This window comes from Haloferax sp. Q22, from assembly GCF_001482285.1.
Taxonomy (GTDB): Archaea; Halobacteriota; Halobacteria; order Halobacteriales; family Haloferacaceae; genus Haloferax.
This window is the reverse complement of the sequence record NZ_LOEP01000033.1, coordinates 163,910-209,828: the sequence shown is the minus strand read 5'-3', so window position 1 is coordinate 209,828 and position 45,919 is coordinate 163,910. Positions and strand designations below refer to the sequence as shown.

At 67.6% G+C, this 45,919-nt stretch carries 46 protein-coding genes and 1 pseudogene (1 of these 47 only partly in view); 28 read left to right on the top strand and 19 right to left on the bottom strand.

What is annotated here, in order from left to right:
- From AM590_RS16380 to AM590_RS16365, 4 genes and pseudogenes are all read right to left on the bottom strand, one after another.
- Positions 1–333 (bottom strand): annotated as a pseudogene (locus AM590_RS16380) (hypothetical protein); the annotation flags it as partial.
- Between the two features lie 86 nt (positions 334–419).
- A complete protein-coding gene (locus tag AM590_RS16375) occupies positions 420–827 on the bottom strand; it encodes a DUF5802 family protein (RefSeq protein WP_058828385.1) in 408 nt (135 codons plus the stop codon).
- A 219-nt stretch (positions 828–1,046) separates the two neighbouring features.
- A complete protein-coding gene (locus tag AM590_RS16370) occupies positions 1,047–1,367 on the bottom strand; it encodes a hypothetical protein (RefSeq protein ID WP_058828384.1) in 321 nt (106 codons plus the stop codon).
- Positions 1,357–2,397: a zinc-binding dehydrogenase gene (locus AM590_RS16365; RefSeq protein ID WP_058569097.1), complete on the bottom strand. Its 1,041-nt coding sequence runs from the start codon at positions 2,395–2,397 to the stop codon at positions 1,357–1,359. The genes AM590_RS16370 and AM590_RS16365 overlap by 11 nt, the downstream gene beginning before the upstream one ends.
- Positions 2,398–2,631: 234 nt before the next feature.
- Here AM590_RS16365 and AM590_RS16360 point away from each other — a divergent pair, with 234 nt between their 5' ends.
- The 3 genes from AM590_RS16360 to ilvD all read left to right on the top strand — a co-directional run bounded on the left by AM590_RS16360 (position 2,632) and on the right by ilvD (position 5,927).
- Positions 2,632–3,435, top strand: coding sequence for a winged helix-turn-helix domain-containing protein (locus AM590_RS16360; protein ID WP_082677751.1), 804 nt, complete (start codon positions 2,632–2,634; stop codon positions 3,433–3,435).
- 95 nt (positions 3,436–3,530) lie between these two features.
- Positions 3,531–4,076, top strand: a complete 546-nt coding sequence (locus AM590_RS16355) for a molybdenum cofactor biosynthesis protein B (RefSeq protein ID WP_058828382.1) — start codon at positions 3,531–3,533, stop codon at positions 4,074–4,076.
- Positions 4,077–4,172: 96 nt separating this feature from the next.
- Entirely contained in the window at positions 4,173–5,927 is a 1,755-nt protein-coding gene (gene ilvD / locus AM590_RS16350; protein ID WP_058828381.1) for a dihydroxy-acid dehydratase, read from the top strand.
- A gap of 49 nt (positions 5,928–5,976) precedes the next feature.
- On the opposite strand, the gene AM590_RS16345 is transcribed toward ilvD, so the two are convergent.
- From AM590_RS16345 to AM590_RS16335, 3 genes are all read right to left on the bottom strand, one after another.
- Positions 5,977–6,237, bottom strand: a complete 261-nt coding sequence (locus AM590_RS16345) for a hypothetical protein (protein ID WP_058828380.1) — start codon at positions 6,235–6,237, stop codon at positions 5,977–5,979.
- 99 nt (positions 6,238–6,336) lie between these two features.
- Positions 6,337–7,296 carry a D-2-hydroxyacid dehydrogenase gene (locus AM590_RS16340; protein WP_058828379.1) on the bottom strand — a complete coding sequence of 320 codons (960 nt, stop codon included), beginning with the start codon at positions 7,294–7,296 and terminating at the stop codon, positions 6,337–6,339.
- 55 nt (positions 7,297–7,351) lie between these two features.
- Positions 7,352–7,579, bottom strand: a complete 228-nt coding sequence (locus AM590_RS16335) for a hypothetical protein (RefSeq protein WP_058828378.1) — start codon at positions 7,577–7,579, stop codon at positions 7,352–7,354.
- Positions 7,580–7,904: 325 nt separating this feature from the next.
- On the opposite strand from AM590_RS16335, the gene AM590_RS16330 reads away from it, so the two are divergent.
- The 4 genes from AM590_RS16330 to AM590_RS16315 all read left to right on the top strand — a co-directional run bounded on the left by AM590_RS16330 (position 7,905) and on the right by AM590_RS16315 (position 13,259).
- On the top strand, positions 7,905–9,290 hold the full coding sequence (locus AM590_RS16330; RefSeq protein ID WP_058828377.1) for an NAD(P)/FAD-dependent oxidoreductase: 1,386 nt from the start codon (positions 7,905–7,907) through the stop codon (positions 9,288–9,290).
- A gap of 42 nt (positions 9,291–9,332) precedes the next feature.
- The gene (locus tag AM590_RS16325) at positions 9,333–9,776 is read left to right on the top strand and encodes a hypothetical protein (protein ID WP_058828376.1); all 444 of its coding nucleotides are present in this window, start codon (positions 9,333–9,335) and stop codon (positions 9,774–9,776) included.
- 294 nt (positions 9,777–10,070) lie between these two features.
- Entirely contained in the window at positions 10,071–11,753 is a 1,683-nt protein-coding gene (locus tag AM590_RS16320) for an NAD-binding protein (RefSeq protein ID WP_058828375.1), read from the top strand.
- Between the two features lie 207 nt (positions 11,754–11,960).
- Positions 11,961–13,259, top strand: coding sequence for an RNA-guided endonuclease TnpB family protein (locus tag AM590_RS16315; protein WP_058828374.1), 1,299 nt, complete (start codon positions 11,961–11,963; stop codon positions 13,257–13,259).
- Between the two features lie 134 nt (positions 13,260–13,393).
- On the opposite strand, the gene AM590_RS16310 is transcribed toward AM590_RS16315, so the two are convergent.
- Complete coding sequence (locus AM590_RS16310) at positions 13,394–14,941, bottom strand: lipopolysaccharide biosynthesis protein (RefSeq protein WP_058828393.1); 1,548 nt, start codon at positions 14,939–14,941, stop codon at positions 13,394–13,396.
- Positions 14,942–15,106: 165 nt separating this feature from the next.
- The gene (locus AM590_RS16305) at positions 15,107–16,465 is read right to left on the bottom strand and encodes a divalent metal cation transporter (RefSeq protein WP_058828373.1); all 1,359 of its coding nucleotides are present in this window, start codon (positions 16,463–16,465) and stop codon (positions 15,107–15,109) included.
- A gap of 124 nt (positions 16,466–16,589) precedes the next feature.
- On the opposite strand from AM590_RS16305, the gene AM590_RS16300 reads away from it, so the two are divergent.
- Entirely contained in the window at positions 16,590–18,479 is a 1,890-nt protein-coding gene (locus tag AM590_RS16300; protein WP_058828372.1) for a PAS domain S-box protein, read from the top strand.
- Here AM590_RS16300 and AM590_RS21400 read toward each other — a convergent pair.
- The 3 genes from AM590_RS21400 to AM590_RS16290 form a co-directional block, all read right to left on the bottom strand.
- Positions 18,440–18,565, bottom strand: a complete 126-nt coding sequence (locus AM590_RS21400; protein ID WP_345775626.1) for a hypothetical protein — start codon at positions 18,563–18,565, stop codon at positions 18,440–18,442. The genes AM590_RS16300 and AM590_RS21400 overlap by 40 nt on opposite strands.
- 367 nt (positions 18,566–18,932) lie before the next feature.
- The gene (locus AM590_RS16295; protein WP_058828392.1) at positions 18,933–20,045 is read right to left on the bottom strand and encodes an alanine--glyoxylate aminotransferase family protein; all 1,113 of its coding nucleotides are present in this window, start codon (positions 20,043–20,045) and stop codon (positions 18,933–18,935) included.
- A gap of 149 nt (positions 20,046–20,194) precedes the next feature.
- Entirely contained in the window at positions 20,195–21,184 is a 990-nt protein-coding gene (locus tag AM590_RS16290; RefSeq protein ID WP_058828371.1) for a ring-cleaving dioxygenase, read from the bottom strand.
- Positions 21,185–21,328: 144 nt separating this feature from the next.
- Between AM590_RS16290 and AM590_RS16285 the strand changes: the two genes are divergently transcribed.
- The gene (locus AM590_RS16285; RefSeq protein ID WP_058828370.1) at positions 21,329–22,213 is read left to right on the top strand and encodes an aldo/keto reductase; all 885 of its coding nucleotides are present in this window, start codon (positions 21,329–21,331) and stop codon (positions 22,211–22,213) included.
- Positions 22,214–22,252: 39 nt separating this feature from the next.
- Complete coding sequence (locus AM590_RS16280; protein ID WP_058828369.1) at positions 22,253–22,999, top strand: class I SAM-dependent methyltransferase; 747 nt, start codon at positions 22,253–22,255, stop codon at positions 22,997–22,999.
- A gap of 9 nt (positions 23,000–23,008) precedes the next feature.
- Here the strand turns inward: AM590_RS16280 and AM590_RS16275 are convergent, their stop codons facing one another.
- The 4 genes from AM590_RS16275 to thiE form a co-directional block, all read right to left on the bottom strand.
- Positions 23,009–23,806, bottom strand: coding sequence for an HpcH/HpaI aldolase/citrate lyase family protein (locus AM590_RS16275; RefSeq protein ID WP_058828368.1), 798 nt, complete (start codon positions 23,804–23,806; stop codon positions 23,009–23,011).
- 75 nt (positions 23,807–23,881) lie between these two features.
- Positions 23,882–24,739 (bottom strand): bifunctional hydroxymethylpyrimidine kinase/phosphomethylpyrimidine kinase, encoded by an 858-nt coding sequence (gene thiD, locus AM590_RS16270; RefSeq protein WP_058828367.1) that lies wholly within the window; start codon positions 24,737–24,739, stop codon positions 23,882–23,884.
- Positions 24,740–25,636 (bottom strand): hydroxyethylthiazole kinase, encoded by an 897-nt coding sequence (gene thiM, locus AM590_RS16265; protein ID WP_172795823.1) that lies wholly within the window; start codon positions 25,634–25,636, stop codon positions 24,740–24,742. It lies immediately after the preceding gene.
- The gene (gene thiE / locus AM590_RS16260) at positions 25,633–26,265 is read right to left on the bottom strand and encodes a thiamine phosphate synthase (protein WP_172795822.1); all 633 of its coding nucleotides are present in this window, start codon (positions 26,263–26,265) and stop codon (positions 25,633–25,635) included. The genes thiM and thiE overlap by 4 nt, the downstream gene beginning before the upstream one ends.
- Before the next feature lie 180 nt (positions 26,266–26,445).
- On the opposite strand from thiE, the gene AM590_RS16255 reads away from it, so the two are divergent.
- The 16 genes from AM590_RS16255 (at position 26,446) to AM590_RS16180 (ending at position 40,825) form a co-directional block, all read left to right on the top strand.
- Positions 26,446–27,021, top strand: coding sequence for a flavodoxin domain-containing protein (locus AM590_RS16255; RefSeq protein WP_058828365.1), 576 nt, complete (start codon positions 26,446–26,448; stop codon positions 27,019–27,021).
- Between the two features lie 30 nt (positions 27,022–27,051).
- Positions 27,052–27,864 (top strand): hypothetical protein, encoded by an 813-nt coding sequence (locus AM590_RS16250; protein ID WP_058828364.1) that lies wholly within the window; start codon positions 27,052–27,054, stop codon positions 27,862–27,864.
- A gap of 145 nt (positions 27,865–28,009) precedes the next feature.
- Positions 28,010–31,201: an FAD-binding and (Fe-S)-binding domain-containing protein gene (locus tag AM590_RS16245; protein ID WP_058828363.1), complete on the top strand. Its 3,192-nt coding sequence runs from the start codon at positions 28,010–28,012 to the stop codon at positions 31,199–31,201.
- A gap of 179 nt (positions 31,202–31,380) precedes the next feature.
- The gene (locus AM590_RS16240) at positions 31,381–32,517 is read left to right on the top strand and encodes an alanine--glyoxylate aminotransferase family protein (protein WP_172795827.1); all 1,137 of its coding nucleotides are present in this window, start codon (positions 31,381–31,383) and stop codon (positions 32,515–32,517) included.
- A 127-nt stretch (positions 32,518–32,644) separates the two neighbouring features.
- Complete coding sequence (locus tag AM590_RS16235; protein ID WP_058828362.1) at positions 32,645–32,917, top strand: hypothetical protein; 273 nt, start codon at positions 32,645–32,647, stop codon at positions 32,915–32,917.
- A gap of 70 nt (positions 32,918–32,987) precedes the next feature.
- Positions 32,988–33,584: a hypothetical protein gene (locus tag AM590_RS16230; protein ID WP_058828361.1), complete on the top strand. Its 597-nt coding sequence runs from the start codon at positions 32,988–32,990 to the stop codon at positions 33,582–33,584.
- An 89-nt stretch (positions 33,585–33,673) separates the two neighbouring features.
- A complete protein-coding gene (gene hisD, locus AM590_RS16225; protein WP_172795826.1) occupies positions 33,674–34,954 on the top strand; it encodes a histidinol dehydrogenase in 1,281 nt (426 codons plus the stop codon).
- A 120-nt stretch (positions 34,955–35,074) separates the two neighbouring features.
- Positions 35,075–35,440, top strand: a complete 366-nt coding sequence (locus AM590_RS16220; protein ID WP_058828359.1) for an iron-sulfur cluster assembly accessory protein — start codon at positions 35,075–35,077, stop codon at positions 35,438–35,440.
- 39 nt (positions 35,441–35,479) lie between these two features.
- Positions 35,480–35,728, top strand: coding sequence for a DUF5816 domain-containing protein (locus AM590_RS16215; RefSeq protein WP_004042840.1), 249 nt, complete (start codon positions 35,480–35,482; stop codon positions 35,726–35,728).
- 87 nt (positions 35,729–35,815) lie between these two features.
- A complete protein-coding gene (locus AM590_RS16210) occupies positions 35,816–36,160 on the top strand; it encodes a hypothetical protein (RefSeq protein WP_004974708.1) in 345 nt (114 codons plus the stop codon).
- 56 nt (positions 36,161–36,216) lie between these two features.
- Positions 36,217–36,930 carry a hypothetical protein gene (locus AM590_RS16205; protein WP_058828358.1) on the top strand — a complete coding sequence of 238 codons (714 nt, stop codon included), beginning with the start codon at positions 36,217–36,219 and terminating at the stop codon, positions 36,928–36,930.
- Complete coding sequence (locus tag AM590_RS16200) at positions 36,927–37,586, top strand: hypothetical protein (protein WP_058828357.1); 660 nt, start codon at positions 36,927–36,929, stop codon at positions 37,584–37,586. Before AM590_RS16205 ends, AM590_RS16200 begins: the two co-directional genes overlap by 4 nt.
- Before the next feature lie 100 nt (positions 37,587–37,686).
- On the top strand, positions 37,687–38,496 hold the full coding sequence (locus AM590_RS16195) for a winged helix-turn-helix domain-containing protein (RefSeq protein ID WP_058828356.1): 810 nt from the start codon (positions 37,687–37,689) through the stop codon (positions 38,494–38,496).
- A gap of 119 nt (positions 38,497–38,615) precedes the next feature.
- Positions 38,616–38,828: a dodecin gene (locus AM590_RS16190; protein ID WP_004969446.1), complete on the top strand. Its 213-nt coding sequence runs from the start codon at positions 38,616–38,618 to the stop codon at positions 38,826–38,828.
- A 118-nt stretch (positions 38,829–38,946) separates the two neighbouring features.
- Positions 38,947–40,326, top strand: coding sequence for a bifunctional UDP-sugar hydrolase/5'-nucleotidase (locus AM590_RS16185; RefSeq protein WP_058828355.1), 1,380 nt, complete (start codon positions 38,947–38,949; stop codon positions 40,324–40,326).
- Positions 40,327–40,417: 91 nt separating this feature from the next.
- Entirely contained in the window at positions 40,418–40,825 is a 408-nt protein-coding gene (locus tag AM590_RS16180; protein WP_004974696.1) for a universal stress protein, read from the top strand.
- A 79-nt stretch (positions 40,826–40,904) separates the two neighbouring features.
- On the opposite strand, the gene AM590_RS16175 is transcribed toward AM590_RS16180, so the two are convergent.
- Positions 40,905–42,089, bottom strand: a complete 1,185-nt coding sequence (locus AM590_RS16175; RefSeq protein WP_058828354.1) for a mechanosensitive ion channel family protein — start codon at positions 42,087–42,089, stop codon at positions 40,905–40,907.
- Positions 42,090–42,182: 93 nt separating this feature from the next.
- On the opposite strand from AM590_RS16175, the gene AM590_RS16170 reads away from it, so the two are divergent.
- Together AM590_RS16170 and trmB are read left to right on the top strand one after the other, a co-directional pair.
- Complete coding sequence (locus tag AM590_RS16170; protein ID WP_058828353.1) at positions 42,183–42,923, top strand: proteasome assembly chaperone family protein; 741 nt, start codon at positions 42,183–42,185, stop codon at positions 42,921–42,923.
- A gap of 129 nt (positions 42,924–43,052) precedes the next feature.
- Positions 43,053–44,114 (top strand): HTH-type sugar sensing transcriptional regulator TrmB, encoded by a 1,062-nt coding sequence (gene trmB / locus AM590_RS16165; RefSeq protein ID WP_004974690.1) that lies wholly within the window; start codon positions 43,053–43,055, stop codon positions 44,112–44,114.
- 60 nt (positions 44,115–44,174) lie between these two features.
- Here the strand turns inward: trmB and AM590_RS16160 are convergent, their stop codons facing one another.
- Together AM590_RS16160 and AM590_RS16155 are read right to left on the bottom strand one after the other, a co-directional pair.
- Positions 44,175–44,972 (bottom strand): hypothetical protein, encoded by a 798-nt coding sequence (locus AM590_RS16160; RefSeq protein WP_058828352.1) that lies wholly within the window; start codon positions 44,970–44,972, stop codon positions 44,175–44,177.
- 42 nt (positions 44,973–45,014) lie between these two features.
- Positions 45,015–45,919, bottom strand: partial view of a Gfo/Idh/MocA family protein gene (locus tag AM590_RS16155; RefSeq protein WP_058828351.1) — the 3' portion only. 190 nt of this gene lie beyond the right edge of the window; 905 of the gene's 1,095 nt are visible here — the last part of the coding sequence; its start codon lies off the right edge, out of view; its stop codon occupies positions 45,015–45,017.

The following is a 45,919-nucleotide window of genomic DNA, read 5'->3' as shown; positions in this document are numbered from 1 at the left end:
GTCGGCGACGGCGGCGGTGAGCGCGCCCTCCGCGTCGGTCGAAACCGAATCGAGGCGGGACAGTACCTCGCGGAGGCGGTCGCCGCGGAGGTCCTCGGTCCCGCGGAAGTCGAGGGAGTCGTCCTCGCCCGAGAGGCGCTCCACGCGGTCTTCGAGTTCGGTGACGCGGTCTTCGAGGCGGTTGACCTCCTTTTCGGCCTCCTGTCGCGCGCGTGCCGCCTCCTGTCGGCGGTCGGACTCGCCCTCCAGACGCCCGGCTAACGCGTCGCGTTCGTCTTCCAACTCGGCGATGCGCTCTTTGAGTTCGGCTCGACCCAACAACTCGTCCAGCATACACGGACGCGTGCGGGCCGACCACTTGAGCGTTCGGACGCGAGGCGAGCGGGACCGTTCCGCCCGCCGCGACTCCGAGGAACGTCTTACGCCAGCCTGTCGTCCGGACGGTCCGGGCCGGGGCCGCCGGCGTCACCGGGACCGCCGGGCGCGAGGTCGTCGAGGTCGTAGCCGGCGTATCGGAGCAACTCGGCCGCTCGCGGGGCGTCGGCGAGAAGCACCGGCCTGTCGTCGGGAAGCGCGTCGGAGTCCACGGCGTCTCGGGGGAGTGCGAGTGTCCCCGAGGGGACGCCGTCGTCGCCGACGACCGGGAAGTGGGCCGTGTCGAGTTTCATCACGAGCGGGTAGTCGACTCGCTCGACGCCGCGGCCGTCCGTGTAGACGCACTCGTTGAGTCGCTCGTGTTCCGTTCGGTGAATCGCCGCCTCGGCCCCGTCGTACGGTTCGACGTACAATCGGCCGAGGAAGTAGCTGCTGGAGAACCGTTCGAACATCTGTGCGTGTGAATGTCAACCATGGAACGGGATAAGCCTTGTCGGAACCATTTATATCGACACGCAATTCCACCGGGGAGAATCAGAGACGGCAGGTGACACCGGCAGACGGGAGCGTGAATCGAGCGCGAGAGAATCGGGCGTGAAAACGGGCGTTGCGTCTCGCTCGCTTCGAGGGAGCGGTTTCGGCGGGTCGAAGCGGGCGCGGTTACGGGCGGTTCAGTCGTCGCCGCGGGTCGCCGCGGTCATCGACCAGACGGCGACGAGGCCGAGCGCGAGCGCCGGGAGCATCGGCAGGGCCAGCATGGCCGCGAGGTACGGCAGGCCGGCCATCGCCGGGAGCGACGGCACGAGGTACACCGCGCCGGGGATGACGAGGAAACAGAGCGCGACGACGCCGACGAGCACCCAGCCGCGGTTGCCGAAGCCGGTCGCCTCCGGCTCCGAGCTACCGCCGCCGACGGCGACGCCGTCCGGCCGGTGGACGTAGGTGTCGGACTCGGCGGTCGCGTCGTCCCGAGCCGTGGTGTCAGAGCTCACTATCGGGGATTACGACCACCTTGCCAAAGCCCTGTCGCTCCTCGATGAGTTCGTGCGCGCGGTCGATTTCGCTCATCGGGAGCGTCTCGCGGATGCGGGGTTCGAAGGTGCCGTCCCAGACGAGGTCGAGCACCTCGTCGGCCTCGCCGGGCGTCGCCATCGTCGAACCGATGACCGAGAGCTGGTTCCAGAAGATGTAGTTGAGGCCCGCGCCCGGGTCCGGTCCGGTCGTCGCCCCGCAGGTGACGACGCGGCCGCCCTTGACGAGGCTCTTGAGCGACTGCTTGTAGGTGGCCTCGCCGATGTGGTCGACGACCATGTCGACGCCGCGACCGTCGGTGAGCTTCCGTATCTCCTTCGAGAAGTCGTCTTCCTCGTAGTTGATGACGTGGTCAGCGCCGCACTCTTTCGCGTACTCCAGTTTCTCGTCGGTGGAGGCGGTCGCGTACACTTCCGCACCCGCGTAGTCGGCGATTTGGACGGCTGCGTGGCCGACGCCGCCGGACGCGCCGAGAACGAGCACTTTCTCGCCGGGGCGCAGTTCGCCGCGGTCGACCAGCATCCGCCACGCGGTCTGGAAGACGAGCGACGCGGAGCCGGCGACCTCCCACGGCACGTCCTCGGGGACGGGCACGAGGTTCTCCTCGGGAATCGCCGCGAACTCGGCGTGGACGCCGCGGACGTGCTCACCGATGATGTGGAAGTCCGGCGCGAGCGTCGGGTCGCCCTTCCGGGAGAACTCGTCGCCGCCGCCGGCGACGCCCGCGATGAGCGCGACGTGGTCGCCCGCCTCGAACCGGGTCACGCGCTCGCCGACCTCGGTGACGACGCCGGCCATGTCGCTGCCGGGGATGTGCGGCATCTCCAACTCGACGCCCGGCAGCCCCCGTCGCGTCCAGATGTCGAGGTGGTTGAGCGACGCCGCCTTCACGTCGACGAGAACCTCGTCGGGGCCGACCTCCGGGTCCGGGAAGTCGCCATATTCGAGGACGTCTCGGTCGCCGTGTTCCGTGAATTGGACCGCTTTCATCTCGACCCGACCGATGAAGTGCAGGAACTAAAGTGTAGGTTTACGCCAATTGTCTTTCCTCTTTTTCGACAGACAACGACAACCCACAGCTCCAAAACCTATCGGTGCGAAGACATATACGACACAGGGTTCCCAACACAGTCAGGTTTGGCAGTCATCCGCTGACGAGCGCTCGGCGGGCCGAATGGACGGGGCCGGTGGTCGTCAGATACTGCTCGAAGGAGAATCACGTACGTGAACAGAGACGAGACTTCAGCACAGCTCTCGCGCCTGCTCATGAGGCGGTCGTCGTTCGTCCGGTCGCTCGCGGAGCGACCGCGAGACAAGCGCGGGCTCGCAGACGACCTCGATACGTCGCGTTCGACGGTCGACCGCGTCGTCCGCGAACTGCTCGACGCCGGGCTCGCCGAGCGCAGCGACGGCCAGTACCGGCTGACGTGCGTCGGTCGGCGCGCGCTCGACGCGTACGACGAGTGTCTCGACTCGCTCCGCGGCGTTCACGCGGCCCGTGACCTCCTCTCGATGCTGCCGGCCGACGCGCCCTTGGACCCCGCGTTCCTCACGGGCGCGACGGTCCATACGTCGACGCCGAATATTCCGGACAGCGCGATTCAGGAGCTGTTTTCGAGCATCGAGCACGCGGAGCGAGTCTACGGTGTCGCCCCGGTCGCGCTCGTCGGTCAGCTCCGCCCGTTCTACGAGACGGCGACCGCCGGTGGGACGGTCGTCGAGATGATTATCGCCGACGAGCTGTTCGACCGGCTCGTCGCCGCGCCGTCCTCCCGCACGGTCATCGAAGACCAACTCCGACACGAGTCGGTGACGCTCTATCGCGGGTCGGTTCCGTTCCGGTTCGGTCTCTGGGTGACAGAATCGGAGGCGGGCATCGTCGTCTACACTGACACCGGCGTCGGCGGGGTCGCCCGCAACGACACCAAAGCCGCGGTCGAGTGGGCCAACGAGCAGTTCGAGACGCTCCGCGAGAACGCGGAACGGCTGACGCTCGACTCGCTCGACGAGGTCACAGACGACGGGTGAGCCGCACCGCTCTGCGGTGAACCGTCCGGCCGCCGCGAGCCAACGACCGCCGGGGCGACGCGGGAACTTTATCGCCGGACGACGAAGCCGCGGCCGTGAGCGACCACGACCACCATCACGGCGAGGGAGACCACGACCACGACCACCATCACCACGACATCGACGCCCTCGAAGCGGCGGTGCTGACGATTTCGTCCACCCGCGACGTCGACGACGACCCCGCCGGCGACGCGATAGCGGAACTGCTCCGCGAGGGCGGACATTCAGTGTCGGTCCGGCGGGTCGTCGACGACGACTTCGACGCGATACAGACCGCGGTCTCGCGGATGGCCGACCGCGGCGACGTCGACGTGACGGTCACGACCGGCGGAACGGGCGTCACGCCCGACGACCGGACCGTCGAGGCGACGGCACAGCTGTTCGGGAAGACGCTCCCCGGCTTCGGCGAACTGTTCCGGCGGCTCTCGTACGACGAAATCGGCACCAAGGTCGTCGGCACCCGCGCGACCGCCGGCGTCGTCGACGGGATGCCGACGTTCTGTCTGCCGGGCAGCGAGAACGCCGCCCGGCTCGGGACCGCGGAGATAATCGTCCCCGAAGCGCCGCATCTCACCGGGCTGGCGCGGCGCGACGCGGAGTAGGAAAAGGCCCTCAGAATCGTGGGTCGTCGGGCGAATCCGACTGCAACGTCTGCCCAGTCGCGGCCATTTAAGTTCGCGCACACGCTCCGAAGAGGTATGAGCCAGCAGTCCCCACGCGAGGAGGACCCGGACGACGTGTTCTCCAGCGGCAAGGACCCGAACCTCCGGAGCTCGGAGGTCACAGAGGGTCCCGACAAGGCCCCGCACCGTGCGATGTTCCGCGCCATGGGCTTCGACGACGAGGACTTCTCGTCGCCGATGGTCGGCGTGCCGAACCCCGCCGCGGACATCACCCCGTGTAACGTCCACCTCGACGACGTGGCCGACGCCGCAATCGAGGGCATCGACGCCGCGGGCGGGATGCCAATCGAGTTCGGGACCGTCACCATCTCCGACGCCATCTCCATGGGGACCGAGGGGATGAAGGCCTCGCTCATCTCCCGCGAGGTCATCGCCGACTCCGTCGAACTCGTCTCCTTCGGCGAGCGCATGGACGCGCTCGTCACCGTCGCCGGCTGCGACAAGAACCTCCCCGGCATGATGATGGCCGCCATCCGGACCGACCTCCCGTCGGTGTTCCTCTACGGCGGCTCCATCATGCCCGGCCAGCACGAGGGCCGCGAGGTGACCGTCCAGAACGTCTTTGAGGGCGTCGGCACCTACGCCGAAGGCGACATGAGCGCCGACGAACTCGACGACCTCGAACGCCACGCCTGCCCCGGCGCGGGCTCCTGCGGCGGGATGTTCACCGCCAACACGATGGCCTCCATCTCCGAGGCGCTCGGACTGGCCCCGCTCGGGTCCGCGTCCGCGCCCGCCGAGTCCGACGAGCGCTACGAGAACGCCCGCCGCGCCGGCGAGGTCGTCCTCGACTGCGTGGAGAACGACCGCCGCCCCTCCGACATTCTCACGAAGAAGTCCTTCGAGAACGCCATCACGCTGCAGGTCGCCACCGGCGGGTCGACCAACGCCGTGCTCCACCTGCTCGCGCTCGCCGCCGAGGCCGGCGTCGACCTCGACATCGAGGAGTTCGACGAAATCTCCCGGCGCACGCCGAAAATCGCCAACCTCCAGCCCGGCGGCACGCGCGTCATGAACGACCTCCACGAAATCGGTGGCATCCCGGTCGTCATCCGCCGTCTCGTCGAGGCCGACCTGTTCCACGGCGACGCGATGACCGTCACCGGCCGCACCATCGCCGAGGAACTCGACCACCTCGACCTGCCGGACGACGACGGCCTCGAAGCGGACTTCCTCTACACGGTCGACGAGCCGTATCAGGAGGAGGGAGCCATCAAGATTCTCACCGGCAACCTCGCGCCCGACGGCGCGGTCCTGAAGGTGACCGGCGACGACGCCTTCCACCACACCGGTCCCGCCCGCGTCTTCGAAAACGAGGAGGACGCGATGCGCTACGTGCAGGAGGGACACATCGAGGCGGGCGATGTCATCGCCATCCGCAACGAGGGACCGCGCGGCGGTCCCGGTATGCGTGAGATGCTCGGCGTCACCGCCGCCGTCGTCGGACAGGGTCACGAGGACGACGTGGCGCTCCTCACCGACGGCCGATTCTCCGGCGCGACGCGCGGTCCGATGGTCGGCCACGTCGCCCCCGAGGCGACCGAGGGCGGCCCCATCGGCCTCCTCGAAGACGGCGACGAAGTGACCGTCGACATCCCGAACCGCGAACTCTCCGTGGACCTCACAGACGAGGAACTCGAAGCGCGGAAGGAAGACTGGGAACCCAAGCCGCCGGCGTACACCTCCGGCGTGCTGGCGAAGTACGCCCGCGACTTCGGCTCCGCCGCGAACGGCGCGGTGACGAACCCGGCGCTCACGCGCGACGAATAGGGACGAGTCGCCGCGGCGTCTCCCGCGACGCGGACGCCGTCGTCCGTCGTCAAAACAGGTGCACGCCGGACGCCCGGTACAGGGCGAGCACCCCGATTCCGAGCGCTGTTCCGACCGGAACCAGCAGAACCACTTTTCGCGGCTGTTCGGTGAACCCGTAGACGCACAAGCCGAACGGGACGGACAGCAGCACGTCTATCGTCCACTCCGGGAGGGCGGGCGAGAGCCCGGACCACGGGAAGGCAAAGAAGACTCCGACGCCGGTGAAAAAGGCAAGAATTCGGTTCCACCGCCACGATGAGAACTGCACGGCGCAATCGACAGTGGCAACCAAATTGACAGTTTCGGTGCGGAACCCGGTCGCGGCGTCACCGACTCCGCACTCGCGGAGCCGCCGGTTCGGCTCGGGTTAGACCACGCGGTTCCGCAGGTCGTCGTCCCCGGCGTCCAGTTTGTCGAGGTTCTCCGCGATGATGTCGGCCATGCGCTCCCAGTACTTCGGGGTGTGGCCGGCGTTGTGGGGCGTGATGAGGACGTTCTCGAAGTCCCAAAGCGGGTGGTCCGAGGGGAGCGGTTCGGGGTCGGTCACGTCGAGTGCTGCCCCACGGATGCCGTTGCTTCGGAGTTGGGAGACGAGCGCGTCGGTATCGACGACCGGGCCGCGGCCGACGTTGACGAGGGCGGTGTCGGGGGCCATCGACGCGAACGCATCGGCGTCGACGAGGCCGCGGGTGGCGTCGGTCAGCGGGCACGCGATGACGACGTAGTCGGCGCGGGCGAAGGCGTCGTGGAGGCCCTGCTCGTCGTCGAAGCCGACGACCTCGTCGGTCGGGCCGCCCTTCTCCGGCGAGTAGCGCACGCCGACGGTCTCGACGCCGAACGGGTCGAGTCGGTCCACGATGGATTCGCCGAGCGCGCCGAGGCCGACGACGGCGACCGTCGAGTCCTGCAGTTCGACCGTCGGGTACGACTGCCAGACGTTCGCCTTCTGCTGTCGCTCCGCGACGTGGAAGCGGCGGGCGAAGTAGAGGAGGCTCCCGAGGACCTGTTCGGCGATGTTCGGACCGTGGACGCCGGAGGCGTTGGTGACGGCCACGTCGCGGGCCTCGAACGCCTCGATGGGGAGGTGACCCGTGCCGGCGAACACGCAGGCGAACAGGTCGAGATTCTCGGCGGCTTCGAGGGCCGCTTCGTCCGCGTCGAAGCCGGTGGCGACTCGCGCGCGAGAGAGGAGGTCGCGCTCCTCCGCGGGGGTGGTCGCGAGGGCGACCTCGCGGTCGGGGAGGCGCTTGCGGAGCGTTTCGGCGTACGCCTCGGCAGACAGGCCGTGAATCTTCTGCCGAAGCACCGCGATGTCTGGGTCGGTCATGCTCGATGATTCTCGAAGGCGGTGATGAATCTGTCCGATTCGACCGGGTGTACGCTCACTCGATGGGCTCGCGTCGCCGCGGGCGACGTTTCGAAATCGTCCGGGTGACCGCGACGGCATCGACTGTCGGGTCGACGACGAACCGCGTACCGTCTTGGCCGAGTTTCCACGCAACGGGCGCATACCCCTGTGGGGCGGGGCCGCCGTCGACGAAGACGAGGTCGCCCGTCTCGTCGCGAAACACGACGGGCTCTCTCGGCTCGTCCGGCTCGTCTGCGGTCATTGACTCGGAGCTACCGCGCACGCCGTGATAAACCTCCGTCTCTAGTTATCAGACGCAGTATTTAGTGGGTATCGCCCGGGAAAACCAATAGCAGTCGCCGACATCTACGTCTTCTCGAAATTATCTCTGACCGTATCGCAATGCGCGGCGCGGAGGCCGTCGGGATGTCGCCCCCCGAAGCGTGGTCGAACGATGACGCGCCGGGCTGCGGACGCACCGTGCGACCGAAACACGGCCGGAGCGGTGCGTAGACACGCAGTATCGAAACCGTCGGACGCCGCGTCGGTTCAGGGGGTTTAATACCCGAGCGAAGTGCTGTAGCGGTATGGAACGCGTAGATGTCGCCATCATCGGCGGCGGTCCGGCCGGCACGTCGGCGGCACACGCCGCGGCCTCGGCCGGAGCCTCCGCTCTGGTCCTCGAAAAGGGCGTCCCCCGAGCAGACCGACCGGGCCTCGGGCCCGATTCGACGGACGCGGCCGGTATCCTCGACTACTGGGTGGACATCATGGGCATCCACCCCGACGAGTTCCCCGACGACGTCGTGCTCGACATCCTCGACCGCGCGGAGTTCATCGGGCCGAACGAGTCGCTGACCCTTCGGAGCACCGGCATCGACTCCTCGTACGACGAGTTCGGCTACACCTTCCACCGCGCGAAGTTCGACGACTGGCTCCGCAGTCGCGCCGAAGACGCCGGCGCGGAGTACCGCGTGAAGGCCTCTGTCCGCGACGTGGAGACCGACCTCGACGCCACCGGCGACGATCCCCGGCACGTCGTCCGCCTCGCTAACGGCGAGGACGTGGGCGCAGACTTCGTCGTCCTCGCCGACGGCCCCCAGCGGACGGTCACGAACAAGGTGCTCGACGACCTGCTTTCGTTCCCCATCACGGACCGCCTGTCGTCGACCGAGGCGAATCACATCGCCTATCAGGAACACCGCGAGTTCCCGCCGGAACTGTTCGACGAAGTCGACGGCGCAATCAAGTTCTGGTGGGGTTACATGCCCGGCCACACGGCGTATCCGTGGATTTTCCCGAACGACAACAACGTCTGCCGGGTCGGTCTCACGATGCCCATCGGCCTCGACATCGACGAGGTCGAGGACCGCGATGCGTACAACCTCCTCCGCGAGGACGACGAGCGCATCCCGCAGGGCCGCGAGTACGTCCGCCGCCTCCTCGAACAGGAGTACGGTGACGAGTACGACATCGACGAGGACTTCCCGCTCGTCGAGGACCGCGGGAAGACGAAGGGCACCGAGACGTACGCCATCTCCTCGACGCGCCCCATCGACTCGCCCGCGTCGGCCGGCATCGCCGTCACCGGCGGCGCGATGGGCGCGACTTCGGCTTTCCACGAGGGCGGCGACCACGTCGCCGTCCGGACGGGAGCCATCGCCGGCGAACTCGCCGCCGAGGGAGACCTGAGCGACTACAACGAGCGCTGGAAGGACGCCATTGGCGACGAGATTCTCCGGAACGTCGCCATGGCCGAAATCGTCCACGACTACGGCCCCGGCCAGTGGGACAAGACGTTCAAGGCGGCCCGGAAGCTCCTCGAAAAGGACGAGGGCTACAAGGCGTTCGGCGCCTCGAAGCTCACCGCCGGGTTCAGCGCCGCCAAACTCGCCACGCAGTACCAGCGGACGAAAATGAAGTACCGCAAGGGCAAGTACGTCCAACTGCGCGAAGACGAGTACGCGCTGTAATCGACGGAAGACTTATCAGTTTCTCCGAATTTCTGTCAGTCGATGGCCGGCCGAGCCTCTCGCCGTCAGCTGCTCCGTCGCGGAGCCGCGGCCGTCGGCGTGGGGCTGACCGGCGGCCTCGCCGGCTGCTCGTCGCTTCGGGGGTGTACGTCGGCCGAAATCGTCCTCCGAGCGGAACTGGTCGGGAACGCCCCCGACGGAGCGACCGTAGTCGACGCCGCCGACCCGCGGGTCGCGAACAGCCCGTGGGTGCTGAGGGTGGTCGAAGCCGCCGCCGAGGGCCACCCGCGAGAGTCGAGTATCTCCGACTGCCTGAGCGACTACGACGCCCTCCGCGCAGACCTCGACGCGCTCCCGTCGGTCGACCGGTCCGAAGACCGCCTTTATTTCGTCCGCGTCGACGGCCAAGTCGTCCGGCTTCGAGCCGCCTTCTTCGCCGGCGACGACGCCCGCCGGTCGGAACTCGTTTTACCCCCGGTGCGCTAGGGTCGAGTGCGTACCTCAAGTCCCCGTCCGAGTATTCCCACTTTGGGAGCGATGACAGCACGGCGAACCCGGGTGCGCAATAGCTACTGGCCGGCTGACGCCGGCGTACTTCGGAACGTCCGCGCCCGAAAGACGGACCGCCCGGCACGAGGGTTTCCCGGTTGACGCGGCACGCCGCCTCGGGATGAGACCGGCCGTTAGTGTTCTGGGCGACATTCTACGCCCGATGAGAGGGTTCACTACGAGGAGGGCGTACTGTTTTCTTCGCTTCCGCACTACTGTACGTGTCTCACAATGTCGCCACTCCCCGAGTCCATTCGTCGGTTCGAACCAAGCCGTCGAATCCGACACGTCATCTACTACCTCACCGGGCTCGTGTTACTCATAGTCTTCTACACAGTAGCATACAACTACGCACTGGCGCGGCTCGAAGGCGCCAACCAGTCCATTTTCGCCTCGTTCGAGTTCGTCATTCAGACGATGACCACCACGGGCTACGGGCAAGACTCGGATATCTGGAGCCATCCGCTGATGTTCCTGTTCGTCGTCTTGATTCAGATTTCCGGTATCGCAGTCGGGTTTTTCACCCTCCGCCTCATCATCATTCCCCTGTTCACCAGCGCCGAGGTCAACCTCGACGACCGACTCAGCCCGAAAAACGGCCACGTCATCATCTGTGAGTACCGCCGGGACTCTGCAATTCTCCTGGACGAACTCAGAGAATTTGGCATCGATTACGTGCTCATTTCGTCCTCACGGGAAGACGCCGAATCACTTTCAAATCGTGGCTACGCCGCCATTCACGGCTCTCCACAAGCGACGACAACGTTTGAGCGAGCCAGCATCAAGACTGCACGGACGGTCATTACTGACGCCGGCGATGCGAACGTCAACACGATACTTACCGTCCGAGGAGTACGGCCTGATATCGACGTCATCGCACTGACCGACGACAGCAGAATGGAGGAGGTACTGCGTACCGTCGGCGCAGATACCGTGCTGTCACCGCACGGCGTTTTAGGACACCGTCTCGCAGAGAAAGCCGTCGCCTCGTTCAGCTCTGAACTGCGAGACACCATCGAACTCGGGGGAGACACGAGACTGATGGAGCTCCCAGTCTCCGAATCGAGCGAGCTCGTGGGGCGTAGTATCAGAGAAACCAGGGTTAGAGAGCGAACCGGTGCCAATATCGTCGGTGCGTGGATCGACGGCGAGCTACAGTTGCCACCCAGCCCAGACGCCGTCGTCCGTCCGAACACCGTTCTGTTAGTGTCCGGGGAGGAAGCCGCACTCAAGAACCTGAGCGAGTTCACCCGGCCACCCCGGTCGTTCACCGGACACGAGCGTTTCGTGCTCGTGGGGTTGGGAGAAGTCGGTCGCGCCGCAAAGTCGGTCATCGAGGAGTCTAGTGGAGAAGTCGTCACAGTTGACGTCGAGGACCGCCCGGGCGTCGATATCGTCGGCGACGGAGGGGACCGGGAAGTATTGCTCGCCGCAGGGGTCGAAAGCGCCGGGGCAATCATCATCGGCGTCCCAGACGATTCGATTGCGCTCTTGACGACCGTGCTCGCACAGTCGATCAACCCCGAGATAGAGGTTCTCGTCCGAGTTGGAGACGCAGAGGCCACCCAGAAGGCGTTCAGCGCCGGCGCCGACTACGTCCTCTCGGTCCCGCGAGTGAGCGCGAGGATGGTCGCAAAGGAGCTTCGAGGTGAGGACGTACTCGCGCCGGCGAGCCAGATTCGCCTCGTTCGCGTGCCGTCCACACCGTTTTCGGGGTCGACACTCGGAAACTCCCGCATCTACGAACAGACCGGCTGTCGCGTCATCGCTATCGAGGACGGTGACGGACAAACAGTTTCGGTCGACCCCCAGTGGCAGTTCTCCGGGGACGAGCGAATAACCATTGTCGGGGGTGACGAGGCGGTACAGAAGTTCCTCAAGCGATTCGACGTTTCCCCAACTGACCTATCCTGATAGTCGGCCTCGTTCGGCAGCGTGAGACACAACGTTCGTCATCGGCGCCGGTATCACGCTTCTCACATGATTACGAGGAGGAAGCCCACGAGTTTACTCGTGGGAGGAATCCGACAAGCAACTCCACCAACCACGAGCGATAGCAAGCAGACTCCCCCACGTCAATCCAAATTGATATAAAGAGCCAATTCGATATGTGAATTAACGATGGAGGTGATTCGTACCGTCAAAGTCAAACTCGACGTACCCAACGAGCGGTGCGACGACCTTCATCAGACCAAAACTCAGTTCCTCCATTGTGCGAACACCACCGCAGAGTGGGCGTGGAGATACCCGAACGACTACTGTGTGACTTCGAAACAGAAAGCCGAGAACGCCCTCTACGAGCGACTTCGCAACGAGACGGAGTTGACGGCAAACCTCGTACAGAAAGGGATTCGACGCGCTATCGAGGCCACAAAAAGCGGTGTCGCCCGACTCAAGAAAGGAGACAACACCAGTCAACCGTACTTCAAAGCGTGGAGCGTCGTCTACGACAAACGCTCTGCGACGTTCCACCGCGACCACGTTTCGCTCTCGACAGTAAATGGTCGCGTTGAGTGCGACTACGTGATTCCCAGCGAAACTGAGGGAACGCCGATTGGCGAGTATCTGCTGAACGAGGACTACGAGTTCCGGATGTCAACGTTGCAGTACGACCGCTCCACGTCGGAGTTCTATCTCCACGCACGGATGCGCCGAACCATAGACGAGCAAGAGCAGTCCACGACTTCTTCTGAAGACGCCAAGCACAGAACAGTCCTTGGCGTTGACCTGAACGTGGACGGCTCACTCGCCGTGACTTCCACAGGTGCATTCATCGGGAACGCAGACGAGATGAACCACCGACGTCGAGAGTTCGAGAAGACTCGCGGGTCGATGCAACAGACGGGAACGCGGTCGGCGCATCTGTCGATTCAGTCGATGAACGACCGCGAACACCGTTGGATGCAGGACGAACTCCATCGAGCCTCAAACCAGATTCTCGAAGAAGCCCGCGACCACAACTGTACGCATATCGCCTTTGAGAACCTGACCGATATTCGTGATCGGATGGCTGGTGCAAAGCGATTCCACGCATGGGCATTCCGACGCCTGTTCCAGTACGTCGAATATAAAGCAGAAATGGACGGCATCTCGGTTGAGCGGGTGAGCCCTGCGTACACGAGTCAGCGGTGTTCGTCATGTGGGTTTACGCATGAATCGAATCGGCGGACGAAGCATCAGTTCGTGTGTCAGAAGTGCGAGTACGAACTGAACGCGGACTACAACGCGAGTAAGAACATCGCTCGGAAACTACTCAGGAGACTCCACTCGGGGCAGACGTCTTCGAGTGGAGGCGCACCCTGTCAGTGTGCGCTCCCGTCAGGGACGCTGAACCTGAATGGCGATTTCCACGCCTCCGTCAAAACGACGGCAGAAGGGGAGTCCACTGACAAGCCCACGACCTCAGTCGTGGGTTACTGACAGGACGCTCCGTGCTCTATTCTGGACTGCGTCAGGTCGGTATCGGACTCGCTGCTGCGGTCCTCACGTACGGCGTCGGGAGCGTGATTGGAGTGACGCTCGTCGGCTGACGAATGAGGCCCGTTGGGAGACCACTATCGGTCCCCGAACGTACCGGACCGCTCGCCGAGGGCCGCGCGTATCGCCCGGCGGTACCGGGCGGCCAACGCCGTCACCACGAGTCGGTCGCGGTCGTTGACGCCGAGCGCGACGAGCGCGCCCACGTACGTCACCGCGCCCAGTATCGCGCCGGAGACGACGACGAGCCCGCCGCTCTCGGCCCCGACCAGCGCCTCGCGGACGAGGAGCATGACGCCGGCCGCCGCGACGCCCGCGCCGAGTGGCTTGAGAAACGTCGCGTCGAAGGGCCACAGCCCCTCGAAGCGCCGCAGGAGGACGACCTGAATCGAGTTCTGGACGGCGATGGCGACGGCCGTGCCGAGCGCCGCTCCCGACAAGCCGAACGCCCGGACGAACGCGAACGTGAGAAGCGTGTTCAGTACGGCCAAGAGCCAGTCGAGCGCCATCCGGGCGTACTGGTGGTCGGTCATCATGAGCAGCCATCCCGTCGCGCCGACGGCGCTCCCGACTAAGACGCCGCCGAGGTAGACCACGAGCGGGACGTAGCCCGCCGTGAAGTTCGGGCCGAACACGGAGAGAATCGACCGCCCGTACACCGCGAGCACGACCAGAATCGGAACGACGCAGGTGACGATGAGCCGCGTCACCGCGGTGTACACCGCGTTGAGGGTCTCCATCTCGTCGTCGGCGTAGAGCCCCGACGCGACCGGCGGCAGGAGCATGTTAAACGAGAGGAGTGGAATCCACGCCAGCGTCACCAAGACGAGCACGACGTTGTAGACCCCCGCCGCCTTCGCGGTCAGGAGGAAGCCGACGAGCATCACGTCCACGCGGTTCTGGAACACCTTCCCGAGGCTGCTCAGCGCGATGGGCGCAGAGTGATTGTAGAACCGCCGGGCCTCGGAGCGCACGCCGCGAAGCCTGGGGCGGATACCGCTCGCCGAGACGGCCATCGGAAAACCCACCAGCACGAGCCCGGCCATGCCGACGACGAACGCGCCAGCGACGCCGACGAGCGAGTACCCGAGCGCCATCGCGCCGACGGCCCCCACCAACCTGACCGCCGGGCGGAAGACGCGGTTGAAAAGCACCTCGCCGCGGGCCGACTGCACCGCTCTGAGGATTCCCGCGTGGACCTGCACCAAGCCGATGAGGACGACGAGCGCCGCGAACAGGTGTATCGTCGGCGGGAAGTCTGGGTGCGAGACGGTCGCGTCGTTGAGCCAGTCGCTCGTGAGGACCAGCCCGCCGGCGAATACGAGCCCGACGATGAGCGTCGTCAGATACGCCAATCCCACCACTCGTCCCTGCCGCTCGTGGTCGTCGTCGTCCGCGGAGAGGTACCGCTGGAGCGTCGGGACCGACCCGAAATTCACGAGTCGGAACAGAAGTTGGGAGGCGCGCCACGCGAACGCGTAGACGCCGTAGACGACCGGGCCGAGTCCCTGTGCGAGCGCGTACTCGGTCGCCGTCGTCAGCGCCCGCTGGAGCGACTGGCCGCCGGAGGCGACGACCGCGCCGTGGCCGATGGTCAAGAGCGCCTCGCGTTCGTCGTCGGGGATGTCGCCGTCAGGCGTGTCGCCGGGAGTCTCGTCGTCGGGAGGATGGTCGCCGGGAACGCCATCGTCGACTGGTTCGGGGGGCACTGTCGCGTCCCTGTCGCTTATCGGGGTCGAAAATAAGTCGCTTGATTCGCCCGTGGCTGACCCCGGCGGGTCAGGCCGCCGTCAGGCCGCAGTCGGGCGACCGACCGCCTCGTGGACGAACTTGCCGAGGAGACCGAGCGTCGCCGCTCCCATGGCCGCGGCGAAGACGACGACGAACACCGAAAGCGGGTCGCCGAGGTCAGAAAGGGCCCGCGAGCGGACGAAGTTCGCGGCGAGGACGGTCGTGACCGCGAGCAGGACGACGCCGCCGAGGTTCGCCAGCGTCGAGTTCGGTTCCGCGACCGCGTCGCTGTTGAGCAAGACGAGCACGACGGCGATGGCGAAGGGAGTGCCGACGAGGCCGAACGCCAGCACCAACACGAGAAGCGGGAAGAACGCGCCGCCGAGGAACGCCCCGACGCCGGAGAACAGCGCCACGCCAGCGAGGAGCGTGCGGTACCGACCGTCTGAGAGGTCCGTCCCCCGGCCCAGTTTGTCGGCGACGAGGTACGGCGGGACGACGGTGTTGCCGCCGAGCGTGGAGACGGCCGCGCCCAGGAGGCCGAGAAGGAACAGCCACTTGGCGTTCGCGCCTGCCAGCGGGCCGAGCGCCTGTGCGGCCGCCACCGCCGAGAGGTCGCTCGCGGCCACCTCGGGGGTGTGGAGGACGCCCGCCGCGACGAGGAAGATGGCGAGGCTGTAGACGCCGAAGGCGACGAGCATCGACGCACCCACGTCGAACGTCGCCAGTCCGTAGTCCCGGGTCGTCCAGCCGCGGGCGCGCATCGTGTACGAGTGCATCGTGATGAGCGTGATGTGGACCGCGCCCCCGAGGATGCCGGCGGCGACGAGCGCGCCGTCGACCCCCGCGGGGATTCGCGGGACGAGTCCGCCGACCGCGGCCGCCGGGTCGATGGGGACGAAAAACAGCGACGCGAGGAAGGCGACGACGATGGCCGCGACGAGCCCCTTCGCGAGGAGTTCGACGAAGCGGTAGCCCCGACCGGCCAGTCCGGCGGCGAGGACGACCGCCCACGCGACGCCCCAGACCCGGGCGTCGACGCCGGTTATCGTCGCGCTCACGTCGGCCAGCCCCTTCATGATGACCAGTTGGGCCAGCCCTGCGGCCAGCACCCCGTCGGCGACGAGCACCCACGCCCAACCGTCGCCCAGTTCGCGTTCGACCACGGCGATGATACCGTCCTCCGTGAGCAGGCCGAGTCGCATCGAGAGGTACTGCGCCGACGCGCCGAGGACCGCCGAGAGCACCACGACCCACAGCATCGCGTAGCCGAACGTCGCGCCGGCCGTGAGCACGGTCGCCATCGTCGCCGGCCCCGCCGCAACCGCGCCCGCGACCCACGACGGCCCCATCTCCGAGAGATATCCCCGCCAGTCGCCGCTCATCACCGCCGATACGTCGAGTTTGGGTTCGTTCATGCCGTCGTGGTCTCGGCGGTCGTCACAAAAGTGTTGCTACTGGGTGTTACAACCGAGTGGTTTCCTCGGAACGGCGCGCAGCGCCACACGACCTTTTACCCGGTGGTCGAGTGTGACCTAGGTAATGAGCGATGGTGACGGTTCGGTACCGCTCCTCGTCGTCGCCGACCCGGACGTCGCGACGGCGGTCACCGAGGCCGTCCGGGGACGAGAGACGCGGTTCGAAATCGAGACAGTTCGGACCGCGGCCGCGGCGGGAGAGCGACTGCGAGACGCCGGCTCGGGCGTCGACTTCGACTGCGTCGTCTCGTCGGTCAGCGGGGAGGAGAGAGACGCGCTCGAGTTCCTCGCGGCGGTTCGCAGCCGAGAGCCGAAGTTCCCGTTTCTCGTCGTTGCCGACCCGGCGTGCGAGTTGACCGCGACGGAGGCGCTCGACGCGGGCGTCACCGATTACGTCCGTGCTCGGGGGTCGGATGACTACGAGGAGTTGGCCGTCCGAGTCGAACGGGCGGTCGCGGCGGCCGACCGGCGGCCGGTCGACTCCTCGCTCGTCTACGAGCGCGTCTTCGAACAGATGCTGGAGGGCGCGTGCCTGTACGACCGCGAGGGGCGATTCCTCCTCGCGAGCGACTATCTGGCGGATTTCTACGGGATGACGCCCGCCGAGCTCGAAGGCGAACGGAGCCTGCTCGTCGAGAAGATCCGCGAGGAACGTCCGGGCGACCCGTATCAGCGGCTCTTGGACGAGGATGTCGACTCGCTCGAAGGCGAGACCCAACTCGTCACGCCGGACGGCGAGTCACGGACCCTGAGCTACCGGTTCGCGCCCTTTCAGGTGGCTGGCGAAGTCGTCGGCGTCATCGCCGTATCGAGGGACATCACCGACCGACAGGAGCGAGAGCAGAAACTGAAACGCGCCCGCGAGGAGTTCCAAGAACTCATCGACGGGATGAACGACACCGTCTGGGTCCTCGGCCTCGACGACCAGATCCACGCGGTGAACGAGACCGCGGTGGAACTGCTGGGCTACTCGCGGGACGAACTCCTCTCGATGACGGTCCACGACATCGACGCGGGACTCAGCGACGACGAGATTTCGGCGCTCATCTCCCAGATGCCGACCGACGGGACGCAGGTGTTCGAGACGGTCCACCGGGCGAAAGACGGTCGGGAGATACCCGTCGAAATCAGTTCGAGCCTCGTGAGCTACCGCGGGGAGACAGTCGTGTTGAGCGTCGCCCGCGACATCAGGACGCGGAAGCGCTACGAGGCGGAGCTCCGCGAGCAGAACCGGCTCCTCGAAACGCAACGCGACGAGCTCGCCGTGCTGAATCAGGTCGTCCGCCACGACGTTCGCAACGACCTGCAGTTGGTGACCGCCTACGCGGAACTGCTCGGTGAGCACATCGCCGACGAGGAGGCGCGGGAGTACGTCGACATCGTCCGGAAGCGCGCCAACCACGCGGTCGAACTGACGGAGACGGCGCGGGACATGGCCGAGATGATGCGCAGTCGGGGCGTCGAAAACGAACCGGTCTCGCTCCGGCCTGTCCTCGAAGCCGAACTCGCGTCGCTGCGAGAGATGACTCCGAACGCGACCGTGACGGTCGACACCGAGGTGCCGGCGGTCGCGGTGCTCGCCGACGACATGCTCGGGTCCGTCTTCCGGAACCTCCTCACGAACGCCGTCCAGCACACCGATGAGGACGAACCGACTATCGAGGTCTCCGTCGCCGAGACCGAGGCGGGCGACCGCGTCGTCGTCCGCGTCGCCGACGACGGCCGGGGAATACCTGACGAGCGAAAAGAGACCGTCTTCGCGAAGGACAAAAAGGGACTGGACAGTCGGGGCACCGGTCTCGGACTGTACCTCGTGCAGTCGCTGGTCGAGAAGTACGGCGGGCACGTGTGGGTCGAGGACAACGACCCACGAGGGGCCGTCTTTGCGGTCGAACTCCGGGTGGCCGACGCCGGTCAGGCCGACTCCGACCAGTCGTCGCCGACGCGGTCGTAGCCCACCATCCGACTCCCCTCGTGTTCGGTGAAGACGACTTTCTGGTTCGACTCCGGCACGCCGAACCGCTCGGCGACGGCGTCCATGACCGCGAGGGCGAGTTCGCACTTCCGATTCGCCGACCCGCCCGGATGTCGGCCTGCAGCACGACGGCGTTTCTGTCGGTCGACGACCGAGGTGAATCGCCCGAGCCTCGCGGACGGTGACGGCCGCGTAGTCGGTGTCGGCGTCCATCCGCTCGGCGTACAACTCGGCCATCCGCGTCGTGAACCAGTTCGCCTCGCGCTCCGTGACCTCGAAGTCGAGGTCGAACTGGAGATGCGGCATCTGGGTCGGCGTCCGCTACGGTTCGGCGACAAAAGAATCCGCCTCGTCCGACGGAGGGCTGTGGGAGGAAAGAGAGCGCGGAGCGAGGCGTCGGGGCGCGGCAGTCGGGCGGGGCCGCTACGGGCCCTACAGGTCCGCCACGTCTTCGATGGCGTCGGTCAGCGCCTTGATGGACTCCACGTCGTGTTCGCCCATGTGGCCGATACGGAACGTCTGCTCGCCGAGCGCGGAGCCGTAGCCGTTCGAGAAGGCCATGTCGTACTTCTCGGAGACCTCCTCGATGGTGGCGGCGACGTCGATGCCCTGCGTGTTCTCGATGCAGGCGACGGTCTGGGACTCGTAACCCTCCTCGGGGAACATGTCGAAGTGCTCGTAGGCCCAGTCGCGGGTGTACTCGGCCATCTCGCGGTGGCGCTGGTCGCGCCCCTCGTGGCCCTCTTCGAGCATGTACTTCATCTGCTTGCGGTACGCGAGCATGATGGGAATCGCGGGGGTGGAGTGAGTCTGGCCCTTGCGGTCGTAGTAGTCGAGGGCGCGCTGGAAGCCCCCGTACCACGACGCCGAGCCCTTCGACAGCTCGCGCTCATATGCCGCGTCGCTGACGGTGCAGATGGCGAGCCCCGGCGGCATGGCGAACGCCTTCTGCGACGAGGCGAAGATGACGTCGATGTTGTGCTCGTCGATGTCGACGTAGTCGCCGCCGAGGGCGGACACCGCGTCGACGACGAAGTAGGTGTCGGGGTACTCGGCGACCACGTCGCCGATCTCCTCGATGGGGTTGCGGACGCCGGTCGAACTCTCGTTCATCACGGTGGCGACCACGTCGTAGTGCTTGTCCCTGGACTCCAGCGCCTCACGGATGTCCTCGGGCTTGATGGCCTGCCCCCACTCGTACTCGATGCGGTCGACGTTCTTGCCGAGCCGCTCCGCGACGTTCGCGTGGCGCTCGCTGAAGCTCCCGCAGGTCGGCACGAGGATGTTCTCGTCGACGAGGTTGAGCGTCGATGACTCCCAGATTTCGGTGCCCGACCCCGTGAGAATCATCAGGTCGTTGTCCGTGCCGAGGAACTCCTTCGTGTCCTCGACGATGGTCGTATAGAGGTCGGTCATGCGGTCCATCCGGTGACCGAACATCGGCTGGCACATCTCCTCGATGACGTCCTCACGCACCTCGGTCGGACCGGGGATGTACAGCGTCTTGTCCTGATAGTCGTCCGTGTATTCGCGTTTTTCCGTCACGTCATCCACCTAAGTACGGACCACTGCGTCGCGGGCGATGATGGTACTTGTGATTGCGACACTCGTCGCAGTTGCTCAGGCGGTGTTAACACGGGACAACACGGGCGGCGTCGGCGGGTGGAAAACGGCTCCGGCGTGAGGTCTGAGGCTCAGTCGTCCGCTTCGGCCGACTCGGCCCGCGGGACCGTCACGTCGGTCAGGCCGGCCTCTATCTGCTCGCGGCGCGCTTCAAACTCGCCGGGGAGGACGAGGCGGCCGCCGAGGTCGTCGAGGGGTTCGTCGGCGGTGTAGCCCGGGTCGCTCGTGGCGAGTTCGAACAGGACGCCGCCGAACTCGCGGAAGTAGACCGACCGGAACCAGTGGCGGTTGATTTGTGCGGTCGGGCGCAGCCCCTTCGACTGGACAGCTTTGCGCATCGCCTCTTGGTCCTCGTCCGTCGGCGTCTGGAAGGCGACGTGGTGGACCGTACCGTGGCCCTGTCGGCTGCTCTCGATGGTCGGCAGCACGTCCACGTACTTCCCGACAGTGCCCGTCGCGGCGAATCGCGTCCGCTCGTCGCCGGGGGTGTCGCCCTGCGCCTCCTCGGTGCCGACGCGCTCAAAGCCCATCGTTTCGAGCAGGTCCTCCGTGGGCTGTGGGTCGCCCAGCCAGAGCGTCACGGAGTGGAAGCCGCGAATCGCAACGTCTTCGGGGACGAACTCGGTCCACGGGACGGTCGGGTCGTCGTCGGGAATCTCGACTTCGACCAGTTCGACCGGGAGGCCGTCGGGGTCGCTGAAGGGGAGGACCGTTTCACCGAATCGCTCGACGCGGTCGTCGTAGTCGACGCCGTACTCGTCGAATCGCTCTTCCCAGTAGTCGAGGCTCCCCTCGGGCACGCGGAACGCGGTCCGCGAGACCTGCCCGGTGCCGACCTTCCCCCGCGAGAGGTTCTCCCACGGGAAGAACGTCATGCTCGTGCCGGGCGTCCCCTCCGCGTCCGTGAAGAAGAAGTGGTACGTGCTGGGGTCGTCCTGATTGATGGAGCGCTTGGCGAGGCGGAGTCCGAGCGTCTCGACCCAGAAGTCGAGGTTCTGCTGCGGGTCGCCCGCGATGCAGGTGACGTGGTGAATGCCGGGTGTCGGCGTGATGTCTGCCATGGCCGGTCCTACGGGCCGCAAGGACTTGAGTATCCGCTGACGCGAGTGTTACCGGGTCGGGGCGGCGTCAGCAACACCGACACGGACCCGGCAGCCGAGTCGGCGAGACACACGCTTTTGCCCGTCGGCGATGACACTCGACGTATGCAAACCCGCGCACTCGGCGACACCGGCCACGAGAGTAGCATCGCGACGTTCGGCGCTATCGCGCTCAACTGGCTCGAACAGGAGGGCGCGAACCAGATGGTCGAACACGTCCTCTCGAAGGGCGTCAACCACTTCGACGTGGCTCCGACCTACGGCGACGCGGAGCTCAAACTGGGCCCGAAGCTCCGCCAGCACCGCGAGGACATCTTCCTCGGCTGTAAGACCCAAGAGCGTGGCTACGAGGGCGCAAAGCGGAAGCTCGACCGGTCGTTCGACCGCCTCGGCGTCGACTACATCGACCTCTATCAGGTCCACGGCCTCGAATACGAGTCCGAACTGGACGAAATCACGGCCGACGACGGCGCGCTCGCGGCCTTCCGCGAGGCGAAAGACGAGGGGAAAATCGGCCACATCGGGCTGACGAGCCACGGGAACCCGGGACTCATCCGCGACGCCATCGACCGCATCGACGACCTCGAAACCCTGATGTTCCCGCTGAACCCCGTCGTCGTCGGCAAAGGCGACGACGAACACGACTACGCGGGCGTTTTCGAGGCGGCCGAGAAGGCCGGTATCGGCACCCTCGGCATCAAGGCGTTCGCCCGCGGGCCGTGGCCCGACACCGACGAACTGCCCGAGGCTGATCGACCGTTCTCCAACTGGTACGAGCCGGTCGACGCCCCGGACGAAATCGCCGAGCGGTTCGACTTCGCGGCCGCACAGGGCCTCACAAGTGTCGTCACGCCGGGTGACCCGAAGCTCGTGGCGATGGTCCTCGACGCCGCGGCGCGGTACAACGGCATGGACGAGACGGCCCAGCGGTCCCTCATCGAGCGCCTCCGGCACGACGAGAGCCCGGTTCCGGAGCAACTGCACCACTAGCGAGCGAGACGAGTCTAACCTCGATTCCACCTGCCGCCAATGGACGTTCCAACGACCGTTACGGCCGCCCTCGACGACCGACCGGTCCGGGGCGCGGTCTGTCTGGAGGCCGGTGCGGGGACCGGCAACGCGACCGCCGGACTCCTCGACGCGGGCGCGAAACGGGTCTACGCCGTCACGAACGACCCCGAACACGCCGCCATCGTCCGCGACCGGGTGGCACCCGAGCCCGCGGACCGAGCGCGAACCGCGGTGCTGGAGGCCGACGTTCGGAGCCTCCCGCTCGCCGACGACTCGGTGGACATCGTCACCGCCCACGGGCTGTTCAACCTCGTCAGTCCCGAGTCGCTCGCCGCCGTCGCGGGCGAGGTAACCCGGGTCGCCGCGCCCGCCTGTCACCTCGTCGTCGACGACTACGAACCGCTCCCCGACGACGCCGCGATTCGGGAGCTGTTCGCGCTCGAAAACGCGGCGAGCCAGTTGGCCCGCGGGCGGCCCGCGCTGACGTTCTATCCGGCCGACGCGCTCAGGGCGCTGTTTTCGGGGTACGGCTGGCGCTTCGACCGCGAACTGACCCTGCTCGACCCGGTGCCGTGGTCCGAAAGCCACGTCGAGGCGCACGCGTCGGTGGCGAAGTCGCTGGCGGCTGAACTCCCCGGCGAGACGGGGAAGTGGCTCGCGGACGAGGCCGACCGCGTCGCCGACGCGGTCGAATCGGAGTCCGCGGGCGAGATGTACAGCGTGGCGATGCGGCTGTCCGACTCGGGATCGGACGCGACAGGGTAGGCGCGGCCGCTACGTTTCGCGGTCGAACGTCACGGCGTCGAACCAGCCGTCGACGACGCCCTTGAGCGCGCCCGTGGTACTACCGAGATTGATGAGCTGATAGCCGTTCTCCGCCTTCCGATTCACGCCGTCCATGCCAAACCCGAGGCCGCCGACGGGGACGCCGGCCTCGACCGCGGCCGAGCGGATTCGCTCGACGGCCGCCTGCACGTCGGGGTGGTCTATCTCGCCGGGGTGGCCGAGCGCCACCGAGAGGTCGAACGGCCCGATGAAGACGAAGCCCAGTTCGGGTACGTCGAGAATCGCGTCGAGGTCCGAAAGCGACTCGGCGGTCTCGATGGTCACGCCGACGAGCGTCTCGCGGTCCTCACTTTCGACGTAGTCGTCTGCGAGTCCCCAGCGGCGGGCACGGGGCGACGCGAGGCCGCGGTCGCCGGGGTCGTCGCTGTAGGTGAAACGGGCCGACTGAACCGCCTTGCGCACCTCCTCGGCCGACTCCACGCGTGGGAGGAAGACGTTCCTGACGCCGAGGTCGAGTGCCTTCCGGACGAACGCCGGGTCGGTCGTCGGGAGCCGTACCAGCGGCTCGATGCCGGTTCGTTCGGCCGCGCGGAGGAGGTTCTCCATCGCGCCCGAGTCGAGCGAACTCGGCCCGCCGTGTTCGAGGTCGAGCCACACGAAATCGAGACCGAGTTCGCCGTAGAACTCCACGAGCGTCGGGCTGTAGGTGTTGTCGAGGACGCCGAGTGCGACGCCGCCGGCCTCGATTCGGGCACGGAGCGTGTTCGCGGCTGCTGTCTCTTCCATGTTCGTGATACGACACGTGTCTGGAAAAAAGCGCGTGCCGCGGACACCGAGGCGGAGCGCTGGCCCGACCGGTGGTTAGTCGTCGCCGTCGGACGCGTCCGAGTCGGGCGTCCAGCCGTCGTCGACGCTGACGAGGTGGTTCACACTCCCCGCGCCCTCGCCCACGTCGGCGGGTTCGGCGAGGGTCGCACGCGTGAACTCGATGCCGTGCCGGACGGCGTCGGCGAGGTCGTCGCCGCGGGCGAGGTGGGCGGCCACGGCGCTCGAAAGCGTACAGCCCGACCCGTGAGTCGCCGTCGCGTCGATGCGCGGATTGACGAACGTCGTTGTCTCGGTCGGCGTGACGAGCGTGTCGACCACGGTGTCATCGTCGGTTGCGACGTGGCCACCCTTCAGGAGCACGGCGTCGGCACCCCGGTCGAAGAACCAGTCGGCCGCGTCCGAGACGGCCGCCGGAGAGTCGGGGAACACGCCCGTCAGCGCCTCTGCCTCGTCGGCGTTCGGGGTCGCGAGCGTCGCCTGCGCGAACAGGGCGTCGTAGGCATCGACGGCGTCCTCGTCCAGCAGTCGGTCGCCGGAGGTGGCGACCATCACGGGGTCGAGGACGACCGGGCCGTCGTAGTCGGCGAGGCAGTCGGCGACCGTCTCGACCGCCTCGGCGGTCGCCAGCATCCCGAGTTTCACGGCCGCGATATCGAAGTCGTCTGCGACGGCCTCGTACTGGGCGCGAATCGACTCGGCGGGGAGGACGTGCAAGCCCTCGACGCCACGGGTGTTCTGGGCCGTCGCGGCCACGATGACCGACCCGCCGTAGACGCCGAGCCGGGTCATCGTCTTCAGGTCGGCCTGGATGCCCGCGCCGCCGCCGGAGTCGCTGGAGGCAATGGTGAGAACGTACGGCGGCGTCCGCGGGTCGGGGGCGGTCTCCGGCATCTATCTGACCTCGATGCGGTCGATTCGGTCGGCGATGTCGGGCGTCGAGGCATCCGCGAGCCCCGCGACGGCGTCGAGGAAGGTGATTTTGTAGCTGGCCGGGCCGCGGTAGTCGCCGAACGCGCCCTCGGCGGCGAGTTCGCCCGCGAGTCCGTACGCCGCGGTCGCCGCGAGCGCCGCGTCGAGCGGGTCGTCCATGGCGGCCGCGAACACCGCGAGCGTCACGCCGAGCATACAGCCGGTGCCGACGACCGCGCCCATCATCGAGTGGCCGGCGTCGACCTCGAAGGCTGCCTCCTCGGTGGCGACGATGTCGGTCTCGCCGGAGGCGACGACGACCGCACCGGTCTTCCGGGCGCACTCGACGGCCGCGGCGGCGATTTCGGCGTACTCGCCGACTGACTCGACCCCGCGGACCTCGGCGTCGTCGCCGACGAGCGCGGATATCTCGCCGTAGTTGCCGTTGAGCACGTCCACGTCGAGGTCGGTGACGAGGCGGTCCGCGACTCGGTCGCGCGTCGGGGTCGCACCGACGCCGACGGGGTCGACGACGAGGGGGACGCCGGACTCGTTGGCGGCCCGGCCGGCGGTCAGCATCGTCTCTTCGCCGGACTCGCTCACGGTCCCCATGTTGAGCAGACAGCCGTCGGCGATGCCGACCATGTCGCCGACCTCGCGCTCGTCGTCGGACATGACCGGCAGGCCGCCCCAGTAGAGCGTGACGTTCGCCACGTCGTTGACCGTCACGTCGTTCGTGACCGAGTTGATGAGCGGTTGCTCGCCCGCGACGGCGGCGAGTGCCTCGTCCAGCGCCACGTCGGGGACGCCGTCTGCGCGGCTCGCGTCGTCCGAACCGCCTTGTCCACCTGCGCCGTCAGCGTCGTCTCGTCCGCTCATCGGCGGTCCCTCCCAGCGGCGACCGAGTCGGCGAGGTGGCGTGTCGCGTCGGCGGGGTCGTCAGCGGCGGTGATGGCCGAGACGACCGCGACGCCGTCGGCCCCGGCGGCGACCACGTCGGCGGCGTTGTCGGGCGTGACGCCGCCGATGCCGACGAACGGAATCGAGACGGCGTCCGCGATGGCCGACACCCGCTCGGTCCCGATTTCGGACTGCTCGGGGTCGGTGTTCTTCGTCTCCGTGGCGAACACCGCGCCGACGCCGAGGTAGTCCGCGCCGGCCTCCTCGGCGGCTCTCGCGCCCGCGACGGTCGAGACCGACCGGCCGACGATGGCGTCGTCGCCGAGTTGCTCGCGCGCGACCGAGACGGGCACGTCGTCGTCGCCGAGGTGGACGCCGTCAGCGTCGATGGCGGCCGCGATGTCCACCCGATCGTTGACGACGAGCGGCACGCCCGCGTCGGCCGTCACGGTGCGTACCTCGCGCCCGATCTCGTAGCGGTCGCGGGCACTCGCGTGCTTCTCGCGGAGTTGAACGACGTCGACGCCGCCGTCGACCGCGGCCTGCACCACGTCCGGCGTCGACCGCCCGCCGGAGCGGTCCGACTGCGTGACCAGATAGGTTCCCATCGAGATATTCATGAGTTGTATTCTGGAGTGATTCGCCGACGGCCAAAATAGTTCCTCCTTGCGGGTCGGAATCGACTCGGCCGACTTCGAGCCGAATCAGGACGCGGTCGGTTCTCGGGGGGTGAGAGGCTGTGTATGTGGTTATGCTGTGATCGAACCAACAGGTACGCGGTGAGCTGTATGGGGACGATACTCGTCGCGTACGGGAGCAAAGAGGGACAGACCGAGAAGATAGCCGGGCGCATCGCGGAGGCGCTGGCGAGTCGCGGCCACGACGCGCGGACCATCTCGGTCGCCGACGACGCCGCCGGCGAGGCGGTCGCCGACGCCGACGCGGTACTCGTCGGGTCGTCGATTCATCTGGGCGCGCACTCGAAGCCGGTCTACGAGTTCGTCCGCGAGTACCGCGAGGACATCGAGGCGCGGCCCAACGGCTTCTTCCAGGTGTCGCTGTCGTCGGCGCTCGACGACGAGGACGCCCGCGCCGAGGTCGCGACGTACATCGACGAGTTCGTCGAGGAAAGCGGCTGGCATCCCGAGCGGATGGCCGCGTTCGGGGGCGCACTTCGGTACTCCGAGTACGGCTTTCTCACCCGGATGATGATGAAGCGCATCGCCAAGGACTCGACCGGCGACACCGACGCCTCGCGGGACTACGAGTACACCGACTGGGACGAGGTCGAGTCGTTCGCCGCCGACTTCGCCGAGTACGTGGAATCGACCGCGGGCACCGCCGCGGGAGGGGCGGCGGTCTGAGCGGGCGGTGCGACCCGCCCGGTGATTCAGATGAATTTCCGCACACTCGGCATCGTCGTCGTCGCCGCGCTCGTCGTGGTCGCGGTCGCGGCCGGCGGGCTCTGGGCGTTCGGCCGGCTCTCGTATCTCGACTCCTACGGGAGCCAGTACGACTACAGCGTCCGCGTCTCGGCGGACGAGCCGATTTCGAACGTGACGGTCCTCGTCCCGCTGCCCGTCAGCGACGGCTCCTCGGCCGTCGGCGACGCCGTCGAGTCCCGCGAGTACCTGCTTCCGACGGGCTGGGCGTACGACGTGGTCGAGACGGAGTACGGCCCGATGCTCCGCCTCCGGGCCGACGAGATTCCCGCCGACCCGACGTACTACCGGGCGGTCGTCGAGAACGACCGACTCGTCCGCTGGGAGCCGATTCCGGCGAGCGAGTACAGTCGGAACGACTCCGACACGCTCCGGGTCGAACACGACGCCATAGACCTCAGCGCCGACGTTCGGGTGAACCAGTCCATCGACACGCTCGCACCCGAGGGGACCGAACCCCTATTCGAACCGCGCGAGAACGCCCGGCTCGTCCCCTGTGACTGGCCGAGCAACAGCGACGACACTCGGTGTTACGACTACGAGTCGATGCTGTTCGTGCAGTACGACGGCCCCGAGACGACGACCGTCTCGGTGAGCGTCGAACTCCGCGGCGCGAACTCGTGGTGGGTCGGCGGCTGGAACTACAACGAGTACGTCGACCACGTCACCGCCTACGACCTCCCGGCGGACCGACAGGGCTGGGTCGCCGCCGACGGCGAACTGCGGACCGGCGTCGGGAACTACCCCCGGAACCCGCCGCAGTAACCGGGTCCTCACCCTGACAAGAACCCACTCAGCCCCCGTTCAGTCCTCGTGCGACGAAGTCGGCCCGCTGCGAACGACTACCGCTTCGGGCAAACGTGGCGAAGCACACACAGGTTTTTGCTATCCTGCACGATTATACGTGATAATGTCTGGCGACGGCCCTCCGCGGGCGACCCGAACTGCGACCGAGACGGACGGCGAGGAACGAGGCGACTTCCGGCGGTTTCAGGAGTCACGCGACTACGACGTGGCGGACGTAGCCGAACACGCCGACCTCGCCGCGGACCTCCGGGATGTCGTCTCCGGCGAGGTGCGGTTCGACGAGTACGCGCAGGTGCTGTACGCGACCGACGGCTCGATTTACCGGGCGCGCCCGGCGGGCGTGGTCATCCCCCGCGATGAGGACGACGTGCGCGCCGCGGTGCGGACGGCGGCCGAACACGACGTGCCCGTGCTCCCGCGCGGGGCGGGGTCGTCGCTGGCGGGACAGACCGTCGGCCCCGGGTGCGTCGTCATCGACTGTTCGAAGTACATGGATGAAATCGTCTGTGTGGACCCCGACGCGCGGCGGGCGCGGGTCCAACCCGGCGTGGTGCAGGACGACCTCGACGACCGCCTCGCCGACCACGGCCTCAAGTTCGCGCCGGACCCCGCCTCCTCGAACCGCGCGACCGTTGGCGGCGGCATCGGCAACAACTCCACGGGCGCGCACTCGGTCCGTTACGGCATCACCGACGCCTACACCGAGGAGTTGCGGGTCGTGCTCGCCGACGGGTCGGTCGTCCACACCCGCGACGTGGTCGTCGGGAGCGACGAATGGGACCGCATCGTCGGGAAGGACGACCGCGAGGCCCATCTCTACCGGACTGTTCTCGGCCTCGTCGAGGACCACGAGGAGGAAATCGAACGGAAGTACCCGAGCCTCAAGCGGTCGGTGTCGGGCTACAACCTCCACAAGGTCGTCACCGAGACCGACGACGGCGAGACGGTTATCAACCTCTCGAAGCTGTTCGTCGGTGCGGAGGGAACCCTCGGCGTCGTGGTCGAGGCCACCGTGTCTCTCGTGACGGTTCCCGAGGAGACGGCGCTCGTCCTCTACGCCTACGACGACCTCGTGGAGGCGATGGCCGCGGTCCCCGACGCGCTCGACTTCGACGCCAGCGCGGTCGAACTCATGGACGACGAGGTGTTGCGGATGGCCGCCGAGTCCAGCGAGTACGCCCAGTACGTCGAGGAGATTCCCGACGGGACGGCGGCGACGCTGATGCTGGAGTTCGACTCCGAACTGCACGGCAACTTCGAGGCGGTGATACGCGAGGCGAACGAGCACTTCCTGCGAGACGGCGACGCCGAGTCGGCGGCGGATGACGTGCCGGCGGCGGGCGATGACGCCGACGACGCCGACGACACGGCCGGCGGCGCGTTCGAAGCCATCGAAGCGTACACGCCCGAGGCGCAGGCGGACCTCTGGAAGCTCCGCAAGGCGGCGATACCGCTTCTCATGTCGCTGCCGGGCGACCCGAAGCCCTACCCGTTCATCGAGGACGCGAGCGTCCCGCCCGAGGAGTTGGCAGAGTACGTCCAGTCGTTCGAGGAAGTGCTGGAAGACCACGGCACGTCGGCCGCGTACTTCGCCCACGCCGGCGCGGGGACGCTCCACATCCGCCCCATTCTGAACCTGAAAGACGGCGCGGGCATCGAGACGATGCGCGCCATCACCGACGACGTGACCGACCTCGTGTTGGACCACCGCGGGGCCTTCTCGGGCGAGCACGGCGACGGGATGGCCCGGACCGAGTGGAACCCGAAGATGTACGGCCCCGAACTCTGGGGCGCGTTCAAGGAACTGAAGACGTCGTTCGACCCCGAGTGGCGCATGAACCCCGGAAACGTCGTCTACCGCGACGGCCCCGACGACCTCGGCCCGGACGGCGACCGCGGCGTCGGCGCGGACATGCGCGAGAACCTCCGGTACGGCGCGGCCTACCAGTCCATCGAGCCCGCGACGACGCTCGACTTCTCGGACGAGGGGGGCTTCTCGCACCTCGTCGAACTCTGTAACGGCTGCGGCACCTGCCGACAGACTGGCTCGGAGACGATGTGTCCGACCTACCGCGCCTCGAAGGACGAAGTCGAGACGACCCGCGGGCGGGCCAACATGCTCCGCGCGGCCATCAGCGGCGACCTCCCGGAAGACGAAATTCACTCGGACCGGTTCCAAGAGGAGGTCCTCGGGCTCTGCGTCGGCTGTAAGGGCTGTCAGAACGACTGCCCGACCGGCGTGGACCTGGCGAAGCTCAAAGCGGAGGTGAAACACGCCCACCACGCCGAGGAAGGCGCGTCGATCCGCGAGCGCCTGTTCGCCAACATCGACCGACTGGCCGGCGTCGGGAGCGCCCTCGCGCCCGTCTCGAACTGGGCGGCCGAGCTACCGGGCGCGCGGGCCGCGATGGAGCGACTCGCGGGCGTCGCCTCCGACCGGTCGCTCCCGTCGTTCACCCGCGACACGCTCGAATCGTGGATGGACGCGCGACGGCCCCGCGTGCCGGCGGCGGAGGCCGACCACCGCGTCCTCCTGTTTCCCGACACCTACACGAACTACGTCACGCCCGAAATCGGGAAGGCAGCGGTTCGCGTGCTGGAGGCCGCCGGCGTCCACGTCCGACTCGCGGAGGGCGTCGAGCCGAGCGGCCGCGCCGCCTACTCCGGCGGCTTCCTCGACCTCGCGCGGCGGCGCGCGGGCCACAACGTCGAGACGCTCCGGCCGTCGGTCGAAAACGGCTGGTCGGTCGTCTTCGTCGAGCCCTCGGACGCGGTGATGTTCCAAGACGAGTACGCCGACCTCCTACCGGACGACTCGGTCGCGCCGGTCGCCGCGGCCGCCTACGGCGTCATGGAGTTCCTCGACACCTACCGACTGGACGAGGCCCTCCCGGTTCGTGGGCGCTCGGCCGACGACGACGGCGCGGCCGGAACCGTCGCCTCCGCAGTCGCCGACGGCGGCTCACTCGGCTCCCTCACCTACCACGGCCACTGCAACCAGAAGGCGCTGAACAAGGACCACCACGCGGTGGGCGTCCTCCGGCGGGTCGGCTACGAGGTCGACCCGCTCGATTCGAGCTGTTGCGGCATGGCCGGGAGCTTCGGCTACGAGGCCGAACACTACGACCTCTCGAAGGCCATGGGAGACATCCTGTTCGAACAGGTCGACGAGAGCCCGGGCGACGAGGTGGTCGCCCCCGGCGCGTCGTGTCGGACGCAACTCGAAGACAGGGACGACGCGGCGCGGCGACCGCCGCACCCCATAGAGAAGGTCGCACAGGCGCTGTCGGGCTGAGCGGGCTACTCGAAGCACTCAACCGGCCGGCCGGAGTTCCACGGGTCGGGGTCACGCGCCGACCCCGGTTCACGGCGTTCCGCAATCACATCCCTTTTGCCGGTTTGCGTGGCAGGTGAAGGCAGACCATGTCCGATGCACCCGATGTCGGCGAACTCACCCCGCCGAATCGCACGCTGATGGGCCCCGGCCCAAGCGACGTCCATCCGCGCGTCCTCCGCGCGATGTCCACGCCGCTCGTCGGTCACCTCGACCCGTCGTTTATCGACATCATGAACGAGGTGCAGGAACTCATGCGTTACACGTTCCGCACCGACAACAAGTGGACGATTCCGGTCTCGGGGACCGGGTCGGCGTCGATGGAGGCCGCCATCGGCAACCTCGTCGAACCGGGTGACACGATGCTCGTCCCGACGAACGGCTACTTCGGCGGGCGCATGGAGTCGATGGCCGAGCGCGCCGGCGGCGAGGTCGTCCACGTGGACGCGCCGTGGGGCGAGCCGCTCGACCCCGCGGACGTACAGGACGCCTTCGACGAGCACCAGCCGGACGTGTTCGGGTTCGTCCACGCCGAGACCTCGACCGGTGTGAAACAACCGGGCGTCCCCGAACTGACGAGCATCGCCCACGACCACGACGCGCTCGTCGTCGCCGACACCGTCACTTCGCTCGGCGGGGTCGAACTCGAAGTCGACGACTGGGGCATCGACGTGGCCTACTCCGGCCCGCAGAAGTGCCTGTCGTGTCCGCCGGGTGCGAGCCCGCTCACGCTCAACGACCGCGCGATGGACAAGGTGCTCTCGCGGGAGGAGCCGCCCCGCTCGTGGTACCTCGACCTGTCGCTGCTGGAGGGCTACTGGGGCGACGACCGCTCGTACCACCACACCGCGCCCATCACCAACGTCTACGCCATCCGCGAGGCGCTCCGTCTGGTCGCCGAGGAGGGCATCGAAGAGCGGTGGGCGCGCCACCGCCGGGTCGCGGGCGCGCTGAAAGCCGGCGTCGAGGCGATGGGCCTCGGCCTCAACCCCGAAGACGAGTACTGGCTGCCGAGCCTCAACGCGGTGCTCGTCCCCGACGGCGTGGACGCCGGCGCGGCCATCGACTACGTCCTCGAACACTACGACCTCGAAATCGCCGGCGGCCTCGGCGCGCTCGCGGGCGACATCTTCCGCGTCGGCTGTATGGGCCACTCGGCGCGGCCGGAGAACGTGTCGTTCCTCCTGACCGCCCTCGGCGAGGCGCTGGAGGCGCAGGGCGCGGACGTGGACCCCGAAGCCGGGTTCGCCGCCATGCGCGAGCAGTTGGGTCAGTAGCGGCCCCTAACCGGCGGTAATTCGACGCGAACCGCGGCGAAATTCGGCGAAACCGACGCAAAACGCCCACCACGGTGTCCCGTATTCATGAGCGTCGCTCCGTGAGTGGCGACCGAAGCGATTCACCATGAACCGACGTAGACTCACCCTCGCCGGCATCGCGCTCGCCGTCCTCGTCGTGACTGCGGGTGTCGCCGCCGCTGCACCGAGCGACAACGCACGCGACTCGTCCCCCGCGTCCGAGGCCGGCCAACAGGGGCCGCCCGGCGAACTCCCCGGCCCGGTTCCGGAGTTCGTCTCGGATATTCACGACCTCGTTAGCGACTTCCTGAACGGGGCCCTCGACGGGTCGCTTGGGGACACGCTAAGCGACCGCGCCAACGACTTTTCGGGTGCGTAACTAAGTGCGACCCGTCGGTAGCCGACAACTGCGCTAAACGACACCCGTCAAACCCGACTTTCCATTTCATATGAGACGCACACTCCTCGTCGCCGCGACAGTTCTGGTCCTCCTCACGGCCGGCATCTCGGCCGCGTTCGTGACCGGTGTCGGACCGTTCTCGGACGACTCTGCCGAGTCCGACGAAGCGTTCCCCACGCAGACGACCGCACCGCCCGACGACGACCGCGGTGACAGCGGCGGGAGCGACAGCAGCGACAGCAGTAGCAGCGACAGCGGAGACAGCAGCGACGACGGCGACGCGACCGAGAGCGAATCGGTGCCGCCGTTCGGCGTCGTCGTCGACAACATCGAGAAGTGCGGTCAGACGTGCCGCGACGTGACGAGCACGATAACCAACCAACAGGACGCCGACAGTTCCGGCGTCACCGTCTACAGTCGCATCTTCGTCGGCAACAGCACCGACCCGGACGATGAGGTCTGGCGCGGGTCCCAAGCGGTCGGCGACCTCGCGGCCGGCGAGTCGTACACGACGACGAAGCGCGTCAAACTGTCGTACTCCGAGGCGTTCGCGGTCCGGCAGGCCGACGGCTGGATTACGGTCCAGACGACCATCGAGACCGACGACCGAACGCTGACCTACACGGAACAGCGCGACGTGGCGTAGATTCCACGAATCTGCGGCGCGGGATGCGAGCGCCGCTCCACCGCTTCCGCAACGTCTTTTCGCGCCGGCCGCAAAGCCGGGGTATGAACATCGAGGTTCGCGAACTGGCCGACCTCGGCACCGACGCCCGCCGCGCCTTCTTCGAGCGGGACGCCGGGGTCGAGGAGGTCCGCTCCGACGTGCGCGACATCGTCGAGCGCGTCCGCCGAGAGGGCGACGTGGCGGTCCGTGAGTTCTCAACGGAGTTCGACGGCGTCCAGGTCGGCAACATCGACGTGACCGACGCCGCCGAGCGCGCCTACGACGAAATCGACGACGACGTGCGCGAGGCCATCGAGGCTGCCGCGGCGAACATCCGCGAGTTCCACGGGAAGCAGGTCCCCGAGGACTGGCGCGAGGGGTTCGGCGACGCCGGCACCCGCGAACTCGGGCGTCGCTACCGCCCGCTCGACCGGGTCGGCGTCTACGCCCCCGGCGGCACCGCCGCCTACCCGTCGAGCGTCCTGATGGGCGTCATCCCCGCGAAGGTCGCCGGCGTCGAACACGTCGCGGTCGCCACGCCGCCCGCCGAGCCGATGAACCCCGTCACGCTCGCCGCGATGCACGTCGCGGGCGCGGACGCGGTCTACTCGGTCGGCGGGGCACAGGGCATCGCCGCGCTCGCCTACGGCACGGAGACGGTGAAGGCCGTCCAGAAGGTCGTCGGGCCGGGCAACAAGTGGGTCACGGCGGCGAAGGCTGAGGTCCGCGGCGACGTGGACATCGACTTCCTCGCCGGCCCCTCCGAGGTGCTCGTCGTCGCCGACGAGACCGCCGAGGCGCGGTTCGTCGCCGCCGACCTCGTCGCGCAGGCCGAACACGACCCGAACGCGTCGGTCGTCGCCGTCACCGACGACGCCGACCTCGCCGCAGAAGTCGTCGCGGAGGTCGAACGACAGGCGGGCGAGCGCGAGCGGACGGAGACTATCGAGGCCGCGCTCGAAAGCGACGCGTCGGGCGTCCTCCTCGCGCGGTCGATGTCCGAGGCGGTGTTATTCGCCGAAGAGTACGCCGCCGAGCACCTGACCATTCAGGCCGACGACGACGAGGCGCTGTTGGACCGCATCGACTCCGCGGGGAGCGTCTTCCTCGGCCCGTACACGCCCGTCGCGGCCGGTGACTACGCTTCCGGGACGAACCACGTCCTCCCGACCGGTGGGGGCGCAAAGCGGCAGGGCGGGCTCTCTGTCGACCACTTCCTCCGCTCGACGACAGTCCAGCGCCTCGACCGCGAGGGGCTGTCGGAGCTTTCGGAGACGATTACGACGCTCGCCGAGGCCGAAGGGCTCGACGCGCACGCTCAGAGCGTCCGCGAGCGGTTCGAAGAGTAAGCGAACGCGACTCGTTCGACTCGTTTTCCGCCGACTTGCACCCGGTAGTCGCATCCTACCGGGGCGGCACCGGGTTCCGCCTGCGCCACAGTTAACCGTTCCCACAGTATAGTGGGGCGTATGAGCACGGAATCCGCGAGTGGCGGCGGCGATGTGGCGGTTGCGGTCACGCCCGCGGCCGCGGACGAAGCCGTCTCCCTCCTCGAAGGAGAGTCAATGGACACCGACGTGGCGGGCCTCCGGTTATTCGTCCAGCAGGGCGGTTGCGCCGGGCTGTCCTACGGGATGCGCTTCGACAACGAACCGGAAGACGACGACACGGTCGTCGAACAGCACGGCCTCCGCGTGTTCGTCGACCCCGCGAGCATGAACTACATCGGCGGCGCCACCCTCGACTTCGAGGGCGGCCTGCAGGGCGCGGGCTTCCACGTCGATAACCCGAACGCCGAGAGCAGTTGCGGGTGCGGCGAGTCGTTCCGGACGTAGGGACCAATTTCTTAAGCCACCCCCGCGCCAATCGGTGGCATGGCCGAACTCCAGACCCAGACCGTATCGAGCGGCAAGACCGTCTTCGTCGCTACCGACGAGCCAGAGCGAGGCTCGAAGGGACCGTTCTACGTCGTGTACTCGACCGAGGACGCCGAGAACCGCTGGGGATACCTCTGCGGTAACTGCGACTCGTTCGACACCGCGATGGACACGATGGCCCGCATCGAGTGCAACAACTGTGGAAACGTCAGAAAGCCCGAGGAGTGGGACGCCGCTCACGAGTAGTCGAGCGCCCGGCGCGACCGTTCGTCAACTATTGGTATGCCATACCGTGGCAATCTTTATCAGGGGTGCGGGTGTACGTAGACGTGCATGGCCCAGGCTTCGATGCCTCCCGTTCAGGAGGCTCGGTCGATATTCGGTCGGCTCGGCTACTCCGTCTCGGGCGACGGAACCGATATGCTGGCCGAACGCAAGTGGCGTACGGTCCACGTGACCGCACTGAGTTCGCGCGAAGCGACCGAATGCCGTCCGGTGCTCGCAGACGGCGGAACCGAGACACCGTATCGGTTCCGCTGCTTCGTGACGTGGGACGACCACATCAGCGCGCTTCGAGAGCGGCTTCGCGGTATCGACCTTCCATACGAGTGGGCAATCATCGGCGTGTCGAACGGTGGTGGGAACGACTACGAGGTCGTTCACGGGACGAACACGTAATCGAAACAGGGCGTCTTCGCCCAAACGTTTTCTCAGCCCGTCGCTAACGGACGAGCATGTCGCAGGCCGCACAGACGGAGCTGGCGCAATTCGTCCGGAGTAGACGGCTCAACGCGGTACTTGCGTGGCTGTTCGTGGGGTTCCTCGTCGCCGTCGCCATCGGGAGCGTCGTCACCGGCGGCGACCTCGTCTGGGGCGGCTTCGCGGCCGTCGTCGCCGCGGTCACCGTCGTTCCGGCCGTCGCCTTCCGCGAGCCGCGAGCGATGCTCCCGTGGGAGGTCGTCGCGCTCGCGTCGCTCCCGCTCGTCGCTCGCGTCCTCGTTCGAGGCCAGACCATCGGCGGCGTGACCTTTACCGGCCGCGTCTCGACGTATCTCGCGGTGGCCGCCATCGCGCTCATCGTCGCCGTCGAACTCGACGTGTTCACGCCAGTCCGGATGAACCACTCGTTCGCCGTCTTCTTCGTCGTCATCGCCACGATGGCCGCCGCGGGCGTCTGGGCAGTCGTCCAGTGGCTCTCGGACCTCTACCTCGGCACGCGCCTGCTGTTGAACGGCCGCCCCGACGAGGTCATCGAGACCGGGCTGATGTGGGACTTCGTCGCCGCCACCGTCGCCGGCCTCGCAGCTGGGTTGCTGTTCGAGTACTACTTCCGCCGCCGGGCGGGGTCGCGCAAGCGGCTCCCGGAGGAGGTGGCGGATGTCGCCGAGGACGTGAATCCGGCGGAGACGGACGACTACTCCGCGACGGAGGACGGTGAGTCGTCGTGAGGATTCGCTCGCACCTCCACATCGACGCGCGACGCCAGCGCCAGCTCTCGCGGGCGATGCAGGTCGTCCTCGTCGGGCTCGTCTTCATCGGCCTCGACCGCGGGAACCTCGGCATCGTCGTCAACGCGCTCGTCGGGCTCGGGGTGACCTACCTCCCGGCGCTACTCGAACGTGACTACCGCATCCCGATGGACGCCGGGCTGACGCTCTGGATATCCTCGGCGGCGTTTCTCCACGCGCTCGGCACGGTCGGCCTCCCCGGTTCGGAGACCAGTTTCTACGCGGGCGTCTGGTGGTGGGACCACCTCACGCACGCGCTGTCGTCGTCGGTCGTCGCGGCCGCCGGCTACGCGACCGTCCGCGCGGTCGACGAGCACACGGCGGACATCTACCTGCCGCCGCGGTTCATGTTCGTGTTCATCCTGCTTTTCGTCCTCGCGTTCGGGGTCTTCTGGGAGGTCATCGAGTTCGCTATCTCGGGGGTCGCCGCGCTCGCAGGTACCGGGTCGGTGCTGACGCAGTACGGCCTCGACGACACGCTCCTCGACCTCGTGTTCGACGCCGTCGGTGGGATTATCGTCGCTATCTGGGGGACTGCACACCTCTCCGACGTAGTCGGCGCGTTGCAGAAACGGCTCGAATCAACACCTCGTTGACACGTCGGCACGGTCGTAGGTTCGCCCGGTCCCTCCCGGATACGGGTGAATATCCGGAGTCCCGATATACATTTGTGTACGCCCTGAGACGTTCATACCGATGTCGAGTTGGATTGGTGACGAGGACGAAGACGAGGGCGGAGACGCGGCCGACGCGTTCGAGGCGGTCGGCCGCCGCCGTCGACTCCTCCAGGCGCTCTCGTCGGAGCCGCTTTCGAAGGCCGACCTCGTCCGCGCGCTCTCGGTCTCTCGGTCCACCGTCGACCGCGGCGTCGAGCGCCTCGTCCGGCTCGGACTCGTCGAGCGATCGAACGGCGGCTTCGTCGCCACGAGCGCGGGTCGCGTCGCTTTGGAGACACACGACGAGGCGCTCCGATCGATGGCGAACGTGCTCGACGCGGTCCCACTACTCGACCGCCTTCCCGAGTCGGTCAGTCCGCCGCCCTCGCTGTTCCGCAACGCGGTCGTCTGCACCAGCAACCTTTCGGAGATGGAACAGCGGGCCCCGCTCGATTTCGATATCAGCGAGGTGACGACACTCACCGGATTCAACGGCCCGTTCCTGTTCAGCATCTGGCCCGAAGCACGCGAACAGCTCGCGCGGCTCGGCGACAGCGCCACGCTCGTCCTCTCGGCGGAGTCCCTCGACTGGCTTTCGAAGCGCTACCCCGACGGCCTCGACGCCATCGTCGACGCCGGCGTCCGCGTCTCCGCGGTCGAGGACGAACCGGGGTTCGGCGTCGTGGTCATGGACCGCCCGACGACGGCTTCGGTCACGGTCGTCGTCTACGACCACATGGGCGGCCCGGAGGCACTGGTCGTGAGCTACGAACCATCGGCCGTGGCGTGGGGCCGGCGGCTCGTCGCGGCGCGCGCCGAGACCGCTCGTTCGTACCGTCCCGACGAGTGAGTCCCGCGACGACGCGCCGCGGATCGCTCCGTCCGTCCCGTTCACCTCCTTTTTCCCACCCGCCTCGCCGCCGAGTCGGGGACGATTATTTGTGATAGTAAGACGAAGGGTCCGACGAGATGGTGTTCAAGAAAATCACCCTTGTCGGTCGGAGTGCAGAGAGTTTCGACGCCGCCGTCGACGACGCGATTAACCGCGCCGAGGAGACGCTCGCGGGCGTCCACTGGGTCGAGGTAAAGGAACTCGGCGTCGAACTCGCGTCCGTCGAGACCCGGGAGTACCAAGCCGAGGTCGAAGTCGCGTTCGAACTCGAAGGGAAAGACGGCGAGTAGAGACGACGCTCACCCGCGCCGAGGCGATGACGGCCGCGCCGGTTCCGCGCCGTCTCGCCCGCCCGCGGGCCGTCCCGACGGCTTCTTATCCACCCGCATCGCCACATTCGAGAAGCGAATGCCTCGGCTCCTCCACTACTCCGACATCGAGAACGTCTTCGACGACACCGAACGCGCCGGCCGCCTCGCGGGCTGCGTCAGCGCCCTCGACGGCGACGACACGCTCGTGGTCGGCACCGGCGACAACACCGCGCCGGGCGTCCTCTCGCTCGTCGAGCGCGGCGGACAGGCGCTCGACTTCTACGACGCCGTGGACGCCGACCTCGAAACGTTCGGCAACCACGACTTCGACTACGGGCCGAGCCGGACCCGCGAACTCGTCGCCGCGAGTCGGCCGACGTGGGTCACGAGCAACGTCCACGGCGAGGACGGCGGCCGGTTCGCCGCCGACGAGGGAACCGTCCCGCGAACGACCCGCGAGGTGGACGGGCTGACCCTCGGCTTCTTCGGCGTCACCGACCCCGCGACCGGCACTATCAACCCGGAAGCGGCCGACGTCGGCTTCTCCGACCCCTACGCGGCCGCCGCCGACGCGGCCGCCGCGCTCAGAGACGACGGCGCGGACCTCGTCGTCGCGCTCTCACACCTCGGGAGCGGCGACGACGAACTCGTCGCCCGGTGCGACGTGGACCTCGTCCTCGGGGGCCACGTCCACGCCGAGCGCGACGACGTGGTCGACGGCGTACCGATCGTCCGCCCCGGCGCGAACGGCCACGTCGTCTGGGAGGTCCGCGTCACCGCCGACCGAATCGAGACGGTCCGCCACCGGACCGCCGAGTACCGGGCCGACGAGGGGCTGGTCGCGGCGCTGGCGGGTCGGGTCGCCGCCGCCGGTCTCGACGAGGTGCTCTGTCGAATCGACCGCCCGATGGACCGCGCCGAGGAGACCGTCGCGGCTGGCGAGTGCCGCGTCGGCAACGCCATCGCCGACGCCTACCGCTGGGCGACCGGCGCGGACGTGGGGCTGCAGAACAGCGGCGGCATCCGCTCCGGTCCGCCCATCGGTCCCGACGTGACCCACGCCGACCTCGTGAGTCTCGTCCCATTCGAGGAGCACCTCGTCGTCGCCGAGGTGACTGGCACGGAGCTATTGGCGGCGTTCGGGGCCGCCCGCGGGGCCGAGATGGGATTCGGGGAACCGGACTGGTGGCACGCCCACGTCAGCGGCGCGCGCATCGTCTGGGACGACGACCGCGACGAGGTCGTCGAGGCGTTCGTCGGCGGCGAGCCAATCGACCCCGAGGCGCGCTACACCGTCGCCACGAGCGACTACCTGCTCCACAGCACGCAGGAGTTCCCGGCCATCACGCAGGCTCACCGCGTCGGTGAGTTCGAGATTCAACACGACGCGCTGGCGCGCTACGCCCGCGAGGTCGGCTTTGACGCCGCAATCGAAGGGCGCATCGAGCGCCGGTCGGCCACCCGCGCCGACGACTGAGCGTGGGGCGGGGCCGAGACGGAGAGGCAGCCGCCGGCGAACGCGTCCGAGAGGGAAAGGTTCACGCACACCCAGCGAGTGGCTTCGGAGTATGACACGGGTCGTGGTCCCGGTTCGGTACCCCCTCTCGAAGCACTCCCGGGCGACGCTCGAAGAGGCCGTCCGCGTCGCACGCGAGCGCGACGCCGAACTGACGGTCCTCCACGTCGACCTCTACCAGTCGAACCGCGGCGTGACGCGGACCGAACTCAAACGGGCGGTCGAAGCCGAGTTCGGCCCGCTCGTCCGCGCGCGCTACGTGGTCCGCCGAGGCTTCCTCGTCGAGGAGACGATTCTCGAAGAGGTCGCCGCCGAGGAGGCCGACATCGTCGTCATCGGGTCGAAACAGGCGAGCCGCTGGCGGCGGATGCTCCGGCGGTTCCTCGACGACCCCGACATCGACGTGTTCCTCCGCGAAAAGCTCGACTGCACGGTCATCACCGTCCGCGCGGACGACTGAGCCGGCGGCTCTCGGGTTCGGATTCGTTTTCCCGGTTTCGATGCGGTTCCCAGCTCCGACTGTTTTCGCCGTTCTCCGGTCAGTCGTCGCCGCCGGCGGCGTCCGTCGATTCTGGGTCCGCCGTCTCGGCGGCCGCCGACTCCGCGTTCGTCGAGTTCGGGGCGTCGGTCGCGTCGGCCGCGTCGCCCGAGTCAGCCGGGGGTTCGGGGCCCTCGCCGTCAGAGACCGGTTGGGTGGGCGCTCCCGGTGCCGGCGACGCGGTGGCGTGACGTCGGTTTGCGCCCTCGTCGTTGGTGACGTGCAGGCTCCCGCTGGTCTCGTCGAAGACGAGGTGGGTGTGCGGGTAGGCGAACTCGACGGTGGCCTCGGACTCCTCGACGAGCGTCCAGAGGCGCGTCTGGACCTCCGACTGGATGCGACCGATTTTGTACGGTTTCAGCGCCCAGTAGCGGAGGCGCAGGAGGACGCCGTTGTCGGCGTAGGAGTTGATGTAGGCGGTCGGTTTCGCCGGGTAGCGGGCACTGCCGATGCGGATGTCCGGCCCGCCTTCGACCACCGCGTCGCAGTCGCGGGCGGCCCGCTCGACGAGGTCGCGGGCGGCGTCGATGTCGGACTCGTAGGTGACGAGCACGTCGAGCGACAGGCGGGTCCGCTCGTCTTCCGCGGAGTAGTTGATGACGTCGCGGTCGCGGATGTTCGAGTTCGACATCACGAGAAAGGTGTTGTCGAGGGTGAATATCTTCGTGTAGCTCAGCGTTATCTCGTCGATGAAGCCCTTCGTGCCGTCGTCGAGTTCTATCATGTCGCCGATTTCGAACGGCTGGTCCGAGAGGACGAACACCCCGTTGATGATGCTCCCGACGATGGGCGCGAGGACGATACCGAGCACCGCCGAGAACACCGTCACCGAGAGGACGATGTCGCCGAGTTCGAGGCCGAGGACGTTCGCCCCGACGCCGACGCCGACGAGGACGATGGCGAGACGAACGATTCGCAGGATGGTCTGGGCGACGCTCTGGCGGCGGAACTGCCGGGCGACCGGCCGACCGATCAGACGGACAGCGTACTTCGACAGCGCGACCGACAGGGTGACGATGACGAGGGCGACGACGATTCGCCACCCCGGAAACAGGAAGTAGTCCGGCACGAACGCCGGCGGTTCGACCGCCGTCGACTGGAGCGGAGCGACCGCGACGTGGCTCCCCGCCGTCAGCGTCCCGCCGACCGCGCCCGACGCGTCGGCAACCCCCTCGACTCCGTGCATGGAAACCGCAACGAAGAGCGGCGAAAAAAGGGTTGTTACTCCGAGGGTTCGGTCGCGGTGAACGGCTAAGTGTCGGGGCGTCGCAGTATCTGCATGGTCAACGCGACGAGCGCCCGCCCCGACTTCCGCATCACCCACGAGACGCCGCCCAGCCGAGCACTCCTCTGTGGCTTTTCGTCGTTCGGACTCGCCGGACTCACGGCCGTCGACTTCATCGTCGACCACCTCGACCTCGAACAGACCGGCCACCTCACCGTCGAAGGCCTCCCGGCGGTGACCCCCTTCGAGGACGGGCGGCCCCGACACCACACCCGACTGTTCTCCCGCGAGGACCTCGACGTGACCGTCCTCGTCGGCGAACTGTTCGTCCCGGCAGTCCACGGCACCCAGTTCGGCAACGCCATCCTTGAGTGGACAGAGCGCAATCAAGTCGAGGAACTCGCCGTCCTCTCGGGGATTCCGATGGCCCACGGCCCGGACGAACACCGCGTGTTCTACATCGCCACCGACGACTACCGCGAGGCGCGACTCGCCGACAGCGACATCCCCCCGATGGGTCGGGGCTTCTTCGACGGCACCAACGCGGCGCTCGTCGAGCGCGGTATCGGGTCGCCCCTCGGCGTCGGCGTCTACGTCACGCCCGTCCACGCGCAGGTCCCCGACGTGGAGGCGGCCATCCGCCTCGTCGACGCCGCCAACGACGTGTACGACCTCGGCGTCGACTCCTCGCCGCTGGAGTCGTTCGCGGCCGAGGTCCAGCAGTACTACGCCGAGCTCGCCGAGCGACTCCGCGACAGCGAGGCGGAGCTCCCCGAGGACCGAATGTACATGTGAGCTCCAACCCGCCCGCCGACCCGCGACACTCGACGGCAGCCCTGCTACGGCTTGTGCCACTTGTTTTCGGAATTTCGTGCTACTCGGATTTCAGTAAATGATTTAGGTGATGCCGTACACGTCACGACTATGGCTGACGAACTGCGGCTCACCATGGAGCGAGTCGGTGAGCGCTTCAACCTCGGCGAGTACGAGATAGACGCGTATCTGGCCGTCCTCGAACACGGACAGTTGACGGCGAGCGAAATCGCCGACCGAACCAGCATCCCCCAGCCGCGGGTGTACGACACGGTCCGGAGCCTGTCGGACCGCGGCCTCGTCGAACTCCGCGAGTCGCGCCCGATGAAAATCGTCGCGGTCGACCCCGACGACGCTTTCGCGAACGTCAAGACCTCGCTTGAGGAGCTCATCGAGGAACTGGAGGCGCGCTACACCGCCCCCGCCCGCGACACCGAGGCCGTCTCGCTCGTCAAGTCGCGGTCGACCATCCTCCGCTACATCGAGGAGATTATCGAGGCCGCGGAGTACGAACTCGTGCTCTCGTTGACGCCCGACCTGCTTCGTCGCTTCCGCGACGACCTCGCGGCGGCCATCGACAGCGGCGTCAGCATCGACCTGCTCGTGACGCCGGCCTCCCGCGCGCCCGACCCGGACGAGTTCAACTACCTCGACGTGGCGACCATCGCCCGCGCCCGCCGCGGCATCACCTCGCCCGTCCTCGCAGTCGCCGACGGCGAGTACTCCATCTACGCGACCCAAGACGCCCTCCGCGATGACCGCGACCGCTACGGCGTCATCTTCAACCGCTCCGCGCTCGGCTTCCTCGTGAGCGGCTTCTTCGGGACCGTCCTCTGGAGCACCGCCGAGACTATCGTCGCCAACGGCAAGCGCCGGCCGTTCCCACGCCGCTACGCCTCTATCCGTCGGGCCGTCAAGGATATCCGCGAGATAGAAGGCGACTTCTACGCCTCCGTCTCCGGCCGCGACATCGAGACGGGCGACCCCATCGTGGTCGAAGGGCGCGTCATCGAGACGGCCTTCGAGGACACGGAGGAGGTCGCGTCGCTCCACATCGAGACCGAGGAGGGCGTCGTCGAGGTCGGCGGACTGGTCGCCGCGCTCGAAGACGTGGAAGGACAGGAGATTCTGCTCGGCCGCGACGAGGTTCCGAACCGCGACGAAATCGTCTGAAGCCGCGTCGTCAGTTTCCGCTCGTGTCTTTTCGGCTCGGTCAGTCCCCGCCAGCAGCGGCTACTCGTCGGGGAACTCGTAGACGACCGCGCCGCAGTCCGCACAGCCGAGCACCTCGTGTTCCGGCGAGTCGTACAGCCCCGCGGTGCCGCCGCAGCAGTTGCGCGTCGTCGTCTCCTCGACCGGGCCGCCGCAGTCCGGACAGACCTCGGTGAACATCCGCATCGGCTCCGTGGCCGCGAGCGCGACCATCGGGTCGACCCCGCGCTCGACGACCGTGTAGAGCGTCGCCACGTCCGCGATGGCCTGCGGCCGCGAAATCCACACGGACATCGAGGGACCGTCCAGCGAGATGCCATCGAACTCGGCGTCGACCGTCGCATCGAACGGGACTGCGTTGGCGACCGCCTCGGCCAGTTCCTCGTCGGTGGTCTTTCGGAGCGTCGCCATCGTCGACTCCCACTCCTCGCGGGCGTCGTCGGCGAGAAACAGGCCGTCTTCCTCCTCGACGAGAACCCCGGCGTTCAGGAGCGTCGAGAGCATCACGTCGGGGTCGACGTTGGCGTCGAGCGACTCCGACCGGCGGTCGGGGCCGCCGTCGTCGCCGTGTTCGAAGTACTCGGCGAGGCCGAGCGCAGAGACGAGCCGCGGCGCGAACGAGGGGGTCCCGGGGACGACGTAGCCCCGCAGGTACACGGCGAGCGCGCCGCCGACGAGGACGACGAAGCCGACCAGCGGCGAGAGCACGCTAACCGCGAGGCCGACGAGGACGACCAGCGCGATGTTGACGGCGGTACACGGCAGACAGCGGTTCTCGCCGGTGTGCTCCGGGCGCTTGAGTGAGTCGATGACGGACATGGTGTGAAAAGTGGGACTGTGGGGTGTTCGCGTTCGCGGTGGTCAGTTCGCCGGGGGCGTCTCGGTCTCGACCGCGTCGAGGCGGATCGCCTTCCCCGTCTCCGACGAGCGGTAGATAGCGTCGATGACGCGCTGGACGGCGAGGCCCTGTTCGACCGTGTTGCGACCGGGGTGTTCGCCCTCGGCGACGGCCGCGAGGAACGCCTCCTGTTCGGTCTTGTGGGTGTCGTTGTCCTGCGTCTCAACGTCCGCGGTCGAGAGGTGGTTGCCGCCGCCGACGCCGTCCTCGTAGAACTGGAGGTCGTGGCTCGCGCGGTCGAAGCGCACGCCGCCCTCCGTGCCGCGGAGGAAGAACTCGTCGTTGGTCGGGCGGTTCGTCGCCCACGCGACTTCGAGGGAGATGGTCGTTCCCTCCTCAGTGCGGATGAACGCGCTCGCGGAGTCGTCCACGTCGAAGGCCTCCGGGCCCACGTCCTCGCCCCACATCTCGACGAAGGTGTAGTCGTCGCGGTCGCCGAACTCCGAACGGGTGACGCCGGAGACCTCGACGACCTCAGGGAAGTCGAGGAAGTAGAGCGCGAGGTCGATTGCGTGGACGCCGATGTCGATGAGCGACCCGCCGCCCGCGACCTTCTTCGAGGTGAACCACGACCCGCGGCCGGGAATGCCGCGGCGGCGGACGTAGTTTGCCTCGACGTGGGTGACGTCGCCGAAGCGGCCCTCCTCGTAGTGGTGGCGGACGACCTCGACGGGGTTGGCAAAGCGGTTGTTGAAGCCGACCATGCAGAAGCCGTCGGCCTCCTCGGCCGCCTCGGCGATTCGCTCGGCCGATTCGAGCGAGTGCGCGAGCGGCTTTTCGAGCAGCACGTCGAGGCCCGCGTCGAGCGCGGCGACCGCGTATTCCTCGTGGAAGCGGTTCGGGGTGGTGATGATGACCGCGTCGACCT

Coding starts and splice junctions, on each gene's coding strand:
- AM590_RS16375 (WP_058828385.1), bottom strand. CDS start 827: ATGTTCGAACGGTTCTCCAGCAGCTACTTCCTCGGCCGATTGTACGTC.
- AM590_RS16365 (WP_058569097.1), bottom strand. CDS start 2,397: ATGAAAGCGGTCCAATTCACGGAACACGGCGACCGAGACGTCCTCGAA.
- ilvD (WP_058828381.1), top strand. CDS start 4,173: ATGAGCCAGCAGTCCCCACGCGAGGAGGACCCGGACGACGTGTTCTCC.
- AM590_RS16340 (WP_058828379.1), bottom strand. CDS start 7,296: ATGACCGACCCAGACATCGCGGTGCTTCGGCAGAAGATTCACGGCCTG.
- AM590_RS16335 (WP_058828378.1), bottom strand. CDS start 7,579: ATGACCGCAGACGAGCCGGACGAGCCGAGAGAGCCCGTCGTGTTTCGC.
- AM590_RS16330 (WP_058828377.1), top strand. CDS start 7,905: ATGGAACGCGTAGATGTCGCCATCATCGGCGGCGGTCCGGCCGGCACG.
- AM590_RS16325 (WP_058828376.1), top strand. CDS start 9,333: ATGGCCGGCCGAGCCTCTCGCCGTCAGCTGCTCCGTCGCGGAGCCGCG.
- AM590_RS16320 (WP_058828375.1), top strand. CDS start 10,071: ATGTCGCCACTCCCCGAGTCCATTCGTCGGTTCGAACCAAGCCGTCGA.
- AM590_RS16315 (WP_058828374.1), top strand. CDS start 11,961: ATGGAGGTGATTCGTACCGTCAAAGTCAAACTCGACGTACCCAACGAG.
- AM590_RS16305 (WP_058828373.1), bottom strand. CDS start 16,465: ATGAACGAACCCAAACTCGACGTATCGGCGGTGATGAGCGGCGACTGG.
- AM590_RS16300 (WP_058828372.1), top strand. CDS start 16,590: ATGAGCGATGGTGACGGTTCGGTACCGCTCCTCGTCGTCGCCGACCCG.
- AM590_RS21400 (WP_345775626.1), bottom strand. CDS start 18,565: ATGGACGCCGTCGCCGAGCGGTTCGGCGTGCCGGAGTCGAACCAGAAA.
- AM590_RS16290 (WP_058828371.1), bottom strand. CDS start 21,184: ATGGCAGACATCACGCCGACACCCGGCATTCACCACGTCACCTGCATC.
- AM590_RS16285 (WP_058828370.1), top strand. CDS start 21,329: ATGCAAACCCGCGCACTCGGCGACACCGGCCACGAGAGTAGCATCGCG.
- AM590_RS16280 (WP_058828369.1), top strand. CDS start 22,253: ATGGACGTTCCAACGACCGTTACGGCCGCCCTCGACGACCGACCGGTC.
- AM590_RS16275 (WP_058828368.1), bottom strand. CDS start 23,806: ATGGAAGAGACAGCAGCCGCGAACACGCTCCGTGCCCGAATCGAGGCC.
- thiD (WP_058828367.1), bottom strand. CDS start 24,739: ATGCCGGAGACCGCCCCCGACCCGCGGACGCCGCCGTACGTTCTCACC.
- thiM (WP_172795823.1), bottom strand. CDS start 25,636: ATGAGCGGACGAGACGACGCTGACGGCGCAGGTGGACAAGGCGGTTCG.
- thiE (WP_172795822.1), bottom strand. CDS start 26,265: ATGGGAACCTATCTGGTCACGCAGTCGGACCGCTCCGGCGGGCGGTCG.
- AM590_RS16255 (WP_058828365.1), top strand. CDS start 26,446: ATGGGGACGATACTCGTCGCGTACGGGAGCAAAGAGGGACAGACCGAG.
- AM590_RS16250 (WP_058828364.1), top strand. CDS start 27,052: ATGAATTTCCGCACACTCGGCATCGTCGTCGTCGCCGCGCTCGTCGTG.
- AM590_RS16245 (WP_058828363.1), top strand. CDS start 28,010: ATGTCTGGCGACGGCCCTCCGCGGGCGACCCGAACTGCGACCGAGACG.
- AM590_RS16240 (WP_172795827.1), top strand. CDS start 31,381: ATGGGCCCCGGCCCAAGCGACGTCCATCCGCGCGTCCTCCGCGCGATG.
- AM590_RS16235 (WP_058828362.1), top strand. CDS start 32,645: ATGAACCGACGTAGACTCACCCTCGCCGGCATCGCGCTCGCCGTCCTC.
- AM590_RS16230 (WP_058828361.1), top strand. CDS start 32,988: ATGAGACGCACACTCCTCGTCGCCGCGACAGTTCTGGTCCTCCTCACG.
- AM590_RS16220 (WP_058828359.1), top strand. CDS start 35,075: ATGAGCACGGAATCCGCGAGTGGCGGCGGCGATGTGGCGGTTGCGGTC.
- AM590_RS16215 (WP_004042840.1), top strand. CDS start 35,480: ATGGCCGAACTCCAGACCCAGACCGTATCGAGCGGCAAGACCGTCTTC.
- AM590_RS16210 (WP_004974708.1), top strand. CDS start 35,816: ATGGCCCAGGCTTCGATGCCTCCCGTTCAGGAGGCTCGGTCGATATTC.
- AM590_RS16205 (WP_058828358.1), top strand. CDS start 36,217: ATGTCGCAGGCCGCACAGACGGAGCTGGCGCAATTCGTCCGGAGTAGA.
- AM590_RS16195 (WP_058828356.1), top strand. CDS start 37,687: ATGTCGAGTTGGATTGGTGACGAGGACGAAGACGAGGGCGGAGACGCG.
- AM590_RS16190 (WP_004969446.1), top strand. CDS start 38,616: ATGGTGTTCAAGAAAATCACCCTTGTCGGTCGGAGTGCAGAGAGTTTC.
- AM590_RS16185 (WP_058828355.1), top strand. CDS start 38,947: ATGCCTCGGCTCCTCCACTACTCCGACATCGAGAACGTCTTCGACGAC.
- AM590_RS16180 (WP_004974696.1), top strand. CDS start 40,418: ATGACACGGGTCGTGGTCCCGGTTCGGTACCCCCTCTCGAAGCACTCC.
- AM590_RS16175 (WP_058828354.1), bottom strand. CDS start 42,089: ATGCACGGAGTCGAGGGGGTTGCCGACGCGTCGGGCGCGGTCGGCGGG.
- AM590_RS16170 (WP_058828353.1), top strand. CDS start 42,183: ATGGTCAACGCGACGAGCGCCCGCCCCGACTTCCGCATCACCCACGAG.
- trmB (WP_004974690.1), top strand. CDS start 43,053: ATGGCTGACGAACTGCGGCTCACCATGGAGCGAGTCGGTGAGCGCTTC.
- AM590_RS16160 (WP_058828352.1), bottom strand. CDS start 44,972: ATGTCCGTCATCGACTCACTCAAGCGCCCGGAGCACACCGGCGAGAAC.